This window comes from Collimonas rhizosphaerae, from assembly GCF_038896935.1.
Classification (GTDB): Bacteria; Pseudomonadota; Gammaproteobacteria; order Burkholderiales; family Burkholderiaceae_D; genus Collimonas; species Collimonas rhizosphaerae.
Genome location: NZ_JBANDC010000026.1, coordinates 1 through 56,509, shown reverse-complemented (window position 1 = coordinate 56,509; position 56,509 = coordinate 1). Strand labels below are relative to the sequence as shown.

Here is a 56,509-nt window from a genome sequence, read left to right as displayed (position 1 = left end):
AAGATGGCGCCGGTGCTCAAGAGTCTCGCGTTGGAGGCAGAAATCGAGTCCCTTGTCTGCACCACCGGGCAACACCGCAGCATGCTGCGGCAGGTACTGGACGTTTTCGAATTGCAGACCGATTTCGATCTGGACCTGATGGTGTCGAACCAGACATTGAATGGCCTAAGCTCCCGTCTTTTCACGGCACTCGATCCCTTGATAGAGCAAGTAAAGCCGGATCGCGTGCTGGTGCATGGGGACACGACGACGGCTATGGTGGGCGCCGTTGCTGCGTTCCATCGCGGGATCCCGGTTGCGCATGTCGAAGCCGGACTGCGTACCGGCAATTTGAAACAACCCTGGCCTGAAGAGATGAATCGCAGGGTGGTCGACGTCGTCAGCGACTTGCTGTTTGCGCCAACTGAAGGATCGAAACAAAATCTATGCAGGGAAAATCTGGCCGGCAAGGTCTATATCACCGGCAATACGGTGATCGATGCCTTGATGGTTTCCAGTACGCGGATTTCGCTTGACGACGCATTGCGCGCCGGGCTCGATGCGCAATTCCCCTTCCTCCAATCGGGCCGCAAGATTCTGCTGGTTACCGGCCACCGGAGGGAAAATTTCGGGCCAGGATTTCAGAATATCTGCACGGCGCTGGCCGAGCTTTCCGCGCGTTCCGACATTGATATCGTCTATCCGGTGCATCTTAATCCCAATGTGCAGCAACCGGTATCGACAGCCCTGTCTCATCTGCCCAACGTACACCTGATTGCGCCGCTGGATTATCTCTCGTTCGTACGTTTGATGCAGCGCGCGCATGTCATTCTCACTGACTCCGGCGGCGTCCAGGAAGAAGCGCCGTCCCTGGGCAAGCCGGTGCTGGTGATGCGCGACGTCACCGAAAGGCCGGAGGCGGTTCTCGCAGGCACGGTCGAACTGGTGGGCACCGACGTGGAGCGCATCGTTACGGCTGTCCATAGGCTGTATGACGATGAAGCCGCATGGAGGTCGTTTGCCCAACACCACAATCCCTATGGAGACGGCTACGCCTCGCAGCGCATCGTGGCAGCCTTGCTCAACCGGACCGTATCGGAATTCACCGCGCAGCCGGAAATATCGCATCAGGTAGCAGTAGATGGTCAAGAGGATCCCGTAGTCATTTAGCGTCCATGTCCTGGGATTTCGTTCGATTGTAAAGTCTTCTTGCATTGATTTTTCAGGGCATCATGACAACCAACTGGCTACATTTCCTTGCTGATTATTATGCGCTGCTGGAACTTACCACCTGCGTTGTCGCGGTATTGTTTCTGGTGTCGGCGGCTGACGATCTGTTTGTCGATGCCTGGTACTGGATCCGCCAGGCTTACCGTCGGCTGACCAGAACGCGCACCTATCGGCCGGTCACGGAACAGCAACTGGAGCAACACGCCGAGCAGCCGCTTGCGATCATGGTGCCGGCGTGGCTAGAGTATGACGTGATCGCCCAAATGATCGAAAACATGGTGACGGTTCTCAACTACCGCAACTATGTGATTTTCGTTGGAACCTATGTCAATGATGCGCACACCATTGCAGAGGTGGAGCGGATGCGTCGCCGCTACAAGCAATTGCATCGGGTCGAAGTGCCCCATGCGGGGCCTACCTGCAAGGCGGACTGCCTGAATTGGATCATCAACGCGATTTTCCTGCATGAGAAGAAGCGCGGTTATCAATTTGCCGGCGTCATTCTTCACGATAGCGAAGATGTGCTGCATTCTCTCGAACTCAAATTCTTCAATTACCTGCTGCCGCGCAAGGACATGATCCAGCTTCCTGTGATGTCGCTCGAACGCAAATGGTCCGAGCTGGTGGCAGGAACCTATATGGATGAGTTCGCGGAGTCGCATGCCAAGGACATCGTTGTCAGGGAAAGCATCAGCGGCATGGTGCCTTCGGCTGGCGTCGGGACCTGTTTTTCTCGGCGCGCCCTGCAGGCGCTGGCCAGCGACAATCAAAACCAGCCTTTCAACACGGACACCCTGACTGAAGACTATGACATTGGCGCGCGTCTGGCGAGCATAGGGATGACATCCATATTTGCCCGTTTTCCTGTCCATTTTTCGGTCAATCGCAAAACATGGTTCGGTTTCGGAAAGGAGCGCCAGGTCACGCTCAAGATGCCGCTATGCGTGCGCGAGTATTTTCCCGACCACTTCAAGACGGCCTACCGGCAAAAAACGCGATGGGTATTGGGCATCAGCCTGCAAGGATGGGCGCAAATCGGCTGGAGCGGCTCGCTTGCAAACAAATACCTGTTGTTTCGGGACCGCAAAGGCATCGTCACCGCCCTCGTCAGCGTTCCTGCTTATCTGCTGCTGTTGCAATTCCTGCCGTTCTGGATCGCCGACCATTTCGGATTCTGGAAACTCGCCTCCGGGTCAGTGCTGCAATCGCAAACATGGCTCCATTACGTGCTCTACGCCAACCTGTCCGCACTGGCGTTGCGCGCCTCCCAACGTGCCTATTTTGTCAGTCGCTTGTACGGACCTGTACATGGGTTGCTTTCCGCGCCGCGCATGGTGGTTGCCAATTTTATTAACTTCGTGGCAGTGGCTCGGGCCTGGAAATTGTTCCTGGCGCACCTGCTGTTCGGGAAGCGCCTGGCATGGGACAAGACCATGCACGACTTCCCCTCCGACGATCGCCTCATGCGCACGCGCCAACGCCTCGGTGAACTGCTGGTTTCATGGCAGGCAATCACCGAGGAGGATATGAAAAAGGGATTGCAGGAACATACGGAGATGCACCTTCCCCTTGGGCACATATTAGTGGCCCGCGGTTATATCGACGAAGAAACCCTGGCGGAAGCAATCGCCTTCCAGTCCGACCTGTCGCGCGCCGAAATCAGGATCGCGGCCTCCTTGCCCGCCCCGGTATCGCTTGATATGTGTGTAAGGCTGGGCGCGATGCCGATCGGGCAGGACGCCAATGGCAAGCCGATTGTCGCAGTCGGCAAGCCGCTTGCCGATGATGCGCTCAGGGAGCTTGCCTCAGCCTTTGGCACACAGCCCGTGCAACATATTGCGCGGGACAGCGAAATAGTCTCCGGATTGCGCCTGGCCATGGCCGAAATGAATGCAAAATCCATCAAAAGAGAATTTAAAGGCGCATCGCTCCTTGGCGAACTACTGATCCATAATGGGAAAATCACGCGGGAAACGCTGGAGCAGGCGATGCAGCACTATATCTCTCCGCAACATGGCCGCATTGGCGACTATCTCGTCGGTCGCGGGCTGGTGTCGCGCGAGGTTATCGAAGAAACTGTGCAGCAGCAAATGGCTCTGCTCAGACTAGCATTGGGAGTGGCATGAGAAAATACCCGGTTTCGCTGCGTTTCCTGGGCAGCAGTCTTGCTGCCGTCACCTTGCTTGTAGCCACTGGCGCCGGCGCCGCGGAGCGGCCGCTTAGCGGCCAGGCATATCGGATTGCCGATGAGGCCTACAAGGCTTTTGCACAAGGGGAATATGATGTCGCGGCGGCAAAGGCGCGCGAGGCGATCCGCTTGCGGCCGGATGTCGCGCGTCTTCGCGACCTCCTGCAAAAGGCTGAGCTGGCGCGTCGCACGATGCAGGCGCAGCTTGCCTTCAACGCTTCCGCGGCTTCTTATCAGGCCCTGGAGCGCCGCGACTTCGCGCAGGCGGTAGAGCTGGCGCGCAAGGCGGTGGATTACCTGCCTGCCGTGCCGGCATTTCGCATCGCCCTGATCAATGCGCTGGTTGCGGCGGGAGAGCTTGAGCAAGCGGAGCAAGCTGCTTCCGACATGATCAAGCCAGACACGTCGTCGAGCGAAGCGCTGCTACTGCGCGGTGCAATACGCCAGCAACGCGGTGCTGTCGAATCTGCGCAAACAGACTTCGATCAAGCGCTGTCGAGTGCAGGCCCCGCTGCGCAGCGAGGCATCCGGCTGGTGGCTGCCGACGCCGCGTTGGCCAATGGCGATCCACAGCGGGCGCTGCGTCTGCTCGAACCTCTGCAGGGCAGGGAGGACAAGGAAGCGGCAGCGCGGCGTGCGCTGGCGACAATCATGCGTGGCCGGTCCGGCACAAGCCACGCCGCCCTGGCGTTCAGCTTCCCGCTTGTCAGCTGCACGTCCGGACCTGACTTGGTCTCGGCATGCGACATCAATCCCGGTGCAACGTCTGCGGATCCGGGATTCATGCTTGCCGATCAAGCATATCGCGCTTTCGCCGACAAGAACTACGCTCTAGCGAGCAGCAAGGCCGGCGAAGCGACCCAATTGTCTCCTCGCGACCTTAGCTATCGCCGCTTGCAGGTGCAGGCGCTGAGCGCGCAGGGATCGCTGGCCGAGGCAGAACAGGCCGCAAATGCCGCCTTGGCCGACTTCGGAAACGATGCCGACATGCTGCTGGCGCGCGCCGATATACGAAAACGCCGCGGAAACCTGGATGCAGCCCAGGCTGATTATGCTGCCGTGCTGAGCGCGCCGGACAAAACCACCAGGACCGAGATCTCGGCATTGATCGGGCTCGGCCGGAAAGAAGACGCGCGCGCGCGCCTGGCAGCGGCGGCCAGCTCTCCAGAGAAAGGATCCGAACTTGAGCTAGCCTATCTTGCCCTCCAGGCGGGAGATAACCAGGATGCGCTCGAGCTGTTCAACCGTGCGGAGGCGCAGGGCACGCTCACCGATGCCGCTCGCCACGACGCAGCCTACACCGCCGCGCGCCAGGGTCGCAATGAACAGGCAATCGGGTACCTCAACCGGACTGTCGATGCGGCGCAAGCAGGCCGTCTTACGCTGGATGCGCAGCAGGTCTACGATGTGCGACGCGAATCCGCTGACCTGGAGCGCCGCTGGGGGATGCGGGCAACACTGAGCGATAGAGGCGTTGCCGCGGCGGGCATCGGGGTGCCGCGTGGCGGCACGATCGACGGCAAGGACATCGCCGCGGAAGTATACTGGCGCCCGTTTGGATTGCAGAATGGGGCGCTGGTGGAGGTCTATGGCCGGGTCAATGAAACATTAAGCGGCGGATCGGGGGTCCCGACCGGATCTGCCACAGCCCAGGCTGCGCTCGGCGCACGCGTGAAACCGTTCAGCGAGGTCAACGCCATACTGGCGCTCGAGCGCCTGGTGCCATTGGGGGACGCTACCAGCGGCGACTGGCTTGCCCGGGCTGGCTTCTCTTCGGATGCCGGACTGGATTTGCACGCGGAGCAAACCAGCTGGCTGAGTACGCACGTGTATGCTGAAGCAGGACATTACTTCCAGCATCCGCAAAGCTATGCCACCCTTGAAGGGCAATTGGGGCGTAGTTATCGGCTTGGCGAAAGCGGGTCGACCCTGGTCCTGTTTCCGCACCTCGTGATGGGGGCGGACTATGATTCCGGCCTCATTGAGCACGACAAAAAAGCAATCGGAAGCGGCATCGGAACCAATATGCGTTATTGGTTCCGGCAGGATTACTATAACGCGCCGCGCTCCTATTTCGACCTGTCGCTGCAGTACCGCTGGCGCATTGCCGGCGACAAGCGGGCCGAAGGCTGGTTCATCCGGCTCAGCGCCTCGTATTGAGCAAGCGATGCGCCGGCGCGCCTGATCAAGGAAGCGAACCATGAAGATGCACCTCGCCGTTTGCAATGTGAAGTCGAGGGCGAATTTGCGCAGGTTCAATCGGCGCCGCATATTAGGCATGCTTGTGGTGGCAACGCTCTGCGGTTGCCAGCAGGACCCGCTGCAAGCCAGGCTCAAGCAATCTCCGCCGACGCGGGTGCGAGGAATCGTGTGGCAGCTCGATGACCAGACGCTGCATCCTATGGGAAACTGGGAAAGGCTAGGGGCGCGTGAGCTGCTCATCCAATGGACGGCCGTGGATGGCATCAACTACCTGCCAGGCGCCGAGGGCCGCGCTGCCGCGAGATTTCCTGATTGGCAGCGGATTGCAGCTGAACCTTGGGCGAACAAAGTGATTGTCGGATTGGCAGGCAGGTTCGACGAAACGGCGGCCCGCGCAAATGTTGCCGCGCTAATTGAAGAGTCGCGCAAGCTTGCCGCGTTGCCGACGCCGCTGCATGTGGCGGGTTGGTTCTTTCCACTGGAGGTCGATTCGAGCTGGTCCGATGCAGCTCGCCTTGGCCCGCTGCTGGCAGCTTTGCCGCGGCCACTGTGGATCAGCGTGTATGACAGCGCCAATGTCGGCGCCGATACGTTGTCGCAATGGCTTGCTTCCTGGCTGCCGCCAGACGTGGGTATTTTCTTTCAGGATGGCGTCGGTATCCACGCGCGCGAGGCAAGCGTGGCCCGGCATTATGCAGACGTGCTGGCTGCTCGTTTTGGAAAGCAGCGGGTACGTATCATCGCAGAAGCGTTTCGACCCCGCCAGGGAGGAGGATTCCGCCCGGCCACAGCCGCAGAACTCAAGCCGCAACTTGCCGTCTATGACGGTTTTTCCGTTTACTTGTTCGATGGTCCGCATTACCTGAACCGCGACCTGGTGAATGAGCTGGCCGGTCCAGAAAATGCTGCAGAAAATGGGGGCTGAGGCTCAGTCGAATACCGCTAGGGGCATTCGACTGAGCCTCAGCCCCTTGCCGCAGATGCTATGAAGGACTACCCAAGTCAGTGCCCTCAACCAGGAATGGAAGTTGTGGAAGCCATTATTGGTCAGGAGCGCTGAAACGAACGCGCCTGAGATAGTCCTTCAAGGCAGCAGGAGCGGATTGTTCTTAACTGCCCGACAATACGTTATTGAATGTCGACCACAGCGGTTGTGTGGACGGCACCAAGTCTTCTTTGCCATACCACCAGAAATAGCCGCCGATATAGTTTTTCACAGGTGGCTTCAAGGTGTAGTAGCGCGTCAGGTAGGCTGCCTTGTTGGTAGTGGTGGTGCCGGTTTCGCCAAATCCGACCTTGGAGTTCGGAAACATGGCCGACAGCTTCGTAAACACGGCATTCCAGTCAGGAACCAAACCGTTGCAGTCCTCTTCGTAGTAGCTGACCAGCACGTAGTCAAGCCCGGTTTTCATGCGCGCCGGAATATTCGCATTCGCCCAGGTGAACATCTCGTTCGCTGGATTGGACCAGCAGTCCTGGTTGTAGTACAGCGTCAGAGCGGCAGTCTTGCCTTGCCCTTTGGTCAGGTCGTAAGCACCGGTCATCTTGGCGACTACGTCGGCGTTTTTGCCTAGCCACTCACCATTGATTTCGTTACCGATTTCCCAGATGTTCACCACGTCGCCAAGGGCTGCCATGTATTCGCTTGTGCGGTTCAGGTATTGCTGGACCGTGTATTGATCCATCGCCGAGGAGTCAAGGATCTCACCCATCACATAACTGACTTTGTTGATCGCTACAGCCGCGTTGCGGTAGCCGGATGCAGGCTGCCATTCGTCGAACACAATGCGAGTGGTCGGCTTTTTCGACAGTTGGGACAGGGCGGCGGTGGTGGCAGTCAATCCCGATATGTCGTCAATGGTTATGCCGTACATTTGCTGGTTGGCGTAACTGACTGCAGTAGTAGTGGTAGTCGTTGTCGTCGGCGCTGGCGCCGGGGTCCGCGATCTCCATGCGTTCGCCTCGCCATGTAAAACCATACCGAGCATGGCGCCTAAAATGATGGTGACAGATTTCAATTTATACATTACAATTCCATAAGATTGAGAAATAATTTGTTATTTACAACCTTTAGTCGCCGTGTCCATTGCGAGCCCCTTTCCGCATTGGGGCATCGGATACGCCGAATTCAGGTCAGCGTGAACCATCGCTGCTTGATTCATGTCCGAACGAGCAGCATCATTCGACCAAGAAACGGCTGGTATCTTGGCGAAGAAGAAAAATCTTGAAAAACGTCTTGCACTGCTGCGGGTGATAAATCGGAATTCATTGCCAGGGCTGGTCGACCTTGCAACTGGTCAACCGATTGGCATACTTATCCCCCTGCCTGATGTGCGGACGCATACAACTCTGGCGTGCATGCGAGCCCAGGTCCATCCCCAAAAAAGTATATGACCCGCGGAAACGGGGGCGCGCTAGCGCCACCGAACAAGCTCGTGGCGACAGCCACAGGCTATGGACGGCATGGGTATCAAGGCTGCACAGCGCAAACGCCTGGGATTATTTCATTCGTTACCTCCTTCCTTCAGTTGTGGTGCTCAGATTGATTGACGGCTCAGCTGCCTTCAGTGAAATTACATCGTTTACCAATGCAAAATAGCCCGCCAATTCCCTGAGATCCTCATGGAACAGCAGGCTGGTGCAGCTGAGATGGTCTCCGCGGAGATCTTTGGCTTGAGAGTGCGGAAGCGTGGCTAGGTCAGAAGCGAGGGAAGAAAACCCAGCTATTCGGCGCGACTCGGCCACGGCCGTAGTTCGAGTTTGCGCTGTGAAGCGAACATCCCGGCGCGTCATGCCACAAACTGCTTTACGGTTGAATGTGTAAGCGAGTGCAGGGGAGATGCTCTAACCACCGGCCAATTAGCGTTCTTCCCTGCATTCGTCGATCGAACAGCAGTGACGCTTGCCGCGTGACAAGAGCTTGCATTTCCCATAATCCTCTTGACAGCTTGCGAAAGTCGGCCTTGGGAACAATAGGGGGCTTCATATTGTTTTTCCATGGGCGAAGTATACCTAACACTTCTGTCTCAGGAATTTATTCTAGCTATCGTTCAGAATGGATTAATCAATGTTTAGTGATGAATATTGTCAAAATTTACCGGGAGATGCCAGAAAATACACGTGGATACGTGATATTTTTCTAAACTTGACAGAAAATTTGAATGCAGAACTTCCTGTTTCATACCGGTCGCCGTCGCCACTTGATGAAGGATTTTTTTTAGAAGCGGGGGCGGCTATAACTGCTTTGGCAGAATGAAGAAGGGAATTTACAATGACGCCATTTTCGCGCCGGTTACTGCAAGCTTGGATCCCGTTCACTCGCAAATCCTGCGTAATTGACTTCAAGCATCCTTTGATTTGAGGTGATGGCCGCCCATACGAAATTTATCTCTGTGATCTCCCATCAAGGCGCGCAATTCTTTGATCTTGAGGTCGCTGATTTCTTGCATCTGGATCAGAAGCGACGCGCCAACTGGCAAACGATGATGGCGAAGCTTGCTGATGACTGGTGGTGCGACTTCGAGTGCGCGTGCCAGGGCCGCATCATTTTTCAAATGTAATTTCTCAATCAAAGAATCAAGCAGGTGATTTGGATCATAGGTTTCCTGCTCGTTGACCTGGTTCTTGCCTGGATCGGCGGAGGCGGAGGTGGTGTTCATGTCAAGTGACTCCTCATGTTGTACTAAACATTACAATCATTAACACAGAGACAATGTCCAATATAGCAAAATTGTTTTCAATTTCATATATCAGTATTGTTATGATTTGCTAAATCGATATAATTTATTTCTTTTAAGAAAGTAAATTGTGGAAATAAATTTTTTTAAAATGGCTATAAAAGCCATATAATGCAACCTCCTTAGGGGAGTAGCCGCCTTCGTCTTTCGAAGAGCGCATGTCAACATACTTGGCGCTGTATCCGATTTACGCCATGGCATGCGCGACCGCACGGTTTGGCAAGACCTATGGTGCTTCCCTTTACCCGGCCGGGCGAAGGCGTCGCGCCATTCGTCAGTGCCCGGCCCTCAGGATTCCACATGCTTATTCATCGCCAATGGCAGCGCCAGGATGCTGCCACAGCCAGTTCCGCCAAGCCGCTTCACCTTTCATTTTTTCTTTCGCCGGCATCCGTGGTTTATCCGACGGAGGCACGCTCATGATGCTCAGCTTTGCTCTGCTGCTCGGTTCGGCCGTAGTGATCTACCTTTCCTGTGAATATTTCGTCAACAGCATCGAATGGGTCGGACGCCGGCTCGGCATCGCGCAAAGCGCGGTAGGCACGGTACTGGCGGCGTTCGGCACGGCCTTGCCGGAAAGCGTGGTGACATTTGTCGCCGTGGTGTTCGGGCGCGATGCGGCGCACCGGGAAATCGGCGTCGGCGCGGCGCTGGGCGGGCCGCTGGTGCTGGCGACCATTGCTTATGCGGTGGTGGGCCTGATGTTCATCCTGAACCGCAAAAAAATCGGCGGCATGCTGCTGTCGGCCAGCGCTGCGCAGCGGCTGAGCCGGGACCAGGCCTGGTTCATCGGGATCTTCGTGGTCAAGGTCGGCCTGGGGCTGGTGGCGTTTGCGGTCAAGCCTTGGCTCGGTGTGTTTTTCCTGCTGGCCTACGGCGCATATATCTGGGGCGAGATGCGCAAGGAAGAAGACGCCGATGCCGAGATAAACGACCTGGAACCCTTGAAATTCCGGCCGCACGATGCCCAGCCGGGCATCGGCTGGGCCTTGCTGCAGACCCTGGTGGCGCTGGTGGTGATTTTCCTCAGTTCGCAGCTGTTCGTGCATCAGCTGGGCGATATCGCGCCATGGCTGGGCATCTCGCCGCAACTGGCTGCGCTGCTGCTGAGCCCGGTCGCGACCGAGTTGCCGGAAATCCTGAATGCGGTAATCTGGGTCAGGCAGGGCAAGCAGAACCTGGCCTTGAGCAATATCAGCGGCGCCATGATGATCCAGGCGACTATCCCGACTGCGCTGGTGCTGATCTTTACGCCATGGATGCTGGGACCGGCGCTGGTGTGGGCGGCGGCGGTGACGATGATGTCGATGTTCGGCCTCTACGTGCTGCTGCGCAAAGGCATGCTGAGCGGCGGCCGGCTGGCAGTGTTCGGTTTGCTGTACCTGGTATTTGCCGCCGGCCTGGGGTGGATCGGCGTGCACTGAGCTGAAGCAAAACGCCCTATAATGTTGTTGTTTTCATCTCGGCGCCGGGACGACCCGGCGCCGTATCTTTATCCGGGGACGACCCCATCTTTCCGGAGGTCGGATGGCCTGGATCATTCTCTTTCTCGCCGGCCTGGCCGAAATCGTCTGGGCTGTCGGCCTCAAATATTCCGAAGGGTTCAGCCGCCTGTGGCCGTCCGTGATCACGGTGGCCGGCATGGCTGTCAGCATCTGGCTGCTGGCGTTGGCGATGCGCACTTTGCCGCTCGGTACCGCTTATGCGGTATGGACCGGCATCGGCGCGGTCGGCTCCTTCATCGCTGGCATCGTGCTGCTGGGCGAAACGGCGAGCCTGGCGCGCGTCGCCAGCGTCAGCCTGATCGTGCTGGGTTTGATCGGGCTGAAACTGTCGACCGCAGGCTGATACTTCTATGCGGCGGCGTTGATCTTGGTGGCGGCGCTGACCGCTTTCGATTCGAATCCGGCATGCGCTCTCAAGGCTTGGTAGCGCAGGCAGGTGACGCGCAGGAAAGAGGCGAAATTGCTGGCCTCGCCCAGGTGCGTGGTGACTTCGTCGTGCAGTTTGGCGATCAGCTGGTTGGTGGTCAAATCGTTATCCGCCGCCAGTTCCGCCAGGGTTTGCCAGAACAGGTTTTCCAGCTTGATGGTGGTGATGACGCCCATGATGCGCACCGAACGGGCGCGCGATTCGTACAGGATGGGATCGGCTTGGGCATAAATCTGACACATCGGATACCTCGTTTCTTGAACAATCGCAGTGAGCGGCCCGCCTTGCGGCCGGCCGCATCGCATCCATCATAACTCGATGCGGGTTCCCAATGCGGCCAGGAACAGCGCCAGCCAGGCCGGATGGGCCGGCCATGCCGGCGCGGTCACCAGGTTGCCGTCGCGGTGGGCGGCGGTGATGTCGATTTCCGCATATTTGCCGCCCGCCAGCTTGACTTCCGGGGCGCAGGCCGGATAGGCGGAACAGGTTTTTCCTTCCAGCACGCCGGCCGCCGCCAGCAGTTGCGGGCCGTGGCAGACCGCTGCGATCGGTTTGTCGGCGGCATGGAACTGCTGGACGATTTCGATCACGCGCGGATTCAGGCGCAGGTATTCGGGGGCTCTGCCGCCCGGGATCAGCAACGCATCGTAGCGGCTGACATCGACATCGCTGAAAGCGGCGTTCAGGGTAAAGTTGTGGCCGGGTTTCTCGCTATAGGTCTGGTCGCCTTCGAAATCGTGGATGGCGGTGCGGACCTGGGCGCCGGCGGCTTTGTCCGGGCACACCACGTCGACCTGGTGGCCGACCATCTGCAGCGCCTGGAACGGCACCATCAATTCATAATCTTCGACATAATCGCCGGCCAGGATCAGGATTTTCTTTGCGCTCATGATAGGTCCTTCAGTGAAGTGGGTGGGGCAGTAAAGCTCGAGTATGGAACAGCACGGATGCGGCAGGTAATAGCAGGCTATTACCTGCCCAGGTTTCGATGCTGCGTTGCGCAATGCATCCGCCTTTGAGGAATGCGCTGCAGTAATGCGACAGCTGAATTACACTGTCGGCATCAGCCGCGGCGCAGCGCTGCACAACGGCAAGTAAAATTTTTCAGAAAAAGGTAAACAGATGGCTTCAAAAGATCCAGTGCCGGCGGCTAGCGCCTTGTCAGAACGTCCAAGCCGCGCCGAGGCGGAATCGGCGATCCGCACCCTGTTGCGCTGGGCCGGCGACGATCCTGACCGCGAAGGTTTGCTGGACACGCCGGCGCGCGTGGCGCGGGCGTATGAAGAATTCTTTGCCGGCTACAGCAAGGACCCGGTCGAAATCCTGTCGACCACGTTTTCAGAAGTCGAAGGCTACGACGAGATGGTGGTGCTGACCAACATCCGTTTCGAGAGCCATTGCGAGCACCACATGGCGCCCATCATCGGCAAGGCGCACGTGGCTTACCTGCCGGACCGGCGCGTAGTCGGCATCTCGAAGCTGGCGCGGCTGGTCGATATCTTCGCCAAGCGCCTGCAGATCCAGGAAAAAATGACGGTGCAGATTGCCGACACCTTGCAGCAAGTACTGCTGCCCAAGGGCGTTGCGGTGGTGATCGAAGCATCGCATGAATGCATGACCACGCGCGGCATCCACAAACCGGGCACCAGCCTGGTGACCAGCCGCATGCTGGGCGCGTTCCGTGACGATCCGTCGACGCGGCGCGAATTCATGAGCATCATCAGCCAGAAGCACGGCGAATAACAACTGCATTGCCGCTCCCGATCCGGCGCCGGCCGGATCGGGAGCATCCATCAGATCAGCGGTCCATCCTCTTTCTCTTCATGCCCGGTAACCCGAGCCAGCATGGCGCGCGCCACCACACTGCGCGACAGGTGCCAGTACAGCGCAATCACCGCCAGCGAAAACAGCGCAAAACCCATCATGCCCGCGTGCTGGTAAAACACCTTGTACAGCTCGATGCCGACGCCGTACAAGGTCATGTTGATCATGCCCATGGTGGCAGCCACGGTAGCCTTCGAGACCGTGCTTTCTGTCAGCGTGAAGCGGATCATCACCGCTGCCGACAAGCCTTCGCCGAAAGCAATCACGCTGATTGCCGCCACCAGGAAATAGGGCTGGTCGAGGAAGGCCGCGCCGAACAGCATGATCAGCACGCCCAGGGCGATCGGATACAGCGCGATCCTGGTCGAGCTGCCCAGGCGCCAGCGGTCGACCTGGCGCGCCAGCACCAGGTTGCCGGCGATCAGGCAGCCGAACACCGGGATCTGCCAGTAACCGTATTCGATCACGCTCAGGTGGCCGTCGGCCACCAGGATTTCCGGCGACATGGCGATCCAGCCGATCAGCGGAATCGCCAGCAAAGGCATGCACATCGCGGCCTTCAGGAAATGGCGGTTACCCACCACCGCGCGGTAGTCGTGCCAGATCTGCACCAGCGGCAGTTTCTCTTTGCGCTGCTTGACGGTTTCCGGCATGTGCCGCGCCAGGCCGACCAGGGAAACGGTGGCGATGGCGGCGATGAATACGAACACCATGCGCCAAGGCAGGATTTCAATCATGAAAGCGCCGGCCACCGGGCCGACCAGCGGCGCAATCAAGGCGACATTGGCCATCAGCGCCGTGACGCGTATCGCGGCTTTTTCTTCAAACGCTTCCTGCACCACGGCATAACCGACCGAAGAAATGAAACACAAGCCCACGCCTTGCAGCACGCGCAAGATGATGAAGCTCTCGATGCTTTGCGAGAACAGCGTCGCCAGGCAGGACAGGATGAAGAACACGGTGCCGCCCAGCATCACGGGGCGGCGCCCAATACGGTCGGAGAGCGGCCCGAACAGCCATTGGAACACGGCGCCGCCGACCAGGAACGCGGTCATGGCGGACGCCATCCAGGCCGCGCTGGCGCCGAATTCGCGGGTCACCGTCAGCATGCCCGGCTGGATCATGTCGTTGGCGATGTAGACCGAAAACTCGAACAGCACCAGAGCCAGCGGAAACATCAGGGTATTACGGGTAAGCGTCGAGATTTTTTGCATTTTTTTACTAGGTGAAGCTGTGACGGCTGGAAGCATTGGCTAACGCGCGGGCAGTGGCTGCCTTACGGGTGTCACGGACGGATTTGCTTGATTCTTTGCTTGATTTAAATGACTGGTGTTGCCCAGTCCGGGTCTGCGCTGAATTCCTCGACCAGGAAATCGAGCATGGCGCGCAGGATGGCAGGCATTTGGCGGCGCGAAGCGTAGACGCCGTAAATACTCATTTCGCGCGGTTGGTATTCTCCGAGCAGCGCGCGTAGTTTACCACTACGCAGCAATCCTGTGGCCGCATACACCGGTTGCATGCTGATGCCGGCGCCGGCGACTGCCGCTTCCAGCAATACCGACGATTCATTGGCGCTCATGTTGCCGCCCACCGGCACCGCCACCGGCGCGCCGTCTTTCTCGAATTCCCACAGGCTCTTGCCGAAGTAAGAGTAGGTCAGGCAATTGTGCAGGGCCAGGTCTTCCGCGCTGTTCGGCGTGCCGTGTTCCTGCAGGTAGGCCGGCGAGGCGCACACCACCGAGCGGCACACCGCCAGCTTGCGCGCGATCAGGTTGGGATCGAGCGCGTTGGTGATGCGGATCGCCAGGTCCACCCGTTCTTCGACCAGGTTGACTGCGCGGTCGACCAGCAGCATGTCGACCGCGGTGTCCGGATAGCGTTTCAAGAAACGCGCCAGCAGCGGCGCCAGGTAGGCCTGTCCCAGCGACATGCTGCAAGTCAGGCGCAGCGTGCCGCGCGGAGTATTCTCGGGATTGGCGGCGGAGGCCTGGATGCCGCCGGCCATGTCCAGCAGCTGGCGGCAGCGCGGCAGGGTGTCGCTGCCGGCCGAGGTCAGGCTCAGCTTGCGCGTGGTGCGATGGAACAGGCGGGCGCCCACCCATGTTTCGAGTTCGGCCAGGTAACGCGACACCATGGCGCGCGACATATCGAGTTTGTCGGCGGCAGCGGTCAGGCTGCCCCGGTCCGCGACTTCGACGAATACCTGCATTGCGACCAGTCTGTCCATGGCGTGTAATCTATTAGGTCGATTTGTGCAACTAACTAGGCACTATTATGCGGTTTTTTGACTCATTTTAGTCAACTATGATGATGGTTCTTTCTCATCACCCCTGGAGATTCCATGTTGAAACGCAAATTTTTCCGTTCGCTGCTCGCCGCCGCTGCCGGCCTGACGATCGCCGGCTCGGCTGCGGCGGCGCCGCAACCCTTGCAGCTGGAGGTCTACAATCCCGGCGCCAACGGCATGTTCCCGGTGTCTTCCGAGCTGGTTACCGGCAGCACCGAGGCCATCGTGATCGATGCCCAGTTTGACCGCGCCAATGCCGCCCAGCTGCTGAAAAAGATCCAGGACAGCGGCAAGAAACTGACCACGATCTACATCAGCCACGGCGATCCCGACTACTACTTCGGCCTCGAAGTGCTGAAGGAAGCTTATCCCGACGCCAAGGTGCTGGCGCCGGCGCCGGTGATCGCTCACATCAAGGCCACCATGCAGGACAAGCTGGCATTCTGGGGTCCCAAGCTGGGTGCCAGCGCGCCCAGGCAGCTGATCGTGCCGGAACCGCTGGAAGGCAGCACGCTGACCCTGGAAGGCCGCAAGCTGGAAGTGGTCGGCCTGGACGGCGCCAGCCCGGACCGCAGCTTCGTCTGGATTCCTTCATTGAAAGCGGTGGTTGGCGGCGTGCTGGTGGCCGGCAACGAACATGTCTGGACTGCAGACACCCAGACCCTGGCTTCGCGCCGGCAATGGATCAAGATGCTGGACAAGATTGCAGCCTTGCATCCGAAGGTAGTGGTGCCGGGGCATTTCAGCGCCGGTGCGCCGCAAAATATCGAATCGGTGCGCTTCACCAGGAACTACCTGAAGACCTATGAAGCGGAAACCGCCAAAGCCAAGGATTCCGCCGCCTTGATCGAGGCGATGAAGAAGCATTATCCAAACCTGGAAGGCGTATCGTCGCTGGAACTGGGCGCCAAGGTCAGCAAAGGTGAAATGAAATGGTAAGCAGCCACGATTGCGGCGACAGCAGCTGTGCGCTGCCCGCCGCCATGGAAAGCACGGACGCAGCGGCGCCGGCGGCGCAGGGTACGGTGCTGCATTACATCTACGATCCGCTGTGCGGCTGGTGCTACGGCGCAGCGCCTTTGCTGCAGGCTGCCCGCGAGATCGAAGGCCTGCACATCGTGCTGCACGGCGGCGGCATGATGACCGGCAGCAACCGCAGGCAGGTCAGTCCGCAATTGCGCAACTACGTGATGCAGCACGACCAGCGGATCGCGGCAATGACCGGCCAGCCGTTCGGCGACGACTACTTCAACGGCCTGCTGCTGGACACCACGGCGATCTTTGATTCCGCGCCGCCGATTACCGCGATCCTGGCGGCCGAAGCGGTTGCCGGGCGGGGACTGGCCATGCTGGCGCGGATACAGGCGGCGCACTATGTGCGCGGCTTGCGGGTTGCCGATGCCGCGGTGTTGCATACGCTGGCAATGGAGGCGGGCCTTGATCCGGCGCTGTTCGACAGCAAGTTCGCCGAGCTCGGCGGCGCTGCCACGCAAGCCCATATCGCCGCCAGCCGCAGCTTGCTGGCGCGTGTCGGCGGCCAGGGTTTTCCCACCTTCGCACTGCAGCGCGAAACGCAAATCGAAGTGCTGGACGCCGGCCGTTTCTTTGGCCAGGCGCAAGCCTGGAAAGCTGCGTTGGGCGCTTAGGATTTCAGCCGGCCCGGATTTGCAGCAAGTGCTGGCCGTGGGCGTGCACCGCGGCCAGCAGCGCCTGCGGTTCGCGCACTTCGAAGGAAAACGGCAAGCGCGCCAGTTGGCGCGCGAACCACGGGATGCTGTCGGTGCTGGTGCGCAGCAGCACGCTGTCTTGCCGCGGTTCCAGCAAGCCGACGCTGCGGCCCAGCTCGGCTGCCGCGGCCTGCAGGTCGGTGTGCAGCAAGACTTCGACCGCGTGGGCGCGCGGCATGGTGGCGATGCTGTGCGCCAGGTAGGCCGCGCTATCGAAATCCGCCGGCCGTTTGAAACGCTCCGCGGTCAGCTCGACCTGCTGCATGCGGTCGAGCCGGAACGAGCGCAGCTGCCGGCGCAGCTGGCACATGCCGCTGGCATACCAGGCGCCGCCGCGGAACACCAGTCCGTAGGGATCGAAAGTGCGTGTACTGGCTTCCCCAAGCCCTGACTGATACGCGAAGCGCACGCTGCGGCGGGCTTCTGCGCCTGAAGCAATCGCTGCCAGCGTTTCCTGGCTGGCGCCGGCAACGGCAGCCGCCTTATCGATAGTGGCGGTTTCACTGAGAGCGCGCACGCGCTGCTTGAGCTGCGCCGGCAGCACACGTTCGAGCTTGGCTTGTGCGCTGGCCACTGCCGAAACGGTTGCGGCCATGCCCATGCTTTCCGCCGCGATCAGGCCTAGCGACATCGCCAGCGCCTCGTCGTTGGTGAGCATCATGGGCGGCAGCTTGAAACCGGCCACCAGCGAATAACCGCCGTGGCGCCCCAGTTCCGACATGACCGGAATCCCCAGTTCCTCCAGCCCGGCGATGTAGCGCCTGAGCGTGCGGCCGTCTACTTCCAGCCGGCGCGCCAGTTCGACGCCGGAGATGCGGTCATGGGTTTGCAGCAGTTCCAGGACTGCGAGCATGCGGATGGCTGGTTTTGACATATTTTTCAGGGCGCCGGTTAAATGCGGACGGATTATGACCGCCTTTGATTTTATCTTCTTCCCCATGCCGCTGCAGTCGTGCAGCAGCATCCGCTTAAACCTGTCAAAGCAAAGGAAGAACATGGAACCCATACTGTTTTATGGCGTACCGCAAGGCTGTTCGCTGGGCAGCATCATCGCCCTTGAATGGCTGGGCGAGCCGTACCGGCTGTCTCGCATAGAAATGCTGGAACACCCGTGGCCGGCCGCGTTCGCACGCATCAATCCGCTGAACCTGACGCCTGCCTACCTGACCGCCGAGCGCCACATCGTCAACGAAAGCTCAGCCATCCTGCTGCACCTCGCGGCGCGCCGCAACAACCTGCTGGGTTATGCGCAGGGCACGCCGGAATACGATCGCCTCAACCGGATGCTGGCCTACCTCAACACGGAATTTTTCTCGGCCTTCAGGCCGCTCTGGATCGCCTGCGAAATGGCGGCCAACCCGCCGGTGCAAGAGATGTTGCGCAATCTCGGAAATCCACGGGTGCAGCAGGCATGCGCCTATCTCGACGGCCTGCTGGCGGAGCGGGAATGGATTGACGGCGGCAGCAAGCGTACCGTGGCCGACGCGTATTTCGCGGCGATTGCGCGCTGGGCGGAATATCACCAGGTGCTGGATGTGCGGCAGCATCCGCACCTGTCGCGCCATCTGCAAAAACTGCGGACCGATCCGGCCGTGATTTTTGCGGATGCGATTGAACGGCAGATCGAAGCAAAAAGCGGCGGCCGGTTCCGCGGCCATGTGACGCTGGATGAAGTTGAGCCGATGCTCGCATAGGCGGGCGGCGGCTGGCTGAAAAAAAACCTGCTTTTGCGCGGGCTTTTGTTTTTTTTAAGGTATTCCCCGGCAGGCCGTGCGGCGATGCGTGGAATGTTGTTGACGTGGCATTTAGTTGTTTATCTGCCGTCATTTGTTGACAACTACTTGCCATTAATCACGAAATTTACAAATTATCTGTTCATTTTTCTGGCAATTCATGACGGCCTTGCATTGTATCGGCCAGCCGCCGGGAGTATTGTGCACTCACTTTTTTAATCCAGTAATTTGACGCAAGAACGACTACGACTGCGCTCGCCAGGCGTTTGCTGCAAGTTAACCGCCCGAGTAAGTCTATGAACCGAGAACCTGCAAATCGTTTTCCTTTATCCGTCATGTCTGCCGCAGCGATCACCATGCTATCCGCATGCGGCGGCGGTGGAGGCGGCGGCTCCAGCGGGCCGGCCAGCTTGCCGCCGGTATCGACCAGCAGCGCCACTCCTGCGCTCAATCCCAACGATCCAAGCAATGCCGGCGCCGCCCATGCACGCGGCATTACCGGCGCTGGCGTAACGGTGGCGGTGGTCGATACGGATTTCAATGTCAGCGATCCTGAATTTGGCGGACGCCTTAGCAAGACCGTGTATTCCAGCGGCGGTGCCGGCGACAGCCACGGCAGCGAAGCGGCGGAAGCGCTGGGCGGCAGCAGCTACGGCGTGGCGCCGGCAGTCAGCATGCTGGGCGCCGCGGTCGGCACCGGCGGCGAAAACGTCACTTTGAATGCCTCGGTTTACCAGGACCTGTTCAACAAGGGCGCGCGCCTCTTCAACCAGTCGAACACTTTTGGTTCGATCGCGGCGCCGGGCGGCAGCGGCCCGACTTTCTACAATATCTACCAGCCTTTCGTGAGCAAAGGCAGCTTGTTCATCTGGGCTGCCGGCAACGATGGCAGCGCCCATCCTAGCCTGACGGCAGGGCTGCCGGCCTTGTATCCAGACCTGCAAAAAGGCTGGCTGGCGGTGGTGGCGGTGAACGCCGCCGGCGGCGCCCAGGGATACAGCAGCAGCGACACTACGCCGGGCGTGATTTCCAGCTACTCGAACCGCTGCGGCGAAGCCGCCAACTGGTGCCTGGCGGCGCCGGGCGATTTTATTTCCGCCACCGCCGGCCGCCGGGTCTACGGCACCTCGTTCGCCGCGCCGGCGGTGACCGGCGCAGCTGCCCTGGTGCAGCAAGCTTATCCCTGGATGAACGCCGACCAGATCCGGCAAACCATCCTGTCAACCGCGACCGGCATGGGCGACACCGCCACATACGGCTGGGGTTTGCTGAACGCCAGCAAAGCCGCCAGCGGTCCGGCCTTGTTCGACACCCGGCTGACCCTGGGCGGCAATTTCGTCGCCAGTTTCGATTCCGTCAGTTCAACCTTCGCCAATAACATCGGCGGCAATGCCGGTTTGCAGAAAGACGGCAGCGGCACGCTGACACTGGCAGGCAACAACACCTACAGCGGCGCCAGTGAAATCGTGAAGGGCACGCTGAACGTGACCGGGTCGGTTGCTTCCGCAGTCGCCATCGACAGCGCCGGCGTGTTGTCCGGCGACGGCGGCCGCATCGGCGGCAGCGTCTCCAACAACGGCCGTCTCAGCAATACCGGCAGCGGCATGACGATTGCCGGCAACTACACGGCCTCGGCCAGCGCCGTGCTGGCCAACCAGTTCAATGCGACCCTGGCCGTAGGCGGCAGCGCCGCGCTCGGCAATTCGCACCTGGTGGCGACCACGCCCGTCGGCAGCAGCGACCCGTCCGGCTACGTGGCGCAGCAAGTGGGCGTCAAGGGCAAGGTGCTGACTGCTGCCAGCGGTGTGTCTGGCGTGTTCCAGGATGTGTCGTTCGAACACGACGGTACGGTTTTCAACCCGGGCACCTTCTTGAGCGCTACGCTGGCATATACTGCCAACGAAGTCGACCTGAGCATAGCGCGCAACGATGTCAAGGTGGTGGCAGCGCAAGCGTTTGCCGCCGACCCTACGCGCAACAACAGCGCCGCCAACCTCGAGACGGGACTCAAGGCGGCCGACGCCATGGCCGCCGGCGGCAACACCGGCGGCAACAACAGCGCTTTCCTGAACAGCGCCGCGGCGCTGCAGCGCACGGCGGATCTCGCCGCCGCGGCCCAGGTGCTGGACAGCCTGTCGGGGCAGATCCATGCCTCTTCGCAGGCGCTGACTTTCCAGCAGTCGCAAGCAGTCAACCGCGATCTGTCGAACCGACTGTCGCTGCTGGCCAATCCGGTTGCGGGCAGCGCCAAGGCCGGCTTGTGGGCCAGCGTGATCGGCGCCAGCGGCAAGCTGGGCGAATCGGGTTATGCTTCTGCCGACACATCCACCTGGGGCGGCCAGTTCGGTTTCGATACGCATTTGAATGACAAGGCGATTGTCGGCGTGGCGTTGTCCTACTCGGAAAGCAAAGCCAGCTTCGACCGTTTCGGCGGCGCCGCGAACAGCCAGGATACCGGCCTGTCGCTGTATGGCCGCTATGCGCTTAGCCATGACGGCATCTACGTTTCCGGCCGCGCCGGCGTCGCCCGCGTGACCAGCAAGATCAATCGCAGCGTGATCCTCGGCAGCGAGGTCGACAGCCTGTCCGCCAATCATACCGACAGCATGATTTCGGCCTATGCCGAAACCGGCTACGTGCGCAAGCTGTCGGCGGCCACGACGCTGACCCCATTTGCCGGCATCAGCTACGACCGCCTCAAGCGCGGCGCATTCACGGAAACCGGCAGCCCCTTCGGCCTCACCGCCGGCAGCAGCAGCTACCGCCAGGCTGCGAGCGTACTTGGCTTGCGCGGCGACACAGGTTTCGACTGGCTGGGCGGCCATACCAATGTTCAAGCTTACGCGGCCTGGCAGTACGGCTTCAACGATGGCAAGCTGGATTTCAACGCGGCTTTCGTCGGTGCGCCGGCTGCCGGGTTTTCGGTGCAAGGCATAGGATTGGCGCGCAACAGCGGCTGGGCCGGCATCGGCATCTCCAGCGCGCTGGCCAGCAACTGGAGCTGGTACGGCAATTACGATGCGCAGTTCGGCAAAGGCGGGCTGGTCAACAATGTATTTTCAGTTGGCATGCGCAAATCGTTTTGACGACCCTGGCGCCGGCGTGATCCGGCAGCGATAAAAAAAACGGCCTGCATGACTCGCGCGAGTCATGCAGGCCGTTTTGCCGGGTACTTCGTGCCGTGTGCTTAAGCAACCGCTTTCAGTTTGTTGAAATCGGTGTTGCTGGCCGGTGCGAAGCCGCCGTGCGCAGGTGCGTGGCCGGCATAGAACTGACCGAAGCGGTTGGCAAGGAAATCCGCCAGCGTGACTTGCTCTTGCCGCACAAAACCGCTTTGCGGCAGCACGCCCGTGACAACCAGGTCGACCATGGCGCAGATGCCGGCCGCGGTAGTCAGCTGGATCGCCGACAGCAGCTGGCCGTTGACCTGCTGGCTATAGGTCTTTTGAGCATAGGTTTCCTGCTCAAGGCGGCCGTCGCGCATGCCGCTGACACTGACGAAGGTCAGCACCACGTCTTGCTTGGTGATCGGGATCGAGGTTTCCAGCACTTCCTTCAGGATCGGACGGCGTTCCAGCTTGCCCAGCTGCAGGTCGCGCACCAGGATCTTGATGATGTCGCGATGGCCGGGATAACGCACGGTCTTGTAATCCAGGTTCTGCACCCGGTCGCGCAGGCTTTCGCACAAGGTGCCGAGGCCGCCGGAGGTATTGAACGCTTCGTAGTCGACGCCGTCGAGCGAGAAGTGTTCCAGCTCTTCCAGCGGCGAGGTTTCGCGCAGCACGCCGTCGACAATCGCTTCGCAAGGATTGCAGTACTCGTTGATCAGGCCGTCGGTGCTCCAGGTCAGGTTGTACTTGAGCGCGTTGCTCGGGAAGGTCGGCAGCGCGCCGACGCGCATCTTGACGTCATGCAGCTGTTCGAAGCGGCTCGCGACGTCGTTCGCCACGATCGAAATGAAGCCGGGCGCCAGGCCGCATTGCGGCACGAAGGCGGTGCTGGAATCGAGCGCCAGCGATTTGACGAAGCGGGTGCTTTCGACATCTTCGGTCAGGTCGAAGTAGTGCGAGTGCGCTGCCTTGGCGGCGGCGGCAATGACCGGCGTCAGGAAATAAGGGCAGGCCGACAGCGTCACGTCGTGGCCGCTGATCAGCTTGGTCACGGTGGGCGCGTGCGAGATGTCCGCCAGGATCGTGGTGACATTGGGAAAACCTGCCTGCTTCACGTATTCCAGCCGTTGCGGATCGCGGTCGGCCACGGTCAGTACATAATCGCCGGTATGGGACAGCAGGTTGAGGATGGCGTCGCCGATTTTGCCGGCGCCCAGAAGGATCAGTTTGGTAGTCATGTCGTCACTCGCTTGTCGTTTTAGTCAATGTTGCTGCTGCAACCATTGTAAATTCGAGTGAAGTCAGATAATAGAGTGTAAATAGTCGTCGAAATGTACAATAATGATACATATTGACGAATATTGAAGATGGATTGTAGCGATGAGAGATAAACTGGACGAAGTCGACCACAAAATCCTGGCGTTGCTGATGGACGATGCGCGCCTGTCCATGGCCACCGTCGCCAAGCGCGTCGGGATTGCCAGGACCACCGCCATAGCGCGGCTGGCGGCGATGGAAAAGAAGGGCGTGATCGCCGGCTACGGCGTACGTCTCGACCTCGGGCTTTACCAGCCCGCAGTGCGTGCTTACGTCGGCATCTCGATTGACTCCCGCAATGCACCATTACTGGTCCAGCAGCTGCAACAGATGTCGCAGGTGGAAACCCTGTGCGCGGTGAGCGGCGTGATCGACTACATGCTGACCCTGCGCTGCCAATCCACCGATGAGCTGGACCGCCTGCTGGACCAGATCGGTGCAATGGAGGGGGTGCGCCATACTTCGACCTCGATCATCCTCAGCAAGCGCATCGATCGCGGTCCGATTTAGGGCAAAGGAGCACTATTGCAGTGCAGCAGATATGTGTTTTATCTATAACAGTTATACGAATAATAAAGCAGACACCGATGCTGCGCTGCCATATAGTTACACCTGTCTCCTCCAACACCTCCTAAGGTTTGGATTCAACCCGCTACCGCAAGGTCAGGCGGGTTTTTTTTGCCCGGGAAAAACTTGCTATCCGTTGGCCGCCAGCAAATCCTTTAAAACCGTCTTGAGCGGCACCGCCCCTTTGCGCGCCGGCCCGGCGAATGCGATCCAGCCCTGATTGAAGCCGTCGAGCATCTGCATGCGCGGCGCATGGTTACCTGAGCCTTGAGCAGTAAAGACGGCAGGCCATTCATCCCGCGCCACGGCCTCCATATGCACCGGCTTGCCGAGCAGCTCGGAAAAAGTCGCCGCGATCTGGTTCGGCGTTATCCGCTGCGGACCCTCCAGCTCGACCACACGCTTGCCCTGCCACTGTTCGAGCAGCAATTCGGCGGCGACCTGTCCGACATCGGCCGTGGCGACCATCGGCACCGGTTTGTCCAGCGGCTGCAGGAAACTCGGGATCACACCGGTGCTCCGCGCGGGGGCGATGTCCCACAAGGCGTTTTCCATGAACCAGGCCGGGCGCAGGAACGCCAGCGGCAGATCCAGGCGGCCCAGCTCTTGTTCCATGATCTGCAGCTGGGTGAGCAGGTTCTCTGGTTCAGTTTGCGCGCCTATGGTCGACAGGCAGACCACTTTGGCGGGCCGGGCCGCCGCTAGCGCCTGGTGCAGTGCGGCGACGGTGCGCCGCGTTTCCTGGAATCCGGGAGACGGCGCGAAAATGGGAGGGAGCAGGATAAACACCCCTTCGACTCCGGTAAACGCCGCTTGCAACGCTGCCGCATCATTCATTTCCGCCAGCGCCACCTGGCACCCTTGCGCCGCCCACGCCCCACCCTTGCCGGCGTTGCGCACCACGGCGCGCACGGGTTGCCCCGCGGCCAATAAAGAACGTGCCACCGCGCCGCCGACCTGGCCGCTGATTCCTGTGATTGCATACATCTGGTTGCTCCTGTTGAAGGCGACTTTTGTCGCGTTGGCGAGAAGTATGCGGCGCTGGCTGCAATTCTCCGATAGCATGAATGTCATTGAATAAGTGACGAGGAATCATCAATGAGCTTCGATGGGCGTCTGGCCAACGGCATGGCAGTGTTGTCGGCGGTGGTGGACGGCGGCAGCTTCGTGCAGGCCGCCGAGACGCTGGACATGACTCCGTCCGGCGTCAGCCGAGCGATTGCCCGGCTCGAAAAGCGTCTCGGCATCCGCCTGTTCGACCGCACCACGCGTTCGGTCACGCTCACCGATGAAGGGCGCCGCCTATACCAGGAGATCGCGCCCTTGCTGGCCAGCCTGGAGCAGGCCGCCGACGGCGCGGCCGCCAGCGCGAAAGCGGTGCGCGGGCGCTTGCGCGTAAATATCGACCCGTATTTTTCCCGCCTCGTCCTCGGGCCTGCGCTCGACCGTTTCATGGAGGGTTACCCGGAGTTGCGGCTGGAGCTGTTCACCAGCAACCAGCTCGGCGACCTGGTGGCCGACGGCGTCGACCTGGCGCTGCGTTTCGGCTATCCGGCATCGTCGTCGCTGGTCGCCAGGAAACTGCTGGAGACGCGGGTCCTGACGGTGGCGGCGCCAGCCTACCTGGAGCGTTACGGCCGGCCGCGAACACCCGCCGAGCTGGAAGGCGGCAAGCACATCTGCATCGAATTCCGCGATTCCATCTCGGGCAGGCCGTTTCCCTGGGAATTCCATCGCGGCGCCGAGCGCGTCACGATTGCCACCAACGGCCGGCTGATTCTCAACGACGCCGGCACCCTGTATAGCGTGTGCGAGGCCGGGCATGCGATTGCCCAGGTGTTTGAACTAGGAGTCGAGCAAGCCTTGCAATCAGGGCGGCTGGTCGAACTGTTTCCGGATTGGCCTGACGAGACGTTTCCCCTCTATGCCCTGTATCCGTCGCGCCACCTGGCGCCGGCCAAGGTGACGGCTTTCCTGGAATTTGTGACTGGTTTGTGTGCGGTCGGAGCCGGCGCCGGACCGGGTAAAAAATGAGCGCAATTTTATGGCTGCATTTTCCCGGCTTGGACTAATATGCAGCCAGGAGGTGACAAATGAATATAAATAATTCTACGGATCGGATTGAAAGAGAAATTGTGCTCAAGGCCGCGCGTTCGCGGGTCTGGCGCGCGTTATCGCACGCCGAGGAATTCGGCGGCTGGTTCGGCGTGGCGCTGAAGGGAAAAACTTTCGCCGCCGGCCAGGCCGTGCAGGGGCAGATCACTTATCCAGGCTACGAACACCTGGCCTGGAACGTGGTGATCGATCGCGTGGAGCCGGAAGGCTTGTTGTCTTTCCGCTGGCATCCCTATGCGGTTGACGCTGCCGTCGACTATTCGCAGGAACCGACCACGCTGGTGGTGTTCGAGCTGATTGCTGTCGAGGAGGGCACTTTGCTGCGCGTGGTCGAATCCGGGTTCGACAATATCCCGGCTGCGCGGCGCCAGGAAGCGTTCAGCATGAACAGCGGCGGTTGGGATGCGCAGATGAAGAATATCGAAAAGCATGTTGCGGCATCCTAGTTCGGATGGAGGCAGGCAGACGGGCAGGGGGCCGTCTGCCTGCGTTATGGGAGCAGAAAACCCTTAATTTATTCAATATTTCAACTATAATTGAAATATGAAAACAAAATCAGTTGTCGCCGCCCTTGCGGCGCTTGCCCAAGATTCTCGCCTGGCGATCTTCCGCGCCTTGGTACAGGCCGGGCCCGAAGGGCTGCCCGCCGGAAAAATCGGGGAAATCACAGGCATCTCGCCATCCTCCGTGTCGTTCCATATGAAGGAACTGTTCCATGCCGACATGGTGGCGTCGCGCAACGAAGGGCGGTTCGTGATCTATTCCGCCGACTTCGCCACCATGAATCAATTGCTGGCATTTCTCACCGAAAATTGTTGCGGCGGGAATCCCTGCATGACCACCTGCAGTCCCGCATGCAACGTCGCCGAGGACGCGTCGTCATGACGGTTTTTATCTGAGAGGCGCCGATGTCAGTCCAATGCGAAGTTATCGGCAAACGCGCCGCGTCCGGATCCATGAATTTTTTTGAGCGTTACCTGACTGTCTGGGTGGCGTTATGCATCGTTGCCGGCATTTTGCTCGGGCAGCTTTTCCCTGCCGGGGTGCAAGCGATAGGTGCGCTCGAAATCGCCAAGGTGAACTTGCCGGTCGGTCTCCTGATCTGGGTGATGATCATCCCGATGCTGCTGAAGATCGACTTCTCTGCCTGGAACCAGGTCAAGGGGCATGTACGCGGTATCGGCGTGACCTTGTTCATCAACTGGGCGGTCAAGCCGTTCTCGATGGCCTTGCTTGCCTGGGTGTTTATCCGCCACTGGTTCGCGCCGTACCTGCCTGCCGGACAGCTGGACTCCTACGTGGCCGGGCTGATCCTGCTGGCGGCGGCGCCGTGCACGGCCATGGTGTTCGTGTGGAGCCGCCTCACCGGCGGCGATCCGTACTTCACGCTGTCGCAGGTGGCGCTGAACGATCTGATCATGGTGTTCGCATTTGCGCCGCTGGTCGCTCTCCTGCTGGGCGTTTCTAGCATCGCCGTACCGTGGGCGACGCTGCTGGCTTCAGTGGTTTTATATATCGTCGTTCCAGTGATCATCGCGCAAATCTGGCGCAAATCCCTGTTGCGCCGCGGCCAGGCCAGCTTCGACCAGCTGATGGAACGCATCCAGCCATGGTCGGTTTCGGCGCTGTTGCTGACCCTGGTGCTGCTGTTTGCATTCCAGGGCAATGCGATCATCGAGCAGCCGCTGGTCATCGCATTGCTGGCGATTCCTATCCTGATACAGGTTTTTTTCAATTCCGCGCTGGCCTATTGGCTCAACAAGATCGTCGGCGAGAAGCATTCCATCGCTTGTCCCTCTGCGCTGATCGGCGCGTCGAATTTCTTCGAGCTGGCCGTGGCGGCGGCGATCAGCCTGTTTGGCTTCAAATCCGGCGCCGCGCTTGCCACCGTGGTCGGAGTACTGATCGAAGTGCCTGTCATGCTGCTGATTGTCGGCATCGTGAACCGCACCCAAGGCTGGTACGAAGGCCGCTGATCCACGACCGGCAGACCGGCTGCCGGCTTTCAAGAAAGTCGAACCATGCACATCACGATTTACCACAACCCCGAATGCGGCACGTCTCGCAACACGCTGGCGTTGATACGCAATACCGGTGTCGAGCCTGAAGTGATCGAATACCTGAAGCAGCCGCCGTCGCTGGAAACACTGGCCAAGCTGATTGCAGATGCAGGCTTGACGGTGCGAGCGGCGATCCGGCAAAAGGGGACGCCTTATGCAGAGCTAGGCCTAGACGCGCCAGGCCTGACAGACGCGCATTTGCTGGACGCCATGCTGTCGCATCCGAGCCTGATCAACCGGCCATTTGTGGTTACGCCAAACGGCACTCGCCTGTGCCGCCCGTCCGAACTGGTGCTCGACATCTTGCCGTTGCCGCAAAAGGGACCGTTCACCAAGCAAGACGGCGAAGTCGTCATTGATTCGGAGGGGCGCCGTGTCACAACATCTGATTAAGCTGCCGAACGTTGACGCAGGACTCTTTCGTACGCCGCTTGCATCGGACTTTGAGGAGGTCGGGCGCTCATCGCACGCACCGCGTTTCCTGCTGCTATATGGTTCGCTGCGCGAGAGATCCTATAGCCGCTTGCTCACGCAGGAGGCTGCGCGCTTGCTGGAAGCGATGGGCGGCGAAGTTCACATATTCGATCCGCACGGATTGCCGTTGCCTGACGGCGAACCCGACAGCCATCCTAAAGTCCAGGAATTGCGAGAGTTGGCGCAATGGGCCGAAGGCATGGTCTGGACCTCGCCCGAACGCCATGGCGCCATGACCGGCATCATGAAAGCGCAGATCGACTGGATTCCCTTGTCCATCGGCGCGCTGCGGCCGACGCAGGGAAAAACGCTGGCGCTGATGGAAGTATCCGGCGGCTCGCAATCGTTCAACGCGGTCAACCAGATGCGCATACTGGGCCGCTGGATGCGGATGATCACGATTCCTAACCAGTCCTCGGTTGCCAAGGCGTTCCTGGAGTTCGACGACGAAGGCCGCATGAAACCTTCGTCTTATTATGAACGCGTAGTCGACGTGATGGAAGAGCTGTTCAAGTTCACCTTGCTTACCCGCGATGTTTCTTCATTCCTGGTCGACCGCTACAGCGAGCGCAGGGAAAGCGCCGAAGAACTCGGCAAGCGCGTGAACCAGAAGCAGATTTGAAAAGCGCCTGGCCTTACTTGAAGACCGGGCGGAAAAAGCTGCGTTCGTAGCTGAGGATGCAACGGGTTTCCTCGGCATACCTGAACGCAGCCTGGCATTCCGCATCCTGCATCGACTTGGTCCTGTATTCCTCATACAGCGCGAGCGAGGGAAACGTGAACATCGCGAGCGCCACGTTGCTGCTTCCCTCGGAGGGGAGGAAGTAGCCATGGTGTATCCCGCCGAATTTTTCTACCAGCGGAATCCAGATTTTCCCGTAGTGCTCGAACTCCTTGAGCTTGTATGGATCGATGATGTAACGCAGGTAGCAGGTAACCATGAGAGTCCTTGTCGGCAAATCGCAACTATAGCTGCTGTGCCGCCGGCTAACAACGGTTGCTTATATCAATTCCCACAGCCAGTTCCAGAATCCGGGCAAAGGGGCGGCTTGGGCGCCGTCCCGTATGCTTCTTGCCAGGGCGGCACGCTCCAGCGCGCCCTTGTCGTCGTAAAACGGCTTGGCTGCAGTCGGCAGCTGGACCGCACGCGCGCAATCCATCAGTATCTGCAGGTATTCCGCCATGTGGTCGGCGGTGTAGCTGTTGATATCGTGAAAAGTCACCACCACCGGGATGCTGCCATCGACCTCCGGCAACTCGCCCGCGGCAATCCGTTCACGCACGCCGGCCAACAGGTGCAGCATGTGGGAGCGTCTTGTCGGGCTGGCCTTGAAGCCGTATATCTTGCCGTCGTTGGCGCTCAGGTCCGTCAGCAAGATATGCAAGCCGTGCTGTTGGTAAATCGCAAAAGTGCGCTTGTCATAGTTCCAGAACGGCGGGCGGACCAGCGTCGGCGCGCTGCCCTGGATGGATGCAATGTCGGCGACGCCGTCGTCCAGCGATTGCTCGAATACGGCGGGGTCAAGGAAACGATGGTTTGCGTGATGCGGCGTGGCGGTATGGAAGCCAAGCAAATGGCCTTCGTCGATTTCACGCCGCAATATGCTGCGCCCGAAGTCCGTCTCGCCGGCGCCGGACGAACGGGTTTGCACAAAAAAGAGGGCTTTGATGCCGGGTTGCAGCGGATTGCGCGCGAGCGTGTCCAGTATGGACAGCGTCGGATTGTCGTTCCTTGGCCTGGCCGGGCCATCGTCGAAAGTCAACAGGAAGCGGATCGGCGGCTGGGATTTCAATCGCTCGGCAGTTTGAGGCGACATGGGAACCGGTTCAATGGCGCAACCTGCGGCGCCGATCGTCACGGAAGCCACGACCAAACAGGAAATGATCTTTTTGACATGCTGCGCCGAGCTGGAAATTACGCTGCGCAATGGCATGAATGAAACGGAAAACGAGGACACGAGGCGGCGGATGGTAAGGTAATAGTTGATGTCAGGGTGTGATGCGGGGTCAATGATACGCCCTCGACCTGCGCCGCCAGCCAGCTGTTACAAACATCTACAGTTACGGCGACCGCCTGGAACAAGGCAGTACGCGCATCGGATCTTGCCTCGTGAGTCTTTGTGAGTCTTGCGCCTATAGGCATGCACCGGCCAGTGACAATTTCTCAGACATTTGCCGACGTGCTTCATCCACCGCCTGGGCCACTGCTTCCGAGCCGAATACCAGTCCCTGCAGCGGGAAAAAATGCACATCGCTGATGCCGATCGACGCCAGCGCATAGCGCAAGTACGGCGTCAGGAAGTCGGCCTGTTTCGCCCGTTCTCCCACATGGAAGCCGCCAGAGCTGACCAGTACAAAAGTCGCGCGGTCTTTCATCAGTCCGACCTTGCCTTGCGGCGTCGCGTGGAAACTGCGGTTGATGCGAATCACATGGTCGATCCACAGCTTGAGCGCGGCGGGCACGGTGAAGTTATGCATCGGGGTGACGATGAACAGCATGTCGTGCTGTTCCAGTTCGGCGATCAGGCGTTCCGACCAGTCGAATTCTTTCGCATCCGGCGCCGCTTGCGAAGTGACGGCAATGGCGTAGTCGCGGCCGATTGGCGGCAGGGGCGACTTCACCAGGTCGCGTTCGGTGACCTGTACGTTGTCGATGCCCGATGCTGCAATCGCTTCCCTTGCGAGGCGGTAGCCATGGCTCGCATCGCTGTGCGGGCCGCCGTTCAATAACAAGATGCGTGTCATGTGGTTGTTCCTTGTGTAAGTGGTTCGACAAAATGCATGCCCTTTGCAAGCAGCCCCTGCCGGAAGTAAAAACGTTGCGCCAGCGCCATGTGCAGGCCGGTATCCAATACAAAATGTTTGCAGTGCAATGCGACAGCCCGTTGCCGCGCCGCCTGCAATAGGCGTTCGCCGAAACCGGAACGATGCAAGGAGGCTGTCACCACCAGGTCATCGACGTAGATGAAACGGCCGTAGAGCAGATTGTCTTGCAGCCGATAGCCGGCAAGTCCGACGATTGCGCCATCGCGCCATGCCGCAAGCAAGCGATATCCTTGCGCGCGTTGCTGCGCGATCTGTGCGCCGTATGCTGCGCGATCGCTCAGGTGCGGCCGCAATTCCTTCATCACCGGGAACGATGCCTCCACCTCTACGTCGCTTTCAATGTGTCTTATTTCTACCTGGGACTGCATGCATTTCTCCAAAAAATTGGCGCCGTTCTATCGTTGTGCCGATGGAGCGAGGGCGAGCCGCTGTACGCGTTGCGGTTTATCGAGCCGCTTGCGATTTGCTGAACCACGCCGCGAACCCCATGTCGCCGAGGCGTGCATCGCCGGCTGGGGTCAGCGATTGATCGTTGATCTGGGTGCCGTAGTACGCGGCGCCGGCATCCGCGACGACGATGCGTTTGTCGCCCAGGGCGTCCAGGTAGCGTGTCATCAAATCGGCGAGCCCGACCTTCTCGGGCCCGGCTGCATCGAATGTGCCGTTGATCGGCTGCATCAGCGCCGTGTCCGATACGATGGCCGCGATGTCGTCCGATGAAATCGGCTGCACCAGCGCCGGCGACAGGCGGATCTGGTTGCCGACCGTGCCGGATTGGGCGATGCCGCCGAGAAATTCGAAGAACTGCGTGGAGCGCACGATGGTGTACGGCACCTTCGATGCCTTGACCAGGTTTTCCTGCGCCATCTTGGCGCGGAAGTAGCCGCTGCCGAGCATGCGTTCGGTGCCCACGACCGACAGCGCGATATGGTGTTTGACGCCGGCGGCCTGCTCCGCGGCGAGCAGGTTGCGGCCGGATGTCTCAAAGAATGCGAGCACCGCCTTGTCTTCGAACGACGGGGAGTTGCTCAGGTCGATGACGACCTGAGCGCCTTTGACCGCGTCCGCCAATCCCTTGCCGGTCAATGTGTCGAGGCCGGTGCTTGGCGAGCCGGCCACGATGTCGTAACCGAGCTGGCGCAGGTTGGCGGCGACTTTCGATCCGATCAGACCGCTGCCGCCGATGATGAGGATTTTCATGCGATACCTTTCAAGGTGTGCCCATCAGCGGGCGACAGGTTGGCGAGCCGAATTGCAGAAGCTGCCGATAATTACTCCGGCATCTTGCGGAACGCGATGGCAAAGCGGTTCCAGCTGTTGATCGAGGTCACGAGCAATGTCAGTTCGACCAGTTCGGTATCGGTGAAATGCGGGCGGACTGCTTCCCACACCGCATCCGGCACGTGGTTTTGCGAAACCAGCGTCAGCGATTCGGTCCATTCCAGCGCGGCGCGCTCGCGTTCGCTGAAGAACGGCGTTTCGCGCCATGCCGCGACGGTAGCCATGCGGCGTTCCGATTCACCAGCCTTGCGGGCGTCGGTAACGTGCATGTCGAGGCAGAATGCGCAGCCGTTGATCTGCGATGCGCGCAGGCGGACAAGTTCCTTGAGCAGGATGTCCAGCGAGCCTTTGTTGATCTGGTTTTCAACGCCGATCAATGCCTTGATGGCGTCTTTGCCGGCACTGTAGAAATCGAGACGGTTTTGCATTTGAAGCTCCTTGGTCAGGTGAATCGAAGTGGATGAATCGATGCTTGCTTAAGGTGAAGTATGCGAGAATCATGGCCATATCAGAAGGGCCAAGAAATTGAAAAAGGACTAGTCCATGAAAACCGCCAAGCCTGACCTGGACCTGCAGGTCGACCGCACCCTGGAATTGCCCATGTACCTGCAGATATGCCAGCGTTTCAAGACCGCGATCGAGCAGGGAAACCTGCGTGCGGGGGATCGCGTGCCGGCAGTTCGGGCGCTGGCGACCGAACTTAACCTGGCGCGCGGCACGGTGGAAATGGCTTATCGGATCCTGGCGGACGAGGGATATCTGCAGGTCAGGGGCGCGGCCGGCACCGTGGTATCGCCGTCGTTGCCGCCGCCGGCTGTCCTCAAGCCGCAGGCAGCCGTGGCCGGACAAGCGCATGCGGTCATCGTCGAGCACGACGGCAAGGCGCCGAAGCCGCTGCAGATGGGTCTGCCTGCGCTCGACGCATTTCCGCGCAAGGTGTGGAACCGGCTGGTCGGGCATCGCCTGCGCGGCAGCGAACCGGCGCGGCTGGCTTATCCCGACCCTGCCGGTTACGACCGTTTGCGTGAAAGGATTGCCACTTACCTGGGCGTCTCGCGCGGCGTGACCTGCCTGCCGGAGCAGGTGTTCGTCACGACCGGCTTGCGCGACACGCTGGAACTGACGTTCAGCAGCCTTTCCACCGCCGGCGATGCGTTATGGTTCGAAGATCCCGGCTACATCTTTGCGCGCCTGTTCCTGCAGAATGCGGCGCTCAAGGTGGTGCCGGTGCCGGTCGATGAACACGGGTTGATGGTCGAAGCCGGCAAGCGCCTCAGTCCGTATGCAAAATTTGCGATCGTTACGCCGTCGCACCAAAGCCCGCTTGGCGTGACGCTGTCGCTGGAACGCCGGATGGCGCTGCTGGAATGGGCCAGCAAGGCTGGCAGCTGGATTATCGAAGATGACTACGATAGCGAGTTCCGTTACCAGGGGCGGCCGCTGCCGGCGCTGAAAAGCCTGGACCGCAATGATCGCGTCATCTACAGCGGCACCTTCAGCAAGGCGATGTTTCCTGGATTAAGGCTGGCTTATGTGGTGGCGCCGGCCAGTGCGGTTGCACGCTTCCAGGCCGCATCCTACAACCTGAAGGCAGGCTGCCCATACCTGTTCCAGGCAGGCGTCGCCGACTTTATCGCGGAAGGCCATTTCTCAAGGCACTTGAAAAAAATGCGCTTGTTGTACGCAGAACGCCGTGCGGTGACGTCACGCGTTTTCCAGGAAATACTGGGCGACCGGATACGGATCGATTTGCAGCCGGGCGGCCTGCACATACTGGCGCAGCTGGCCGATCGCGAAGACGACGTTGCGCTGGCAGGCCATGCGCAGGCTGCCGGTTTGGGCGTGCATCCTTTGTCGCGCTGGTACATCGATGCAAAGCCGCGGCAGGGATTGCTGCTGGGCTTTGCCAATGTCATCGATGAGAAGGAGGCAAGGCGCCTGGCGCTGAAACTGAAGCAGGCGATGGCATAACGCCGCGCCGGCGCCTGAAGCCGGTCTTTTCAATTTTTACCGGCGGCTGTCATTGCGGGCAAGGCACGCCAGCCGGCGCCGCCTGCACGGGCCTTGGGAAAAACCGCAAGGCGGTCAACGCGCATGCGCTGCCCAGCAGCCACACTGCAGGCCAGCTGCCGAACGTGAGGATGTGCGGGATCGCCAGCGGCGTCAGGAAACACATCACGAACACGCTGGTGTTCGCCATGCCCAGCGCCGTGCCTGCGCTGCGGGCGCCGGCGATGGTCGCCAGCTCGGTGTAGGCAACGCCATGCCAGGCGGAGACGCTGACGCCGGTCAGCACCAGCATGGCGATCAGCAGCGTCGCCATCACTGGGCCGACGCTAGGCAACTGGCCGGCCAGCGTCACCAGCGCTGCCAGCGCTGCGAAGGCGATGGCGCTGGCGATGGTGCAGAAACGCAGGAATTCGCGCCGGTTGCGCTTGCGGTCGGTCCAGCGGCCGCTCCATACGCGCATGGCCATGGCGCCGCATTGCAGCGTCGCCATGGCGACGGTGATGGCGGCGATGCCGGCGTGGCTGAAATCGTGCAGGAATACGGTGCCGAAGGACAGGATCGCGAACTGCGGCGCGCACAGGATGCCGATGGCGGCGACGATGCGCCACAGCTGGCGATCCTTCAATGGCGCCGGCGTTGATGGATGCTGGGCCGCATGCGCTTTGTCTGCGCCGGTTGCGGCTGGCTCGTACAGCCAGAGCCAGGTGAAAAACAGCGTCACTGCGCAGAACAAGGCGAGTACGCCGTACGCGGCGGCAAAGCCGGCATGCGCGGTCAGCGCCGGCAGGATCAGGGCGCCGGTGGCGCCGCCCAGCGGCACCGCGGTCTGGCGGATGCTCATCGCCATGCCGCGTTCTTCTTCGCCGAACCAGGTCATCACCGCGCGGCCGCTGGAGCCGTTGACGCTGCCGCCGAGCAGGCCGACCAGCAGCAGGCCGGCGCCAAGCAGCGGCAGGCCCGGCACATGGCCTGGGGCGGGCGCAACAAACAAAGCCATCAGGGCTAGCGCCGCCGCGGTAGCGGCCAGGCCGGACAACAGCACCGGACGGTCACCCCAGCGGTCGGTCAGCAAGCCCCAGGGCAGCTCGCTTAAAGCGATGCCGAGACCCATCAGGCCCAGCACCAGTCCCAGTTCTGCATTGCCCAGGTGGTAACCCGAGCGTATCAGGACGGCAGTGGTCGGAATGCCGCTGAAGGCGGCTGAAAAGCTGGCGTTGGCGGCGACGCCGACGCCCAGCACCTTCCAGCGATGGCGACGATTATTAGATGTTGCATTGGCGGCAATAGCGGATAAGGCCATCTTGATTCTCCTGTAACGATATGCGCTGGCTATGTGCCGATTTATGCGCTTGCGGCAAGTATCGCTTTGCGCGATACTTTTGAATATCAGATAGTTTCGAATTAACAGTTTTGAAAAACAGGATGGTTGCCATGCGACAAATCAGTTTTGACCTCGACGTGCTGCGCACCTTTACCACCGGCATCGACCTTGGCAGCTACGCCAAGGCCGCCGATCGCCTGGGCCGCTCCACCTCGGCCGTGAGCGCCCAGCTGAAGAAGCTGGAGGAGCAGGCCGGCGCGCCGATTTTCCGCAAAGCCGGGCGCGGCCTGGCACTGACCGAAGCCGGCCAGACCCTGCTGGGTTATGCGCGCCGTTTGCTCGACCTCAACGACGAAACCGCCAGCGCGGTGCGCGGCGTCGAGCTGGAAGGGGAGGTAAAGCTGGGCCTGCAGGAAGATTTCGGCGAAGCGGTGCTGTCGGATGTGCTGGGGCGTTTCATGCGCGCCCATCCGAAGGTGCGGGTCGAAGTCTGCGTCGCGCGCAGCTCGGAATTGCGCGAGCGCGTGACCTTGGGCCGGATTGACCTGGCGCTGCTGTGGGAGGGCGGCGCGCCGGCGCTGAATGCGCAGCGGGTCGCCGACCTGCCTCTATGCTGGATCGGCCCCGCGCAGGATGGCCTGGCCTGGAACGGACAAGCGGGCGGCCAGCATGACGCCGGTTCGCCATTGTCGCTGGTATTGCTGGATGCGCCTTGCATGCTGCGCGATATCGCCTCGAATACGCTGGACGCCGCCGGCATCGCCTGGCGCCACGCCTTCACCAGCGCCAGCCTGTCCGCGCTGTGGGCGGCATCGGCGGCGGGACTGGGCCTGACCGTGCGCACGCCGGTCGGCCTGCCGGCCAGCCTGCGCATCATCGAGCCGCAAGCGGCCGGCTTGCCTACGCTGCCGCAGATCGGCTTGTCCCTATACCGGGCGCAAACGATGGCGGGGCCGGCGGTGAACCGGCTGGAGGAACTGCTGCTGCAGGCGGTGCACGAAACCATCCGCAGGGTCACGGCGGCCTGACCGGTTGCGAGCGCCGCAGCCATCCTGCGGCTGGCCGCTGCACTGGCCTGGCGCCGGATATTGCAGCCGGTTTAAAGCGGCGTCACCGGGATGCAGAGATCGCACTCGAATGTGCCGGTCTTGCCGTCGCAGGCGGCGTCGACCGGGTAGTACTCGAAGAACGGGCGGGTGTCGAGCTGCATGCCGCTGGCCGGCAGCCAGTCGCGCAGCAGGCGGGTCCAGGTTGCACCGATGTCGCGGCCGGTGCCGCTGTAGCGGGTCACCGCATAACTGCCGCCTGGAACGGTGGTGGTGAACGATTTGCCGCTGGCGACAAAGTCGTCCGGCACTTCGACGCCGGCGTCGTAGCGGCACTTGTCAGAGCTGGCGATGCCCGGGTCGTCGTGGCTGATGCCGTAGCGCGGGCGGCCGAACAGGTTATTGGTTTCCATCCATGGGCTGACAGTCTCCACCCAGAATTCCGCGATCGGATGGCCATAGGGGCCGATGTAGCGCATGTAAGCGATTTTGGCGGCCTGGCGCTGGACGATTTTGACTTTCATGGGAATCTCCGTCATGTCTGTTTGGGAGTTTCCATGATGGTCCGCACTGCGTTTGTTTTCCTGATCCTGCTTGCGATGCGGCTGACCAGGATTGCTGTTGCGGCCAGCCGCAAGCTGCGCGGCCCAGCGGTCCGCCTGTCCCTGGCGCCACTCGCTGGCGGTGCAGCCGAACCTGGCCCTGAACGCGCGCGCAAACGCTTCGGCGGAACCAAAACCTACCGCGAGCGCGATTTCCAGCACCGGCACGCCGGGCTGGCCGATCAGCCGCAACGCCGCCATTTCCAGCCGGCGCCGGCGCAGGTAATCGCCCAGGGTTTCGCCCATCCAGGCCGAGAACAGGCGGTGAAAATGAAACGCGGAAAAATGGGCGACTTCGGCCAGCGTGCTCAATTCAAGCGTCTGGTCGATGTGGCGGTCGATATGCTCGATCACCTTGTGCATGCGCCTGGCGTAGGCTGCCTGGTTTTCCTGGGATGTCATGGCTGGTCCGGTATCCGTTGCTTGTCCCAGCCGCAATCTTAGTCCGAGCCTTGGCCATGCGCCACTGCTTTCTGGCGCGGCATATGGCGCACGCTCAGCGCCCAGAACAGCAGGGCCAGCAGGCTGACGGCAGCGCCAAGCACACAAACGCCGTTCCATCCGGCGGCGGCGTAGGCGCTGGTCGAGGCGATGGCGCCCAGGCCGCTGCCCACCGCATAGAAAATCATGTAGCAGGCGACCAGCCGGCTGTGCGCTTCAGGCTGGGACTGGAAAATCATGCTCTGGTTGGTGACGTGTATCGCTTGTCCGCCCAGGTCCAGCAGGACGATGCCGAGCACCAGCGCCCACAGGCTCCAGTTCATCTGCGACAGCGCCAGCCACGACAGCAGCAACAGCATCAGCGCCAGGCCGGTGGTGCGCTGGCCGTGGCCGCGGTCGGCCCAATGGCCGGCGCGGGCCGCCGCCAGCGCACCGAGCACGCCGACCAGTCCGAACGCGCCGATGACGGTGTGCGAGAACGAGTAGGGCGGCGCGCTCAGGGGCAGCACCAGCGCGCTCCAGAAGATGCTGAAGGCGGCAAACATCAGCAGCGCCAGCATGCCGCGGATCTGCAGCACGCGGTCGTTCGCCAGCATGCTGAACATCGAGCCAAGCAGCTGCACGTAAGAGAGGCGCCTGGCGGACGGCGCTTGCACTGGCAGCACGCGCGACAAGACGGCCAGCATCAGCAGCACCATGGCAGCCGACACGTGGTAGACGGCGCGCCAGCCAGACAAATCCGCGATCCATCCGGCCAGGGTACGCGCCAGCAGCAGGCCGATCACCACGCCGCCCTGCGCCACGCCGACCACGCGGCCGCGTTCGGCCGGCGCCGCCGAGCTGGCGGCATAGGCAATCAATCCTTGCGTCATGGCTGTGCCCAGCAGGCCAAGGCCCAGCATGCCGGCCAGCAGGACCGCGGGCGACGACGCCAGGCTGACCCCAGCCAGCATCAGGCACAGCAGCAATGCTTGCAGCAAGGTCAGGCGCCGCCGGTCCATCAGGTCTCCCAGCGGCACCACAAACAGCAGCGCCAGCGCACAGCCGGCCTGGGTGGCGGTGATGACGATGCCGACCGCGGCCTGGCTGAAGCCGAAGCCTGCCGCAAATGCATCCAGCAACGGCTGCGCATAGTAGACGTTGGCCACGCTGAGGGCGCAGGCCACTGCAAACAGCAGCACCAGTCCTTGGTTCAGGGATGCCGGCGCCTGGCCGGGAACGGCGCTTTCCGCCATGCTCAATCCCAGGCTGCGCGGCGGGCTGGAAATCCGGTAGTTTTCATGACTGGCCACAATAGAGTCCTTTTTAAATCTGGTTTCATTTTAAAACCAGTTGGAGTCTAAGGTTTCTGGTTTTAAAATGCAACCAAAAATAATGTCCGCATCAAAGAGGAGACAGGGCCGGCGGATAGGGTAGTGCGCAAGGTCGGCAGCAAGCAGGGCAGCCGACTGTATTTGTCACAGCACGGCTTTCGGCAGATGCCAGCCGTATGAGACCGCGGCCAGGCGCAGGGTGAAGCAGGCGGCTCCGCCAAGCAAGGCGGCGGGACCTGGTGCCATGCCAAGGCGGCGCGCGGCCAGTACCGAAAAAGCGCCGAAGAAAGCCGCGGTGGCGTAGATGTCCGTTTGCAGCACAGCCGGCACGCGCGCCAGCAAGATGTCGCGCACCACGCCGCCGCCCACTCCGGTGACCGTGCCCATCAGCATGGCGACGAATGGCCGGATGCCGAACAGGACGGCTTTTTCCACGCCCGCCACGGCGAACAGGGCTAGGCCGGCGGCGTCCAGCACCAGGACCAGCGTCGCCGGGAAACCCTGCACCGTCGAATGGAACACAAAGGTCAGCAGGCCGGCCAGGAAGGTCGGCACCGGGTAGCGCCAGTCGCGGATGGCGTTCGGCGGCGCGGCGCCTATCAGCAGGTCGCGTATGACGCCGCCTCCAAGCGCCGCGACGAAGGAAATCACCATCACCCCAAGCAAGTCGAGACCGCCGCGCATTGCGCTCAGGGCGCCTTCGATTGCAAACACCAGGGTGCCGGCCAGGTCGGCTGCCAGCACGATGGTTTCGGTCTTCAGCTTTATCCTGTTCATTGACGGCGGCGCCTGTTTTTGTGATGGGTGCAGGCAAGCTATATCGAAATATCCGGGACGTCAATCCGCGGCGTAAACGAGAACGGGGCACAGCTCACGCTGTACCCCGTGGTTGAAGCGCAGGCTGCGGCTTGCCGCAGCTGCCCGTCCGTCAGTTTTGCAGACCGCGAGGGATCGCGCTCAGCAACTGGCGAGTGTAAGGATGGGTCGGATTGTGGTACAGCTCATCCGAATTGGCCAGCTCCACCACTTTGCCCTGGTGCATCACCATCACCTGGTCGGCCAGGTATTTGACTACCGACAGGTCATGCGAGATGAAGATATAGCTCATGCCGAACTCTTCCTGCAAGTCCTGCAGCAGGTTCAACACCTGGGCCTGCACCGAAACGTCCAGCGCCGAAACCGATTCGTCGCACACCAGGATTTCCGGACGCATGGTCAGGCAGCGCGCAATTGCAATCCGCTGCCGCTGGCCGCCCGAGAATTCGTGCGGATAACGATGGTAGGCGACAGGCGGCAGGCCAACCTTTTGCAGCAGCTGCATGGCCATCTCGGTGCGCTCGTTGTCGTCGCTGCCGATCTGGTGGATGCGCATCGGCTCCAGCAGGATCTGGCCGATGGTGAAGCGCGGGTTGAGCGAGGCGTAGGGATTCTGGAAAATGATCTGGATGCGCCGCTTGTAGGACATGAACTCGCTGTTGGACATGCCGATGATGTCCTTGCCTTCGAACAGCGCCTGTCCTGATGTCGCCTGGTGCAGGCGCATCAGGGTCAGGCCGACGGTGGTCTTGCCGGAACCGGATTCACCCACCACGCCCAGCGTCTTGCCGCGCGCCAGCTTGAACGAGACGTCTTGCACCGCCTTGAATTCCTTGCGGCCGAACAGGCCTTCGCGGAAATAAAAACTCTTGCCCAGGTTGCGCACTTCCAGCAAGGTATCTTCCTGGCCGCTGCAGCCGCGGCTGCGTTCGCGCAGGTCGAGGTCGGCGCCGTTGTTGCCGTTCATGTAGTCGTTGATCACCGGCAAGCGCCATGGACGGGTGTCGAGCGAAGGACGGCACATCAGCAAGGCTTTGGTGTACGGGTCTTGCGGCGCTTCAAAGATTTGCCGCACGTCGCCTTTTTCGCGTACTTCGCCGTGGCGCATGACGATCACTTCATCGGCGATTTCACCGACCAGCGCCAGGTCATGGGTGATGAACAGCACCGACATCTTGTGGCGTTTGCGCAGGGCCTCGATGAGGTCGATGATCTGCTTCTGGATCGTGACGTCGAGCGCGGTGGTCGGCTCGTCGGCAATCAGCAGCTTGGGTTCGCAGGCGATCGCCATGGCGATCATCACGCGCTGTTGCTGGCCACCCGACATCTGGCTCGGATAGGCGTCGATCTTGGTCGCCGGCGAAGGAATCCCGACTTCTTCCAGCAAGGCGATGGCGCGCGCGCGCGCCTGCTTGGCGTTCATGCCCATATGCAGCCGCAGCACTTCGGCGATCTGGAAGCCGACGGTGAACACCGGGTTGAGCGAGGTCATCGGTTCCTGGAAAATCATCGAGATTTCCTTGCCGCACATGTCGCGCCGTTCATCGGGCGTCATGGCCAGCAGGTTGCGGCCTTCGAACTCGATGACGCTGGTAGCGGCGATGCTGGAGTTATCCTTCGGCAGCAGGCCCATCACGGCCAGCGAGCTGACCGACTTGCCGCTGCCCGATTCGCCCACCAGGGCGACGGTGGTGTTGTGCGGAATGTCAAAGGAAATGCCCTTGACGGTTTCCACCATGGTCTTTTTGTCGGTGCGGAAACTGACGCGCAAGTCGCGCACGCGCAGCAAAGGCGCGCCGCTGTGATCGGCTGCGGGTTGGTTGTGGTTGGTCGATTGCATGATGTCTCCTATTTCAGCTTTGGATCAAGGGCGTCGCGCAGCGCATCGGTGAACAGCGAGAACGCCGTCACCAGGATCGCCATGGCGATACTTGCAGCCGCCAGCTGCCACCATTTACCAAGGATTAATTCGTTTTGCGCTTCGTTCAGCATGCTGCCCCAGGATACGACGCCGACCGGCACGCCGAAGCCGAGGAAGCTCAGGATCACTTCCGACTTGATGAAGCCGACCACCGAGATCGACAGCTGCACCAGCGACACATGGCTGACGTTAGGGAAGATATGGCCGAACATCTTGCTCCAGTGGCTGGCGCCGATGGCGTCCGCCGCCATCACGTATTCGCGCGACTTGTGCTTCATGTATTCGGCGCGGATCAGGCGGTAGGTCCCGGTCCAGCCGGTCAGGCCGAGGATCAGCACGATCGCCATCACGCCCTTTTGCTGCAGCACGGCGGCGACCGCCAGGATCAGCAGCAGGTAGGGGATGGAAGTGAAGATGCTGTAGAACCAGTTGAAGGCGTCGTCGATCCAGCCGCCGAAGTAGCCGGACACTGCGCCGAAGATGGTGCCGAGGGCAACCGCCAGCAGCGCCGCAACCAGGCCGACGATGATCGAGGTTTCCGCGCCCTTGATGGTTTTCTTGATGATGTCGTGGCCCCATTTGTCGGCGCCGAACGGCAGGGTAGGCAGGCGGGCCTGCACTACGCTGCCGCCTTTCTTGGCCAGCTCGGCACGGATTTCAGCCATTTCCGCCGCCAGCGGATCGGCGATGCCGTAATCGTTGGCGATCACCGGCGGCGCGATGGCCACCGTGCCGCTCTTGCGCAGGTCGCGCAAGATGTCGCGCAGCGGGTCGACCGGGTTTTCCGGCGGCGGCGCTGCGACGACGGCGTCGTTGTCGCTGAAGCCGCGCTCGGCGTCGGTCTGGGCGCCCATGAAAGTAGGCGGCGCATAATTGACGCCGATTTCCTTGGCCCAGTCCTTGGCCAGCAGGCCGCTGGCTGACAGCACCAGCATGATCAGGTACAGGCCGACCACGGCCATCGCCGCCATGGCGACGTGGTCGGCGCGCAAGCGCCGCCAGGCCAAGGCCCACAGGCCTGGCGAATGGGTGGCGCCGGGAGCGCTGTTGAGGGCTACGGTTGCTGCGGTTGCTTCAGGCGCCGCCTGGGCAGGGGCCGAATTTATACTTTGAGTCATGGCGGCTCCTTACTTCAGTTGAACGCGTGGATCGACTGCTTGATACAGCAAGTCGGTGAGCAGGTTGAATATCATGGTGGCGGCGGCGACGTAGATCGTGATCGCCTTGATCACCGGGAAATCGCTGCGTTCAACCGCCAGGATCACCTCGCGGCCAATGCCTGGGATCGAGAAGAAGCGCTCGATCAGGAAAGCGCCGATCAGCAGCGCCGGCAGGTTCGACATGACGTTGGTGATGATAGGAATCGCGGCATTGCGCAAGACGTGCACCCACAGGATGCGGCGTTCCTTGACGCCCTTGGCGCGCGCGGTGCGGACGTAGTCCTGGTTGACTTCGTCCAGCACGAAAGTGCGGTACAGGCGCAAGCTGGGAGCGATGCTGACCGCCAGCATGATCAGGATCGGCAGCGCCGAATAGTGGAACAGGTTTTCCCAGAAGCTGTTGCCCCAGCCCTGCACCGGGAACAGGCTCAGCTTGTAGGCGAACCAGTACTGGAACAGGATGATGTAGACCAGGATGCTGATCGACATACCGACGGTGCAAGCCACCATCACCATGCGGTCGACCTTGGAGCCGCGGATGAAGGCTACGGCCAGCGCCAGCGCGACGGCAATCAGGGTTTCCAGGATGGTCAGCGGGATCAGCACGGTCATGGACGGCCCGAGGCGGGTCATGATGACATTGGCGACCGATTCGCCGGTGCTCCAGCTGTTGCCGAAGTTGAAGGTGACGATCTGCTTGATGAAGATCCACAGCTGGATGTAATACGGCTGGTCAATCCCCAGCTGGGTGCGGATGTTGGCGATCTGTTGCGGGTTCGACATCTTTCCGGCCAGGATGTAGGCCGGGTCGCCGCCGACCCAGTTGAACAGGAAAAACACCAGGACGATAACGCCGAGCATGGTCGGCAGCATTTGCCAGAGTCGGCGCAGGATATAAGCGGTCATGGATATTCTCCTCAGTGCAGGCGCTGGCCTGAAATTTCGGCAAAGAATGCCTTGCTGTTAGGCTCGCGGCCGAGGAAGCTGCTGACCATTTCGCCAGCCGGCTTTTCGGCGCCGCGCGACAGGATGTCCTGGCGGTACAGGTGGCCTACTTCCGGGTTCATCAGCTTATCGTTATAGCGCGACAGCATGTCCAGCGCCAGCACTTCCGACCACATGTAGCCGTAGTAGCCGGCTGCATAGCCGCCCATCAGGTGGCCGAACTGGCCTGGGAACTCGGTGCCTGCCACATAACCGAGCGGCGTCGCGCCTTCCATCTTTTGCCAGACGGCGAGCGGCTGTTCCTGGTCGGCCTTGTCGTTGTGGATGGCCATGTCATAACCGGCGTACAGCAGCTGGCGGGCATAGCGTATGCCGCGGCCGTAGTTGTGGGCTGCGGTCAGGCGCTGCAGCAGGGCGTCGTCGATGGCCGGGCAGGGGCTCTTGCAGAAGCCGGCCAGCAGCGTCAGCGATTCCTTGCGGCGCGCCCATTCTTCGTACATCTGCGATGGCGCTTCGACAAAATCCAGCTCGACGTTGGTGCCGGCCTGGGTCACATACTTGGTGTTCGACAGCACGCCATGCAGGACGTGGCCGAATTCGTGCACCAGGGTTTCCAGCTCGTCGCTGTTCAAGCCGTTGCGGTCGAAGTTGGTGACCAGGGTGGAAACCGGCGTGCGGTGGGCCAGGGTGCTGACGCCGCGCGTGGCCCAGGCTGCCGCATGGCCGTACTTGCCTTCGCGCGGGAACAGGTCGAGGTAGATGCCGGCGATGCGCTTCTTGCTGGCGCTGTCGATGACGTCGTAGTACTGCACGTCAGGATGCCATACCGGCACCTCGACGCGTTTGAATTCGACGCCGTACAGAGTGCTGGAAACGTTCAGGATCCAAGGCACGGCGGCATCGGTAGGGAAATATTTGCGCAAGGCTTCCTGGTCGACCTTGTAGCGCGACTGCTTGATTTTCTGTTGCCAGTATTCGGAATCCCAGCGTTCCAGCTTGGTTTCTGCCAGCGGCGTTTTCAGCGTCTCGGACTTGAACACGCGCAGTTCTTCGATTTCCTTGATTTCCAGCTGGGTGACGGCGGTTTGCACTTCCGTCAGGAATTTGTCCACGGTCTGCGGATTCTTGACCATGCGGCGGCGGGTAACCAGGTCGGCATAGCTAGGCAGGCCGAACAGGGTCGCCATTTCATGGCGCAGGTCCATCGCCTCTTTCAGGATCGGCAGGTTCTTCGGCGTGCCGTGGTTGGCGAACGCGATCTGGTAGCGGCGGCGCGCATCGCTGTTGTCGGCCGATTCCATGAAGGGCTTGTAGTCGGGGTAATCGAAACCGAGCAGGTAGTTGCCCTTGTCGTCGCGCTTGGCGCGCGCCAGGTAGGCTTCCGGCATGCCTTGCACTTCGGCCGGGGTGAATGTCAGTTTCTGGTTGTTGTCGCGGATGTTGCGCGCGAATTCCTGGCTCAGCTCGTTGAGCTTGTCGAGGATGGCTTTCATGCGCGCCCGTTTTTCCGGCGCCAGCGAGACACCGGTATCGTCGAAGCTGTAGAGGACATCCTGGCGCAGCTTTTTTTCCACCGGATCGGCCGGCTGGATGGCCTTGAAGCGGGCGTACAGCTTTTCGTTCTGGAACAGTTCGGTCGACAGCTTGTTGAGGTCGATCAGGCAGGCTTCGGTGGTGCTGCGGACCTTGGCGTCAGGCGAGACATTGTTGAGGATGTCGACCGGGCCTTGCAAGTCTTCGAAGGCGATCTGCAGGTCGTTCCATTCGGTGAGTACTTTCTTGCTGTCCTTGGCGCGCGCCGGCGGCAGCTTTTCCAGTGTCGACACGCGCTTGCGCAGGGTAGTCAGCGTGCTGTCGCACAGGGTGGGGATGTCGTCCGCTTTCAGCAACGGGATCAACGGGCGTTGCGTGCCTTGGGCGGCTGCCTGGTTCAGCATCAACGTGATCAGTATTGCAACTGAGGTTGTAGCGACCGGCAAGAAAAATGATGATGGTTTCATGCATTTCCTCAAATAAGGGCTGAGTGAAAATTCAAGTTATATGGAAAGGGGTGGACGGCTTCCTGCCGTCCGCGGGCTTATTTGGTTTTGTCGATGTCGTAGTACATCCATTCGGTAGGCATCACCGGATGCTTCTTGTAGCCGATCACCCTTGGCTGCGCAATCATGTTGCGGTAACGCGCATAACCGATGCGCGATGGCGAATAGACTTCCAGGATGCGCGTCATCTTGTGATACAGCAGGTCGCGTTCGGGACCGTCCGGCAGCTTTTGCGAGGCGGCATAGAGCGTATCGAATTCAGGGATCTTGGTGCAGCCATTGTTGTTCTGGCCGATATTCGGTCCATAGAACAGCTGCATGAAATTGTCGCCGTCAGGATAGTCTGCGATCCATGGCGCAGTGCGGGTTTGCAGCTGGCACTCTTTTTCTGCCTTGAGCAAGTCAGGAAAGGTTTTCAGGTCGCCGACCATGCGGATGTGGATGGTGTCATAGGTTTTTTTCCACATTTCCGATTGCTGCTGGCCGTTCGAATCGGCGCGGGCGGAATAGCGTACCGTCAGCGGTTTGCCGTCCGGCAGGGTGCGGTAGCCGTCGCTGCCGATCTTGTAGCCGAACTTGTCGAGCAGGGCATTGGCGACTTCCGGTTCGTACTGGATACTGCTCTTGTACCCAGGGTCGTAGCCGACCACACCTGGCGGGATCGGGTATTCCAGCGGGATTGCTTCGTCGTTCCAGACCACCTTGATTTCTTCGCGCACGTTGTGCGCCATGGCGATGGCGCGTCGGAGCGCGATCTTTTCCTTGCTCAGGCCGCCCAGCACGGGGTCCTTCATGTTCCAGTAGAAGTAGCTGATTTCAGGGTCGACGATACGCGACAGCTGAACACCGCGCTTGACGAATTCCGGTTTCAGCTTGCCGCCGGCCATGACTTGCGGCGCCAGCGGGCCTTGCAATTCGGTGATGTCGACTTCGTCTCCCTCGAATGCCAGCAGGCGCGACTGGTCTTCCACCATCACGCTGATTTCAACGCGGCCGATCTGCGGCATGCGCTTGCCTTTCATCTTGGCCACGATAGCGGCATCGCCAGGATCGGCGCTAGGCTGGAAATCCCATGTGTAACCGCGGAAGTCCGGGTTGGCGGTCAAGACCATGCGCGAGCCGCGTATCCATTTGCTCAGGATGTAAGGGCCGGTGCCGACCGGATGCCCCATCACGGTGCCTTGGGCGTCGCGGTATTTTTCGATCACTTCACGCGCCACCGCGCTGGTCGGCTGGTGCGCCAGGATCATGCCAAGGTTGAAATCGGGCTGTTTCAAGTGGATGCGCAGGGTATAGCGATCCAGCAATTCGAAACCGGGGACATTGGCGTCGTAGTCGAAATGGCCGGTTTTCTTGGCTGTTGCAGCGACTTCGTCGAGGCCGACCACTTTGCCTTCCAGCAGCCAGGTTTGCGGCGAAGCCAGCTGCGGATCGAACAGGCGTTTCCACGAATAGACGAAATCGGCCATGGTCAGTTCGCGCTTCTTGCCGTTGAACACCGGATCATCGGCAAAGTAGATCCCTTTTTTCAGGCGGATCGTATAAGTCATGCCGTCGGCGCTGACTTCCGGCAGGGCTGCCGCTGCCGATGGCATCAGCTTGGCTGGGCGAGCCAGGTATTCGTAGGCGAACAGCGTTTCAAATACCGACTGGTTCACCAGTTGCGAATACAGGTCGCGCGTCACGGCCGGGTCGAAGCCGGTTTCCGGCGCCACGAAGACGAAGCGCAATACCTTGTCGGGATCAGCCGGTGAAGTTGGCGCGGCCACCGATGCCTTCATCGGCAGGGCGCACGCCAAACACGCAACCAATATCCCGCGTAACCAAAGCGAGTTCATACCATGTGTCTCCTTCTAAATATCTCTAGCTAAATAAATTGGAGCTGCGGCGGGCAATGTTTGCCGCAGCTGGATTGTCTGTTACTGAATAGGTGATGAATTAGTGTTTTTCGACATCGATGTATGGCCACTCGGCGTGCAGGATAGGGTGCTTCTTGAAACCCTTGACCCATGGCCGTACCAGCCAGCTGCGGATCCTGGTCGTGTTCAGGACCCAGGCTGTGTCAGCCTCGACCTGCCGGTTCATCTGCTGGTATATCTGGTTGCGCTCGGGGCCGAGCGGCAGCGCCATCGCTTTGGCGTAAAGCGAATCGAAAACGGGGGACTGGTAGCAGCCGTGGTTGCCGTGGCCGGAGTTCGGCCCGTACAGCAACTGCAGGAAATTCTCGGCTTCCGGATAGTCGGCCATCCAGGCGGCGCCCCACATCATCAGTTCGCAGGAGGTGGCTGCCTTCAGGTTGTCGGCGAAATTGCTGACGATGAATTTGGTCTTGATGCCGACCAGGTCCAGTCCGCGTTTCCAGAGTTCAGACTGTTCTTGAGAAATGCTGCCTTGGTTGCTGGTGTATTTCAGCAGCAAAGGCTGGCCATCCGGCATGGTGCGGAAGCCATCGGCGCCGCGCTTGTAACCGAAGTGGTCGAGCAGCTTGTTAGCGAGCGCAGGATTGTAATCTATGCTGCTGCGATATGCCGGGTCGTAACCACCGACTCCCGGCGCAACGATCATTTCCAGTTTAAGGGCTTGGCCGTGACGCAATAAAGTAGCTTCTTCCTGATTGTTATATGCCATTGCAATCGCACGTCGCAGTGCGATCTTGTCGTTGCTGTAGCCACCTATGGTGGGGTCTTTCATGTTCAACACGGTATAAGTGATGCCGGTATCAACTACGCGCTGCAGCTGTATGCCCTGATCGACATATTCGGGTTTGAGTTTCTCTCCGTCCAGCGCACTTAACGCCGCTGTATCGGGCATCTTGTCGAAATCGATCTGCTTGCCCTGGAACGCCAGCCAGCGCGACTGGTTTTCTTCAATGATGCTGATCTCGACACGTCCGATCTGCGGCATTTTCTTGCCTTGCATATCCTTGATTACCTGTTTGTCGACGGCGTCGGTGGAAGGCTTGAAGTCCCAGGTGTACCCGCGGTATTCAGGGTTGGCGACCAGGACGATTTTACTGCGCGGGACATACTGTTCCAGCATATAAGGGCCGGTTCCCACGGGATGCTGGCCGGTTTGCTGCCCATAGGCATCGACGGCCTCGCGCGCCATGGCGCCGAAAGCGCTGTAAGCGACCACGTTCAGGAAGTTGTAGTCCTTGGCATTCAGGACGACTTTGAGGGTGTAGCGGTCAGGCGCCTGCAAGCCGGTTATCGGCGTTTCGTAGTTGAAGTGGCCGGTTTTCTGGGCTTGCGCTGCCAGCTCGTCAAGGCCGGCGATCTTGCCGGCCAGGAAATTGGCGGACGGCGAGCGGTTTTTCGGGTCAAGGACGCGCTTGAAAGTGTAAATGTAGTCTTCGGCGGTCAATTCCCGCCGTACTCCTTTGAAAGCCGGGTCGGGAGCGAAATAAATGCCCTTCTTGATGTGGAAGGTGTAGGTCTTGCCATCCTCGCTGATTTCCGGCATCGCTTCCACCGTCTTGGTCACCAGCTTGGCCGGGCGGGCCAGGTAATCGTAGGTAACCAGGGGTTCAAAGATGACTTCGCTGACCCAGCCCGAATAGAAATTCTGGGTGCGGGCCATGTCGAAGCCATCGTCTGCGGCTTCGAATGCGGTGCGTATCACTTTCGCGGGATCCGCCGGATTGGCTTCGGCACTGCCGGCGAAGGTAGCCAGCGCCAGCACGGGCGCCAGGAATAGATGCTTGAACTTGACGAAATTCGACGTTTTACGGATCATTTTTTTATGCCTTTTGAGCAAGTGGTTATTTTCTATCTGCGGTCAAGATTGCTTATCCTGATCACAAAACAGTGTCATCTCCGATGACATCGCATTCTCCGCCGGTAAGCGGATAGGCGATCAATAGTTTCTGTTTCCCACTAAAAATCCATTAAAGCCGGAGTGCGTCGCCTGTGGCGCTTGGGGGGAATTCATTCATTTCACTGGTCTCCTTCGTTGTCGTTGATTTTTATGCCTGACGGTCTGCGCGCGTTCGAGGTCAAGGCGGCATAGTACAGAATCCGGCGTAAAAAGATAGATAATCAAATCGATGTTATTGCAAAAATTACAGCTTCTCTAGTGTTTTTCCATATCCAGGTACTGCCAGTCAGCCTGCAGGATGGGGTGGCGCTTGAAGCCCTTGATCCAGGGCCTGATCAGCCAGTTGCGCGAGCGCGACACGGTAATCACCCAGGCGGTGTCAGCTTCCATCTGGCGGCTCATGGCTATATAGAGCTGGTTGCGTTCCGGGCCGGGCGGCAAAACCTTGGCTTTGTCGTAAAGCGCGTCAAAGGCCGGCGAGCTATAGCAGCCGTTGTTGCCTTGCCCCGCATTGGGGCCGTACAGCAATTGCATGAAATTGTCGCCTTCCGGGTAATCCGCGGACCAGGAGCCGTTCCACATCATCAGCTTGCACTCGGTCGCCGCTCTCAGGTTGTCGGCGTAATTGCTGACCTTGAAATCGACCCGAATGCCGATCTTGTCCAGCCCGCGCTTCCAGATTTCCGAGAAAACCACGTTTTTCGCACTGGCCTCGGTCGCCATCTTGATAACCAGCGGGCCGCCGTCGGGCAGGGTACGATAACCGTCGGCCCCGCGCTTGTAGCCGAAGTGGTCAAGCAATTTGTTTGCCAGCGCCGGATCGTAGGCGATGCTGCTGCGATAGTTGGGGTCGTGGCCCACCACGCCTTCCGGAATCACCATTTCCGCCTTTACTGCAAGCCCCATGCGCACCTGGGAAATTTCATCCTGGACGTTGTAAGACATGGCGATAGCGCGCCGCAAGGCATTCTTTTCCAGGCTGTCGCCGCCGAGCAAGGGGTCTCTGAAATTCATGATGACGTAGGCTAGCCCAGGTTCGATCACGGTATTCATGCGAATGCCTTCAGCCTTGAACGACGGCTTCAGTTCCGTGCCGTCGAGTACCGTCGGCGCTGCGGCTTGGGGCAGGAAGTCGAAGTCTATCTGCTTGCCCTGGAATGCCAGCCAGCGCGACTGCTCTTCCTCGATGATGCTGACCTCGACTCGGCCGACCTGCGGCATTTTCTTGCCCTTCATGTCGTGCACCAGCTGCTCGTCCCAGGCGCTGCCGGTCGATTTGAAATCCCAGGTATAGCCGCGGTATTCAGGATTGGCGACCAGTACGATCTTGCTGCGCGGTACGTATTGCTCCAGCATATAGGCGCCGGTGCCGACCGGATGGGCGCCGCTCTGTTCGCCATAAGCGTCGATCACTTCGCGTGCCTGGGCGCCCAAGGCGTTGAATCCCATGATGTAAAGGAAGTTGTAATCGGGGGCGGTGAGCGTGATCTTCAGGGTGTAGCGATCAGGCGTCTGGAGGCCGGCTACCGGCGCATCGTAGTCGAAACGACCGGATTTCTTCGCTTTTGCCACCGCTTCGTCCATGCCGGCGATTTTGCCTTCCAGTACGTTGGCCGATGGCGAACGGTTTTTGGGATCGAGAAATCGCTTGAATGAATAAGCATAGTCCTGGGCGGTCAGCTCGCGGCGCACTCCCTTGAAGGCAGGGTCGGGGGCGAAATAAATGCCCTTCCTGATATGGAACACGTAGCTTTTTCCGCCATCGCTCACCTCGGGCATGGCTTCCGCGGCTTGCGGTACCAGCTTGGCGGGGCGTGCCAGATAGTCATAAGTCAGCAAGCGTTCAAAAATTGCTTCGGCTACCCAGTTTGAATAGGCATTGTAGGTGCGGACCAGATCGAAGCCGTCATCGGGCGCCTCTAGAGCCACACGCACCACTTTGGACGGGTCCGCTGGATTATTGCCCGCTTGCACTGAAGTCGCGGCGCCTGCAACGCCAAAAACGAGCAATATTGGTGCAATGCACGATCGATTGAATTGTTTAAAGTTCCACATGGGTTCAGTTTGATTTTTTGTCTTTTTAGCAGCGGATTGTTTCCCGCTGTTTCGAATTTTTATGTCAGAAATGGCGTAGTTACGCCGTTAAACCGGCCTATACATTTTTTCTTATACAGCTATGCGTATTTGTTATTTGGCGTATATAAGCAACAGTATCGCAGGCGTTACCAAATTAAATGCAGCTTTTATTTTTTTTAGGATACACTATTTTAGCTGCATTACATCATGTGGCATGTTTTTTGCTTGTAGGTGTCGGTGGAAATATTTCTGGCAAACAATCACAAATTGGGCCCAGAAAAGTAACTGCCAGTACTGTTTTACACGCGAAAGAAAATCTGCTTTTTGGTCGTTGTTGTGAAAAGATTTTTGACGCATCGCTCAGAAGGCGATTAACAAATCGTGTTTGATTTATTACAAAACTTAAATTTCAACTCTAACTTTTACCCATAGGGAGTTTGGTTATGATGAAGGAACGGGGATTGCCACGTTCGCTGCGACTGATGTTTTCAGGCGGCGTTGCTGTGGGGCTAGGTCTGTTGGCCCACTCAGTGCAGGCGCAGGAGACGAAGACGGACGATGCTCCACAACAAATGCAACGAGTCGAAATTACTGGCTCATCGATTAAACGGGTTGCGAACGAAGGTGTTTCGCCTATCACGATTATCAAGGCTGACGATTTTGCCAAAGCCGGTATTACCACTGCCTCAGAAGCGTTGGGTAGTATCGCTGCAAATCAATCACAATTTACCACTTCGACTAACGTAGGCAAGGGCGGCACCGTTGGTGCATCAGCCGACTTGCGTAGTCTGGGCTCGAACAAAACGCTGGTTCTGCTTAATGGCCGTCGTCTTGCCAATAGCGCATTTGACGGTTCCACCGTTGATTTGAACATCATTCCTATTGCTGCCTTAGACCGCGTTGAAGTCCTGCGCGACGGTGCTTCTGCAATTTACGGAACCGATGCGATCGGCGGGGTGATCAACTTCATCACCAAAAGATCGTATACCGGCCTGAACGTTTCCGGCGAAGGCATCGTCCCTTCGAAAAGCGGCGGTCAGGAAGGACGCATCAATGTGTCCGGCGGTATCGGCGACCTGGATAAAGACGGCTACAACTTCTTTGGCGTAGTCGATTACCATAAACAAAGCAGGATCACTGCCGGACAGCGCGGAATTACCGGTAATGTCCCAAGCCTTGGCTTGAGCCAAACCAGCGGTAATACCTTTCCGGCTAACTTTGTCGACACCGGCAACGGCGTCTCTGGCAATCCTTTGCTGGCAACCGGCTGTAACGCAGCGCACCTGGCGCCAAACGCCAAGGGCACTTCTTGCCGCTACGATTATTCCTCAACTATCGATGTAGTCCCAGAAACCTCTGAACTTGCCGTGATCGGCAAGGGTACGTTCAAGCTGAATGCCGATAACAATGCGTCGATCGAATACCTGCATTCCGAGAGCAAGGTAAAGCAAACTGTCGCGGGCGACGTGTTTTCTGGTAACGGTAGCGACTATCTGCTGCCTAGCTCCAGCAAGTATTACCCAGGCAACGGTACTACGCCTGCTGTCGCTGGTCTGAGCGGTGACCCATTGTCGGTCAACTTCCGTTCTGCGGGATTTGGCGGCCGCGTAAGCGAAGCTAAAAACACGGCAGACCGATTGCTGTTGAGCCTTGACGGCACGATGTGGGGATGGGATTACAAGACCGGCCTGAGCTATGCAGTCAGCAAGGCGCAGGAAACACTGGTTAGCGGCTATCTGAATAACGATGCCGTAAGAGCCGCGCTGTTGAACGGCACTCTGAATCCATTTGGCGCCTCTGATCCAGGTGTGTACGACGCGATTAAAAACACAGGTAAATACCTGGATGCTAAAACCACCATCTCGTCGTTGGATTTCACGGCAAGCCGTGAAATCGCGCAATTGCCGGCTGGTCCCCTCGGTTTTGCTATCGGCGGCGAATACCGGCATGAAACAGCAGAATACGACATCATCCACTCGGTTGCCGACCTGTCCGAAAGTACTGGCTCTTCGACTTCCCAATCTCAGTCCGGCAAGCGTAATGTTGGCGCCGTATTTTCTGAGTTGAGCATTCCGATCGTCAAGAATCTGGAAGCGCAGTTAGCCGTGCGTTACGATGATTACAGCGACGTCGGCAGCACCATCAATCCAAAGATCGGCTTGCGCTGGCAGCCTGCCCAGAACCTGATGTTCCGCAGTTCATACAGCACGGGCTTCCGGGCGCCAAGCTTGTACGAACTGAACCAGCCTGCCTCGACCACTTTCACTTCCGGTTCGTATAACGATCCGAAGCTGTGCCCAGGCGGTAACGTAGCTGCAGGCGGCGTTGAAGTGCGCGATTGCAATACGCAATTCTTCACGCAAACCGGCGGTAACAAGTCTTTGCAGCCAGAAAAATCGACTTCGTTCACTCTGGGTACGGTTTTTGAACCGATCAAGGATGTGACTGTTTCGATCGATTACTGGAATATCAAGATCAAAAACCAGATCGGCGTGATTTCCGAAGCTGATATTTTTGCTGATCCTAACAAGTATGCAAACCTGTACATCCGTAAGCCTGATGGCTCGCTGGACTACATTGTCCAGACCAACCAGAATCTGGGTAACGTTCACACCCAAGGTTTCGATTTGGGCCTCGGATGGCGTTTGCCTAAGACCCGCGTTGGCGATTTTGCATTTTCCATCGACGGCACTTACGTTACGCAGTATGACTACCAGAGCGAAAAGGGTGGGCCTTACCTGAACAATCTGGCTGTTTATGCTGGCGGTGTCGGCTCCACGCCAGGAGTGGTTTTCCGGTGGCGCCATAATGCGACGCTTAACTGGAAGAATGGTCCATGGGGCGCAATGTTCCAGCAAACCTTCAGTACCGGTTACGTAGATGCAAACAACGCTGTGTCGGCTCCGTACGATACGCATAACGTTGGTTCATATACCCGTTACAACACTTCGTTGACATACACTGGTATCAAGAATCTGACGCTGACAGGTGGTATCAAGAATATCCTTGATAAGAAACCGCCTGCCAGTAATCAGGTTGATAACTTCCAGATCGGCTACGATCCACGTTATGGCGACATCGTCGGCCGTGCGTTCTTCGTCCGCGCCAACTATCAGTTCTTTTAATCACAGGAATCGATTGGCTTAAGTTCTTTTCGCAAGCAAACCACCTGGGAAGTTTTCCAGGTGGTTTTGGCTTTTTCGAATGGAGTAAGCTGCAAGATCTTTCTGCTGTTTTATAAGTCATTGATGTAGTATTTACAGACGCGCACTAATTAGGGGAGAATGACCAGTCATCCTTTTGTTTGATTAGCAATGAAAGGAAGTCTGATTGTTCATCCAGGTGCTAAATCATTTTGCAAAGCAGGCGCTGATTGATTGGTACATTTTTTGCGTTAGGTAAACAGGCTAGTAGTTCACTCATCTGATTGCATGTAGTTTTGGCAATTGAATAATGTAGTATCGGAGGAAAGAGGCATGGATTTCACGCAGGATGGGAGAAACCCTTCCAAGAATATAGTTGGCATCAGCGTGGTGGTTCTTCTGCATGTGGCTCTAGTTTATGCGTTGATTACAGGGCTAGCCCGTAAGGTTGTCGAAGTCATTCAACAACCGGTCGAAACCAAGATCATCGAGGAGATCAAGCCGCCACCGCCGCCGCCACCACCGAAACAGGTAGTACCGCCGCCGCCAAAATCGGTTGCGCCACCGCCGCCTTTCGTACCTCCACCAGAGGTAAAAGTAACGCCGCCGCCACAAGATAACGTGATTGCAGCTGTAACAAACGTCAAGCCGCCGACCAATGACTTGCCTACTTCGGTAGCGCAGCCATCGACCACCGGTGAGGCAGGGCCTTCGCATACCAGTGCAAAAATTGCTGGAAACTGCGACAAGCCGGAGTATCCAAGAACTTCGCTGCGTAATGAAGAAGAGGGTACTGTCACTGTCAAGCTGACGATCGGAGCCGACGGCAACGTGGTCGATTCCACTGTGCAAAAGGGCAGCGGTTTCAAGGATCTGGACAGAGCCACGGTAAAAGCGTGGAGCCTGTGCCATTTCACCCCTGCCATGGCTGACGGCAAACCTGTGCAGTCTACGACAACAATGCAGTATGTCTGGAAGCTGGAATAATCAAAGTGTAGAACCACTACCTTGTCCGTTATCCTAGCAATCTAATTTATAAAATTTGGAGTATTAGTATGTCTATCACTCGTAACCGCTTATCCGCCCTTGCCACCGCCCTGATGATCTCCGCCGCGACGATCTCGGCGCCACTGGCAGCAATCGCCCAAACACCAGCCGCCGCATCGGCTCCAGCAGCGTCGGCACCAGCAGCCTCAGATGCGCCGAAAGCGGCCGACACTGCTGCAGCGGCATCGCTGGCAGATAGCCCAACCCCGCCGCCACAGCCGGCA

At 59.6% G+C, this 56,509-nt stretch carries 51 protein-coding genes, 1 pseudogene and 1 riboswitch (1 of these 53 cut by a window edge); of the genes and pseudogenes, 26 read left to right on the top strand and 26 right to left on the bottom strand.

Translation table 11 applies throughout. The annotated features are described in order from the left end of the window. The 4 genes from wecB to V8G57_RS24500 form a co-directional block, all read left to right on the top strand. Positions 1 to 1,149, top strand: the 3' portion of a protein-coding gene (gene wecB / locus V8G57_RS24515; RefSeq protein ID WP_342831588.1) for a non-hydrolyzing UDP-N-acetylglucosamine 2-epimerase. It extends 42 nt beyond the left edge of the window; the window shows 1,149 of its 1,191 coding nt (coding positions 43-1,191); its start codon lies off the left edge, out of view; it ends in the stop codon at positions 1,147 to 1,149. A 62-nt stretch (positions 1,150 to 1,211) separates the two neighbouring features. Further along, positions 1,212 to 3,335 (top strand): glycosyl transferase family protein, encoded by a 2,124-nt coding sequence (locus V8G57_RS24510; RefSeq protein ID WP_342831587.1) that lies wholly within the window; start codon positions 1,212 to 1,214, stop codon positions 3,333 to 3,335. Beyond that, entirely contained in the window at positions 3,332 to 5,557 is a 2,226-nt protein-coding gene (locus tag V8G57_RS24505) for an NfrA family protein (protein ID WP_342831586.1), read from the top strand. The genes V8G57_RS24510 and V8G57_RS24505 overlap by 4 nt, the downstream gene beginning before the upstream one ends. A 46-nt stretch (positions 5,558 to 5,603) precedes the next feature. After that, positions 5,604 to 6,524 carry an alpha-amylase family protein gene (locus V8G57_RS24500; RefSeq protein WP_092400535.1) on the top strand — a complete coding sequence of 307 codons (921 nt, stop codon included), beginning with the start codon at positions 5,604 to 5,606 and terminating at the stop codon, positions 6,522 to 6,524. A 184-nt stretch (positions 6,525 to 6,708) separates the two neighbouring features. Here V8G57_RS24500 and V8G57_RS24495 read toward each other — a convergent pair whose 3' ends face one another. Beyond that, positions 6,709 to 7,626, bottom strand: coding sequence for a hypothetical protein (locus V8G57_RS24495; protein WP_342831585.1), 918 nt, complete (start codon positions 7,624 to 7,626; stop codon positions 6,709 to 6,711). Between the two features lie 1,040 nt (positions 7,627 to 8,666). Here V8G57_RS24495 and V8G57_RS24490 point away from each other — a divergent pair. Beyond that, positions 8,667 to 8,855, top strand: coding sequence for a hypothetical protein (locus V8G57_RS24490; protein ID WP_342831584.1), 189 nt, complete (start codon positions 8,667 to 8,669; stop codon positions 8,853 to 8,855). Positions 8,856 to 8,940: 85 nt separating this feature from the next. On the opposite strand, the gene V8G57_RS24485 is transcribed toward V8G57_RS24490, so the two are convergent. Then, a complete protein-coding gene (locus V8G57_RS24485; protein ID WP_092400464.1) occupies positions 8,941 to 9,258 on the bottom strand; it encodes a hypothetical protein in 318 nt (105 codons plus the stop codon). Positions 9,259 to 9,453: 195 nt separating this feature from the next. Continuing rightward, a riboswitch (yybP-ykoY riboswitch) is annotated at positions 9,454 to 9,632 on the top strand. A gap of 123 nt (positions 9,633 to 9,755) precedes the next feature. Here V8G57_RS24485 and V8G57_RS24480 point away from each other — a divergent pair. Then, complete coding sequence (locus tag V8G57_RS24480; RefSeq protein WP_092400466.1) at positions 9,756 to 10,760, top strand: sodium:calcium antiporter; 1,005 nt, start codon at positions 9,756 to 9,758, stop codon at positions 10,758 to 10,760. 103 nt (positions 10,761 to 10,863) lie between these two features. Beyond that, the gene (sugE, locus tag V8G57_RS24475; RefSeq protein ID WP_092400468.1) at positions 10,864 to 11,184 is read left to right on the top strand and encodes a quaternary ammonium compound efflux SMR transporter SugE; all 321 of its coding nucleotides are present in this window, start codon (positions 10,864 to 10,866) and stop codon (positions 11,182 to 11,184) included. 5 nt (positions 11,185 to 11,189) lie between these two features. Here the strand turns inward: sugE and V8G57_RS24470 are convergent, their stop codons facing one another. Then, a complete protein-coding gene (locus V8G57_RS24470) occupies positions 11,190 to 11,510 on the bottom strand; it encodes a ribbon-helix-helix domain-containing protein (protein ID WP_061541128.1) in 321 nt (106 codons plus the stop codon). Positions 11,511 to 11,576: 66 nt separating this feature from the next. Continuing rightward, positions 11,577 to 12,158, bottom strand: a complete 582-nt coding sequence (locus tag V8G57_RS24465) for a DJ-1/PfpI family protein (RefSeq protein ID WP_342831581.1) — start codon at positions 12,156 to 12,158, stop codon at positions 11,577 to 11,579. A gap of 232 nt (positions 12,159 to 12,390) precedes the next feature. Between V8G57_RS24465 and folE the strand changes: the two genes are divergently transcribed. Further along, a complete protein-coding gene (gene folE / locus V8G57_RS24460; protein ID WP_092400472.1) occupies positions 12,391 to 13,011 on the top strand; it encodes a GTP cyclohydrolase I FolE in 621 nt (206 codons plus the stop codon). Between the two features lie 50 nt (positions 13,012 to 13,061). On the opposite strand, the gene V8G57_RS24455 is transcribed toward folE, so the two are convergent. Both V8G57_RS24455 and V8G57_RS24450 read right to left on the bottom strand, forming a co-directional pair. Beyond that, entirely contained in the window at positions 13,062 to 14,306 is a 1,245-nt protein-coding gene (locus tag V8G57_RS24455; RefSeq protein WP_342831580.1) for an MFS transporter, read from the bottom strand. Between the two features lie 104 nt (positions 14,307 to 14,410). Then, positions 14,411 to 15,319 carry a LysR family transcriptional regulator gene (locus V8G57_RS24450; RefSeq protein ID WP_092400476.1) on the bottom strand — a complete coding sequence of 303 codons (909 nt, stop codon included), beginning with the start codon at positions 15,317 to 15,319 and terminating at the stop codon, positions 14,411 to 14,413. Between the two features lie 114 nt (positions 15,320 to 15,433). Between V8G57_RS24450 and V8G57_RS24445 the strand changes: the two genes are divergently transcribed. Further along, entirely contained in the window at positions 15,434 to 16,318 is an 885-nt protein-coding gene (locus V8G57_RS24445; RefSeq protein ID WP_342831579.1) for an MBL fold metallo-hydrolase, read from the top strand. Between the two features lie 44 nt (positions 16,319 to 16,362). After that, positions 16,363 to 17,025 carry a DsbA family protein gene (locus V8G57_RS24440; protein WP_342831591.1) on the top strand — a complete coding sequence of 221 codons (663 nt, stop codon included), beginning with the start codon at positions 16,363 to 16,365 and terminating at the stop codon, positions 17,023 to 17,025. 4 nt (positions 17,026 to 17,029) lie between these two features. On the opposite strand, the gene V8G57_RS24435 is transcribed toward V8G57_RS24440, so the two are convergent. Further along, positions 17,030 to 17,980 (bottom strand): helix-turn-helix transcriptional regulator, encoded by a 951-nt coding sequence (locus V8G57_RS24435; protein ID WP_342831578.1) that lies wholly within the window; start codon positions 17,978 to 17,980, stop codon positions 17,030 to 17,032. 121 nt (positions 17,981 to 18,101) lie between these two features. Here V8G57_RS24435 and V8G57_RS24430 point away from each other — a divergent pair, with 121 nt between their 5' ends. Both V8G57_RS24430 and V8G57_RS24425 read left to right on the top strand, forming a co-directional pair. After that, a complete protein-coding gene (locus tag V8G57_RS24430) occupies positions 18,102 to 18,800 on the top strand; it encodes a glutathione S-transferase family protein (protein ID WP_342831577.1) in 699 nt (232 codons plus the stop codon). Positions 18,801 to 19,135: 335 nt separating this feature from the next. Continuing rightward, positions 19,136 to 21,925 (top strand): autotransporter domain-containing protein, encoded by a 2,790-nt coding sequence (locus tag V8G57_RS24425; RefSeq protein ID WP_342831576.1) that lies wholly within the window; start codon positions 19,136 to 19,138, stop codon positions 21,923 to 21,925. Between the two features lie 101 nt (positions 21,926 to 22,026). Here the strand turns inward: V8G57_RS24425 and V8G57_RS24420 are convergent, their stop codons facing one another. Further along, complete coding sequence (locus tag V8G57_RS24420; protein WP_342831575.1) at positions 22,027 to 23,187, bottom strand: saccharopine dehydrogenase family protein; 1,161 nt, start codon at positions 23,185 to 23,187, stop codon at positions 22,027 to 22,029. A gap of 142 nt (positions 23,188 to 23,329) precedes the next feature. Here V8G57_RS24420 and V8G57_RS24415 point away from each other — a divergent pair, with 142 nt between their 5' ends. Next, positions 23,330 to 23,776, top strand: coding sequence for an Lrp/AsnC family transcriptional regulator (locus V8G57_RS24415; protein ID WP_092400488.1), 447 nt, complete (start codon positions 23,330 to 23,332; stop codon positions 23,774 to 23,776). A gap of 186 nt (positions 23,777 to 23,962) precedes the next feature. On the opposite strand, the gene V8G57_RS24410 is transcribed toward V8G57_RS24415, so the two are convergent. Next, complete coding sequence (locus V8G57_RS24410) at positions 23,963 to 24,820, bottom strand: NmrA family NAD(P)-binding protein (protein WP_342831573.1); 858 nt, start codon at positions 24,818 to 24,820, stop codon at positions 23,963 to 23,965. 111 nt (positions 24,821 to 24,931) lie between these two features. Here V8G57_RS24410 and V8G57_RS24405 point away from each other — a divergent pair, with 111 nt between their 5' ends. The 6 genes from V8G57_RS24405 (at position 24,932) to arsH (ending at position 29,104) form a co-directional block, all read left to right on the top strand. Continuing rightward, entirely contained in the window at positions 24,932 to 25,867 is a 936-nt protein-coding gene (locus tag V8G57_RS24405) for a LysR family transcriptional regulator (RefSeq protein WP_092400492.1), read from the top strand. Between the two features lie 65 nt (positions 25,868 to 25,932). After that, the gene (locus V8G57_RS24400; protein WP_092400539.1) at positions 25,933 to 26,394 is read left to right on the top strand and encodes an SRPBCC family protein; all 462 of its coding nucleotides are present in this window, start codon (positions 25,933 to 25,935) and stop codon (positions 26,392 to 26,394) included. A gap of 97 nt (positions 26,395 to 26,491) precedes the next feature. Then, positions 26,492 to 26,833 carry an ArsR/SmtB family transcription factor gene (locus tag V8G57_RS24395; protein ID WP_342831572.1) on the top strand — a complete coding sequence of 114 codons (342 nt, stop codon included), beginning with the start codon at positions 26,492 to 26,494 and terminating at the stop codon, positions 26,831 to 26,833. Between the two features lie 23 nt (positions 26,834 to 26,856). Beyond that, complete coding sequence (gene arsB, locus V8G57_RS24390; protein ID WP_092400496.1) at positions 26,857 to 27,924, top strand: ACR3 family arsenite efflux transporter; 1,068 nt, start codon at positions 26,857 to 26,859, stop codon at positions 27,922 to 27,924. 45 nt (positions 27,925 to 27,969) lie between these two features. Beyond that, positions 27,970 to 28,401, top strand: coding sequence for an arsenate reductase (glutaredoxin) (gene arsC / locus V8G57_RS24385; protein WP_342831571.1), 432 nt, complete (start codon positions 27,970 to 27,972; stop codon positions 28,399 to 28,401). Further along, positions 28,382 to 29,104 (top strand): arsenical resistance protein ArsH, encoded by a 723-nt coding sequence (gene arsH / locus V8G57_RS24380; protein ID WP_342831570.1) that lies wholly within the window; start codon positions 28,382 to 28,384, stop codon positions 29,102 to 29,104. Before arsC ends, arsH begins: the two co-directional genes overlap by 20 nt. 13 nt (positions 29,105 to 29,117) lie before the next feature. Here the strand turns inward: arsH and V8G57_RS24375 are convergent, their stop codons facing one another. Further along, the gene (locus V8G57_RS24375) at positions 29,118 to 29,423 is read right to left on the bottom strand and encodes an NIPSNAP family protein (RefSeq protein WP_092400502.1); all 306 of its coding nucleotides are present in this window, start codon (positions 29,421 to 29,423) and stop codon (positions 29,118 to 29,120) included. Positions 29,424 to 29,483: 60 nt separating this feature from the next. Then, the gene (locus V8G57_RS24370; RefSeq protein ID WP_342831569.1) at positions 29,484 to 30,299 is read right to left on the bottom strand and encodes a polysaccharide deacetylase family protein; all 816 of its coding nucleotides are present in this window, start codon (positions 30,297 to 30,299) and stop codon (positions 29,484 to 29,486) included. Here V8G57_RS24370 and V8G57_RS24365 point away from each other — a divergent pair. Beyond that, positions 30,298 to 30,462 (top strand): hypothetical protein, encoded by a 165-nt coding sequence (locus V8G57_RS24365; protein WP_254785196.1) that lies wholly within the window; start codon positions 30,298 to 30,300, stop codon positions 30,460 to 30,462. The genes V8G57_RS24370 and V8G57_RS24365 overlap by 2 nt on opposite strands. Positions 30,463 to 30,615: 153 nt before the next feature. Here V8G57_RS24365 and V8G57_RS24360 read toward each other — a convergent pair whose 3' ends face one another. From V8G57_RS24360 to V8G57_RS24345, 4 genes are all read right to left on the bottom strand, one after another. Continuing rightward, positions 30,616 to 31,227 carry an FMN-dependent NADH-azoreductase gene (locus V8G57_RS24360; protein ID WP_342831568.1) on the bottom strand — a complete coding sequence of 204 codons (612 nt, stop codon included), beginning with the start codon at positions 31,225 to 31,227 and terminating at the stop codon, positions 30,616 to 30,618. Further along, positions 31,224 to 31,676: a GNAT family N-acetyltransferase gene (locus V8G57_RS24355; protein WP_342831567.1), complete on the bottom strand. Its 453-nt coding sequence runs from the start codon at positions 31,674 to 31,676 to the stop codon at positions 31,224 to 31,226. Before V8G57_RS24355 ends, V8G57_RS24360 begins: the two co-directional genes overlap by 4 nt. 76 nt (positions 31,677 to 31,752) lie before the next feature. Beyond that, positions 31,753 to 32,508, bottom strand: a complete 756-nt coding sequence (locus V8G57_RS24350) for an SDR family oxidoreductase (RefSeq protein WP_342831566.1) — start codon at positions 32,506 to 32,508, stop codon at positions 31,753 to 31,755. A gap of 71 nt (positions 32,509 to 32,579) precedes the next feature. Further along, entirely contained in the window at positions 32,580 to 33,017 is a 438-nt protein-coding gene (locus tag V8G57_RS24345; protein WP_342831564.1) for a carboxymuconolactone decarboxylase family protein, read from the bottom strand. Positions 33,018 to 33,132: 115 nt separating this feature from the next. On the opposite strand from V8G57_RS24345, the gene pdxR reads away from it, so the two are divergent. Next, positions 33,133 to 34,560, top strand: coding sequence for a MocR-like pyridoxine biosynthesis transcription factor PdxR (gene pdxR / locus V8G57_RS24340; protein WP_092400514.1), 1,428 nt, complete (start codon positions 33,133 to 33,135; stop codon positions 34,558 to 34,560). A gap of 49 nt (positions 34,561 to 34,609) precedes the next feature. On the opposite strand, the gene V8G57_RS24335 is transcribed toward pdxR, so the two are convergent. Further along, on the bottom strand, positions 34,610 to 35,899 hold the full coding sequence (locus V8G57_RS24335; protein ID WP_342831562.1) for an MFS transporter: 1,290 nt from the start codon (positions 35,897 to 35,899) through the stop codon (positions 34,610 to 34,612). A 131-nt stretch (positions 35,900 to 36,030) separates the two neighbouring features. On the opposite strand from V8G57_RS24335, the gene V8G57_RS24330 reads away from it, so the two are divergent. Continuing rightward, positions 36,031 to 36,948 carry a LysR substrate-binding domain-containing protein gene (locus V8G57_RS24330; protein ID WP_092400541.1) on the top strand — a complete coding sequence of 306 codons (918 nt, stop codon included), beginning with the start codon at positions 36,031 to 36,033 and terminating at the stop codon, positions 36,946 to 36,948. 71 nt (positions 36,949 to 37,019) lie between these two features. On the opposite strand, the gene V8G57_RS24325 is transcribed toward V8G57_RS24330, so the two are convergent. The 10 genes from V8G57_RS24325 to V8G57_RS24280 all read right to left on the bottom strand — a co-directional run bounded on the left by V8G57_RS24325 (position 37,020) and on the right by V8G57_RS24280 (position 51,954). After that, positions 37,020 to 37,970 (bottom strand): AraC family transcriptional regulator, encoded by a 951-nt coding sequence (locus tag V8G57_RS24325; protein WP_342831561.1) that lies wholly within the window; start codon positions 37,968 to 37,970, stop codon positions 37,020 to 37,022. Positions 37,971 to 38,008: 38 nt separating this feature from the next. Beyond that, positions 38,009 to 39,244 carry an MFS transporter gene (locus V8G57_RS24320; protein WP_342831590.1) on the bottom strand — a complete coding sequence of 412 codons (1,236 nt, stop codon included), beginning with the start codon at positions 39,242 to 39,244 and terminating at the stop codon, positions 38,009 to 38,011. A 222-nt stretch (positions 39,245 to 39,466) separates the two neighbouring features. Further along, on the bottom strand, positions 39,467 to 40,099 hold the full coding sequence (locus V8G57_RS24315) for a trimeric intracellular cation channel family protein (protein ID WP_342831560.1): 633 nt from the start codon (positions 40,097 to 40,099) through the stop codon (positions 39,467 to 39,469). A 151-nt stretch (positions 40,100 to 40,250) separates the two neighbouring features. Then, a complete protein-coding gene (locus V8G57_RS24310; protein ID WP_342831559.1) occupies positions 40,251 to 41,978 on the bottom strand; it encodes an ABC transporter ATP-binding protein in 1,728 nt (575 codons plus the stop codon). Positions 41,979 to 41,986: 8 nt separating this feature from the next. Further along, the gene (locus tag V8G57_RS24305) at positions 41,987 to 43,177 is read right to left on the bottom strand and encodes an ABC transporter permease (RefSeq protein ID WP_254785197.1); all 1,191 of its coding nucleotides are present in this window, start codon (positions 43,175 to 43,177) and stop codon (positions 41,987 to 41,989) included. A gap of 9 nt (positions 43,178 to 43,186) precedes the next feature. Then, positions 43,187 to 44,125: an ABC transporter permease gene (locus tag V8G57_RS24300; protein WP_092400522.1), complete on the bottom strand. Its 939-nt coding sequence runs from the start codon at positions 44,123 to 44,125 to the stop codon at positions 43,187 to 43,189. A gap of 11 nt (positions 44,126 to 44,136) precedes the next feature. Continuing rightward, positions 44,137 to 46,164 (bottom strand): M3 family metallopeptidase, encoded by a 2,028-nt coding sequence (locus V8G57_RS24295; RefSeq protein WP_342831558.1) that lies wholly within the window; start codon positions 46,162 to 46,164, stop codon positions 44,137 to 44,139. Positions 46,165 to 46,241: 77 nt separating this feature from the next. Continuing rightward, positions 46,242 to 48,041: an ABC transporter substrate-binding protein gene (locus tag V8G57_RS24290; protein WP_342831557.1), complete on the bottom strand. Its 1,800-nt coding sequence runs from the start codon at positions 48,039 to 48,041 to the stop codon at positions 46,242 to 46,244. 100 nt (positions 48,042 to 48,141) lie between these two features. Continuing rightward, complete coding sequence (locus tag V8G57_RS24285) at positions 48,142 to 49,938, bottom strand: ABC transporter substrate-binding protein (protein WP_342831556.1); 1,797 nt, start codon at positions 49,936 to 49,938, stop codon at positions 48,142 to 48,144. Positions 49,939 to 50,274: 336 nt separating this feature from the next. Then, a complete protein-coding gene (locus tag V8G57_RS24280) occupies positions 50,275 to 51,954 on the bottom strand; it encodes an ABC transporter substrate-binding protein (RefSeq protein ID WP_425458327.1) in 1,680 nt (559 codons plus the stop codon). Positions 51,955 to 52,253: 299 nt separating this feature from the next. On the opposite strand from V8G57_RS24280, the gene V8G57_RS24275 reads away from it, so the two are divergent. The 4 genes and pseudogenes from V8G57_RS24275 to V8G57_RS24260 all read left to right on the top strand — a co-directional run. Further along, on the top strand, positions 52,254 to 52,484 hold the full coding sequence (locus V8G57_RS24275) for a hypothetical protein (protein WP_342831554.1): 231 nt from the start codon (positions 52,254 to 52,256) through the stop codon (positions 52,482 to 52,484). A 54-nt stretch (positions 52,485 to 52,538) separates the two neighbouring features. Then, the gene (locus tag V8G57_RS24270; RefSeq protein WP_342831553.1) at positions 52,539 to 55,220 is read left to right on the top strand and encodes a TonB-dependent receptor; all 2,682 of its coding nucleotides are present in this window, start codon (positions 52,539 to 52,541) and stop codon (positions 55,218 to 55,220) included. Positions 55,221 to 55,571: 351 nt separating this feature from the next. Then, a complete protein-coding gene (locus V8G57_RS24265) occupies positions 55,572 to 56,225 on the top strand; it encodes an energy transducer TonB (protein WP_092400533.1) in 654 nt (217 codons plus the stop codon). Positions 56,226 to 56,293: 68 nt separating this feature from the next. Further along, positions 56,294 to 56,509: pseudogene (locus V8G57_RS24260) on the top strand (MotA/TolQ/ExbB proton channel family protein); the annotation flags it as partial.

What these genes read in the sequence shown, in the direction of transcription:
- V8G57_RS24510 (WP_342831587.1), top strand. Translation starts at nt 1,212, where the DNA reads ATGACAACCAACTGGCTACATTTCCTTGCTGATTATTATGCGCTGCTG.
- V8G57_RS24505 (WP_342831586.1), top strand. Translation starts at nt 3,332, where the DNA reads ATGAGAAAATACCCGGTTTCGCTGCGTTTCCTGGGCAGCAGTCTTGCT.
- V8G57_RS24500 (WP_092400535.1), top strand. Translation starts at nt 5,604, where the DNA reads ATGCACCTCGCCGTTTGCAATGTGAAGTCGAGGGCGAATTTGCGCAGG.
- V8G57_RS24495 (WP_342831585.1), bottom strand. Translation starts at nt 7,626, where the DNA reads ATGTATAAATTGAAATCTGTCACCATCATTTTAGGCGCCATGCTCGGT.
- V8G57_RS24490 (WP_342831584.1), top strand. Translation starts at nt 8,667, where the DNA reads ATGTTTAGTGATGAATATTGTCAAAATTTACCGGGAGATGCCAGAAAA.
- V8G57_RS24485 (WP_092400464.1), bottom strand. Translation starts at nt 9,258, where the DNA reads ATGAACACCACCTCCGCCTCCGCCGATCCAGGCAAGAACCAGGTCAAC.
- V8G57_RS24480 (WP_092400466.1), top strand. Translation starts at nt 9,756, where the DNA reads ATGATGCTCAGCTTTGCTCTGCTGCTCGGTTCGGCCGTAGTGATCTAC.
- sugE (WP_092400468.1), top strand. Translation starts at nt 10,864, where the DNA reads ATGGCCTGGATCATTCTCTTTCTCGCCGGCCTGGCCGAAATCGTCTGG.
- V8G57_RS24470 (WP_061541128.1), bottom strand. Translation starts at nt 11,510, where the DNA reads ATGTGTCAGATTTATGCCCAAGCCGATCCCATCCTGTACGAATCGCGC.
- V8G57_RS24465 (WP_342831581.1), bottom strand. Translation starts at nt 12,158, where the DNA reads ATGAGCGCAAAGAAAATCCTGATCCTGGCCGGCGATTATGTCGAAGAT.
- folE (WP_092400472.1), top strand. Translation starts at nt 12,391, where the DNA reads ATGGCTTCAAAAGATCCAGTGCCGGCGGCTAGCGCCTTGTCAGAACGT.
- V8G57_RS24455 (WP_342831580.1), bottom strand. Translation starts at nt 14,306, where the DNA reads ATGCAAAAAATCTCGACGCTTACCCGTAATACCCTGATGTTTCCGCTG.
- V8G57_RS24450 (WP_092400476.1), bottom strand. Translation starts at nt 15,319, where the DNA reads ATGGACAGACTGGTCGCAATGCAGGTATTCGTCGAAGTCGCGGACCGG.
- V8G57_RS24445 (WP_342831579.1), top strand. Translation starts at nt 15,434, where the DNA reads ATGTTGAAACGCAAATTTTTCCGTTCGCTGCTCGCCGCCGCTGCCGGC.
- V8G57_RS24440 (WP_342831591.1), top strand. Translation starts at nt 16,363, where the DNA reads ATGGAAAGCACGGACGCAGCGGCGCCGGCGGCGCAGGGTACGGTGCTG.
- V8G57_RS24435 (WP_342831578.1), bottom strand. Translation starts at nt 17,980, where the DNA reads ATGTCAAAACCAGCCATCCGCATGCTCGCAGTCCTGGAACTGCTGCAA.
- V8G57_RS24430 (WP_342831577.1), top strand. Translation starts at nt 18,102, where the DNA reads ATGGAACCCATACTGTTTTATGGCGTACCGCAAGGCTGTTCGCTGGGC.
- V8G57_RS24425 (WP_342831576.1), top strand. Translation starts at nt 19,136, where the DNA reads ATGAACCGAGAACCTGCAAATCGTTTTCCTTTATCCGTCATGTCTGCC.
- V8G57_RS24420 (WP_342831575.1), bottom strand. Translation starts at nt 23,187, where the DNA reads ATGACTACCAAACTGATCCTTCTGGGCGCCGGCAAAATCGGCGACGCC.
- V8G57_RS24415 (WP_092400488.1), top strand. Translation starts at nt 23,330, where the DNA reads ATGAGAGATAAACTGGACGAAGTCGACCACAAAATCCTGGCGTTGCTG.
- V8G57_RS24410 (WP_342831573.1), bottom strand. Translation starts at nt 24,820, where the DNA reads ATGTATGCAATCACAGGAATCAGCGGCCAGGTCGGCGGCGCGGTGGCA.
- V8G57_RS24405 (WP_092400492.1), top strand. Translation starts at nt 24,932, where the DNA reads ATGAGCTTCGATGGGCGTCTGGCCAACGGCATGGCAGTGTTGTCGGCG.
- V8G57_RS24395 (WP_342831572.1), top strand. Translation starts at nt 26,492, where the DNA reads ATGAAAACAAAATCAGTTGTCGCCGCCCTTGCGGCGCTTGCCCAAGAT.
- arsB (WP_092400496.1), top strand. Translation starts at nt 26,857, where the DNA reads ATGTCAGTCCAATGCGAAGTTATCGGCAAACGCGCCGCGTCCGGATCC.
- arsC (WP_342831571.1), top strand. Translation starts at nt 27,970, where the DNA reads ATGCACATCACGATTTACCACAACCCCGAATGCGGCACGTCTCGCAAC.
- V8G57_RS24375 (WP_092400502.1), bottom strand. Translation starts at nt 29,423, where the DNA reads ATGGTTACCTGCTACCTGCGTTACATCATCGATCCATACAAGCTCAAG.
- V8G57_RS24365 (WP_254785196.1), top strand. Translation starts at nt 30,298, where the DNA reads ATGGGAACCGGTTCAATGGCGCAACCTGCGGCGCCGATCGTCACGGAA.
- V8G57_RS24370 (WP_342831569.1), bottom strand. Translation starts at nt 30,299, where the DNA reads ATGTCGCCTCAAACTGCCGAGCGATTGAAATCCCAGCCGCCGATCCGC.
- V8G57_RS24360 (WP_342831568.1), bottom strand. Translation starts at nt 31,227, where the DNA reads ATGACACGCATCTTGTTATTGAACGGCGGCCCGCACAGCGATGCGAGC.
- V8G57_RS24355 (WP_342831567.1), bottom strand. Translation starts at nt 31,676, where the DNA reads ATGCAGTCCCAGGTAGAAATAAGACACATTGAAAGCGACGTAGAGGTG.
- V8G57_RS24350 (WP_342831566.1), bottom strand. Translation starts at nt 32,508, where the DNA reads ATGAAAATCCTCATCATCGGCGGCAGCGGTCTGATCGGATCGAAAGTC.
- V8G57_RS24345 (WP_342831564.1), bottom strand. Translation starts at nt 33,017, where the DNA reads ATGCAAAACCGTCTCGATTTCTACAGTGCCGGCAAAGACGCCATCAAG.
- pdxR (WP_092400514.1), top strand. Translation starts at nt 33,133, where the DNA reads ATGAAAACCGCCAAGCCTGACCTGGACCTGCAGGTCGACCGCACCCTG.
- V8G57_RS24335 (WP_342831562.1), bottom strand. Translation starts at nt 35,899, where the DNA reads ATGGCCTTATCCGCTATTGCCGCCAATGCAACATCTAATAATCGTCGC.
- V8G57_RS24330 (WP_092400541.1), top strand. Translation starts at nt 36,031, where the DNA reads ATGCGACAAATCAGTTTTGACCTCGACGTGCTGCGCACCTTTACCACC.
- V8G57_RS24325 (WP_342831561.1), bottom strand. Translation starts at nt 37,970, where the DNA reads ATGACATCCCAGGAAAACCAGGCAGCCTACGCCAGGCGCATGCACAAG.
- V8G57_RS24320 (WP_342831590.1), bottom strand. Translation starts at nt 39,244, where the DNA reads ATGGCGGAAAGCGCCGTTCCCGGCCAGGCGCCGGCATCCCTGAACCAA.
- V8G57_RS24315 (WP_342831560.1), bottom strand. Translation starts at nt 40,099, where the DNA reads ATGAACAGGATAAAGCTGAAGACCGAAACCATCGTGCTGGCAGCCGAC.
- V8G57_RS24310 (WP_342831559.1), bottom strand. Translation starts at nt 41,978, where the DNA reads ATGCAATCGACCAACCACAACCAACCCGCAGCCGATCACAGCGGCGCG.
- V8G57_RS24305 (WP_254785197.1), bottom strand. Translation starts at nt 43,177, where the DNA reads ATGACTCAAAGTATAAATTCGGCCCCTGCCCAGGCGGCGCCTGAAGCA.
- V8G57_RS24300 (WP_092400522.1), bottom strand. Translation starts at nt 44,125, where the DNA reads ATGACCGCTTATATCCTGCGCCGACTCTGGCAAATGCTGCCGACCATG.
- V8G57_RS24295 (WP_342831558.1), bottom strand. Translation starts at nt 46,164, where the DNA reads ATGAAACCATCATCATTTTTCTTGCCGGTCGCTACAACCTCAGTTGCA.
- V8G57_RS24290 (WP_342831557.1), bottom strand. Translation starts at nt 48,041, where the DNA reads ATGAACTCGCTTTGGTTACGCGGGATATTGGTTGCGTGTTTGGCGTGC.
- V8G57_RS24285 (WP_342831556.1), bottom strand. Translation starts at nt 49,938, where the DNA reads ATGATCCGTAAAACGTCGAATTTCGTCAAGTTCAAGCATCTATTCCTG.
- V8G57_RS24275 (WP_342831554.1), top strand. Translation starts at nt 52,254, where the DNA reads ATGCAGCTTTTATTTTTTTTAGGATACACTATTTTAGCTGCATTACAT.
- V8G57_RS24270 (WP_342831553.1), top strand. Translation starts at nt 52,539, where the DNA reads ATGATGAAGGAACGGGGATTGCCACGTTCGCTGCGACTGATGTTTTCA.
- V8G57_RS24265 (WP_092400533.1), top strand. Translation starts at nt 55,572, where the DNA reads ATGGATTTCACGCAGGATGGGAGAAACCCTTCCAAGAATATAGTTGGC.